Below are 57,671 nucleotides of genomic sequence, written 5' to 3'. Positions count from 1 at the left end.
GGTGACGTGGTGTCCGCGCTCGACACGCTGGCGCTCGACGCGGCATCATGGTCGACCGAGACGCGCACCTTGACCCCGCTCCCCTTTATGACCGGCGAGTTCGCCGTGGAGGCGAACGGCTCCGTCGCCCTCCCGGTGATCGGCCGCGTGGCGGTGGAAGGGCGCACGGTCAGCGAATTGTCGGCGGCGATGACCGCCGCGTTGCAGGACCGCCTCGGCATCGTCGACGAGATCTTCGTGTCGCTGAAGGTGGCCGAGCATGCGCCCTTCTTCGTGGTCGGCGCGGTGGAGACGCCGGGTGCCTTCCCGTTCCGCCCCGGCCTCACCGCCATGCAGGCGATTGCGGTGGCCGGCGGGGTGCGGCGCTCGCAGACCATCTTCTCGCGCACCGACAGGGACGCCGCCCGCGCGCTGGGCGACCACCGGCTGCTCGAGCTGGAGCGCATGAAGACGCTCGCCACCATCGCCCGTCTGGAGGCGGAGAAGGCGGACGCGACCGAGATCCCGGTCCCGCCGGAGCTTCAGGGTGAGCCGCTCGCCGCCGCATACCTGGAGGTGGAGGCCGAGGTGATGCGCGCCCGCCAGGACGACCACGCCGCCGCGCTCGCCTCCATCGAGGAGCTGAAGTCCCTGGTGGCGAAACGCATCGAGACGATGCGGCAGGAGTCGGCGACGCGCCAGAAGGTCGTCGCGGCGACCCGTGCCGAGCTCGAGACCATGCGCGGCCTGGTCGACCGGGGCCTGAGCCAGACCTCGCGCGCCAACAGCGCCGAACGTGCGCTCGCCGACGCCGAGGCGCGGGTGCTGGAGCTGGAAACGGCCGTTCTCGCCGCCGAGCAGCAACGCAACGAGGCCGAGCGCGACGAGCTGGAGCTGAAGGGGCAGCGACGGGTGACCATCGTCTCGGAGCTGCAGGACCAGCGCACCGAGCTCGGCCGCATCGACGTGCGCCTGAACACAGCGGGCGCGCTGTTCTCCGAGGCCGCGCGCTTCGGCTCCACCATCGCGGAGCTGAACGCCGAGGATCGCGACCGCACCGTCGCCGTCGTCGTCACCCGCAAGGGGGAGGGGGCCGCCTCGCGCACCTTCACCGCCGCGCCCGGCACGGTGCTGCGGCCGGGCGACGTCCTAGAAGTGCGCGCCCCGGACATCGACGGGGCGGGCGCAGGTTTCGATCCCACACCCAACCTGCCGTCCGAACTCTCCAGCGACACGGCGCTCAACTGAACGCTCATCCCGCGGCTGCGCCCCCGGCGCCCGCGTCTTCTGACGGAGTGGAGTGATGAACAGGATCCTCGTCACCGGCGGGGCCGGCTATATCGGCAGCCACTGCTGCAAGGCGCTGGCGGCCGCCGGGTTCGAGCCCGTCGTCTACGACAACCTCTCCACCGGCCACCGCCATTTCTGCAAATGGGGGCCGCTGGTCCCCGGCGATATTCGCGACCCCGATACCCTGTCGCGCACCATCCAGGCGATGCGCCCGGTGGCGGTGATGCACTTCGCGGCGCAGTCCATCGTGCCGCGCTCCACCGCCGACCCGCAGGAGACCTTCGACGTCAACGTCGCCGGGACGCTGAACCTCCTGGAGGTGATGAAGACATACGGTGTGAACCAGATGGTCTTCTCCTCCACCTGCGCGATCTACGGCAACGCGGCCAGCGGGCCGATCGGCGAGGACGCGGCGGGCAGCCCGATCACGCCCTACGGCACGTCCAAGGCGATGGTGGAGAGCATTCTGGCGAGCTACGAGGCGGCCTACGGGCTGCGCTCGGTGCGGCTGCGCTACTTCAACGCCGCCGGTGCGGCGGAGGACGCGGCGGTGGGCGAGTGGCATGAGCCCGAGACCCACCTCATCCCGATCGTGCTCGACGTGGCGCTGGGCCTGCGCCCGGCGCTGCAGATCAACGGCACCGACTACGACACCGCCGACGGCACCGCGGTGCGCGACTACATCCACGTCGAGGATCTGGCGCGGGCGCATGTTGCGGCGCTGTCCCACCTGCTCGACGGGGGCGGCGGCGTGTCCGTCAATGTCGGCACCGGGGCGGGCCATTCGGTGTCGGAGATCGTGCAGGCGGTGTCGCGGGTGACGCGGCGGCCGGTGCCCACAGTGCACGGGCCGCGCCGCGCGGGCGATCCCTCACGCCTGGTCGCCAACGCGCGGCGGGCGGGGAGCCTCCTCGCCTGGCAGCCGCGCAAGGACATCGAGGCGATGATCCGCGACGCCTGGGCCTTCCACCAGGATCTGCGCCGCACGGAAGGGATCAGCACTCTGATCGCATGAGGTTTCGCGGCGCGCCGCGCGGCCCTGCCGCCGCCGTGCGCTGTCCCCAGAACCGGCACCGGCGCGACGCCGCGTGCCGCATGACTTCCCTCGACGCCTGGCGTGGGTCTCCCGCGTCCGGCCAAGGAGACGAGCGTGACCGTGACCTCAAAGCTCCGGCCCATCAGCCGGCGGATCGACGCGCTGAGCCCCACGAATTCGTCCACCCTCACCCGTCTGGAGCGCCTGCTCGGACGCACCACGACGCATCCGCGCGGGAGCCTCGTCAGCGAGGTCGGCGCGGTGCAGACCCGCCCTCAGGTGATCGTGGAGGGATGGATGCAGCGCACCAACCTGCTGCAGGACGGGCGGCAGCAGGTGCTCGGCCATCTGCTGCCGGGCGATTTCGTCAACTTCTCGCTCCACCCGGCGGTGCCCTCGCTCACCAACGTGGAATGCGTCACCGACGTGGTGCTGGCCGACGCGACGGAGCTGCGCGAGCACATCGCCGCCGTCGGCCCGGACGACCCGGTGGCGAGCGCGGTGCTGCTCCTCATGGGGATCGACGAGGCGATCACCATGAACTCCATCGTCCGCCTGACGCGCCAGTCGGCCTATGAGCGGCTGGCCCACCTGCTGCTCGACCTGCACGACCGCTTGGCCGTCGCCGGGCTGGTGGAGGACGACAGGTTCGAGCTGCCGTTGACGCAGCAGGCGCTGGGCGAGGCGCTGGGCCTTTCGGTCGTCCACCTCAACCGCGTGCTGATGCAACTGCGCAAGGACGGCTCGCTCGACCGCACGGGGCGCACCATCACCCTTCTGGAGCCGGAGCGGCTGCGGCGGCGCGTCGACCATACGGCGCCGCGCTACCGGCTGCCCGCCCCGTTTCCCGCCGGATGCGCGTCCATCTCCGCCCGCTCCGCGCAGTTCGCCACCCTCTGACGATCGCTGAGGCCTGATCCCATGAACGTCACCATCATCGGCACCGGCTATGTCGGCCTCGTCTCGGGCGCCTGCTTCGCCGACTTCGGCCACACCGTCACCTGCGTCGACAAGGACCCGGCTAAGATCGCCCGCCTCAACGCCGGTGAGGTGCCGATCTTCGAGCCGGAGCTGGACCGCCTCATCGCCGTCAATGCCGAGAAGGGGCGCATCAGCTTCACCACCGATCCGGCCGAGGCGGTGGCCGCGGCGGACGTGGTCTTCCTCGCGGTCGGCACACCGTCCCGTCGCGGCGGGGGGCATGCGGACCTCACCTACGTCTACGCGGCCGCGCGCGAGGTGGCGGGGCTGGTGAAGGGCTATACGGTGATCTGCACCAAATCGACCGTGCCGGTGGGCACCGGGGACGAGGTGGAGGCCATCGTGCGCGAGGCCGCGCCGGGGGCGGACGTCGACATCGCCTCCAACCCGGAGTTCCTGCGCGAGGGCGCGGCGATCGGCGACTTCAAGCGGCCGGACCGGGTGATCGTCGGCGCCGAGAGCCCGCGTGCGGTGGCGGCGATGCGCGAGCTTTACCGGCCGCTTTTCCTCAACGAGACGCCGATCCTCTTCACCACGCGCCGCACGGCTGAGCTGGCCAAATATGCCGCCAACGCCTTCCTCGCCACCAAGATCGGCTTCATCAACGAGATGGCGGATCTGTGCGAGAGGGTCGGCGCGGATGTGCAGGACGTCGCCAAGGGGATGGGGCTCGACAAGCGCATCGGGCCGAAGTTCCTCAACGCGGGGCCGGGCTATGGCGGCTCGTGCTTCCCCAAGGACACGCTGGCGCTGGCCGCGACCGCAGAGGACTACGGCGCGCCGGTGTCGATCGTCGACGCGGTGATCGCCGCCAACCAGCGCCGCAAGGAGCGGATGGCGGACGTGGTGGCCGAGGCTGCGGGTGGCACGCTGCGGCCGGGCGGGCTGGAAGGGCGCAAGGCCGCCGTGCTGGGCCTCACCTTCAAACCGTTGACGGACGATATGCGCGAGGCGCCCAGCCTGACGATCATCCCCGCGCTGCAGGCGGCGGGGGCGGAGGTGACGGCATACGACCCGGAAGGCATGGGCGAGGCGGCCAAGCACCTCGACGTTGCCTTCGCGCCCGGCGCTTACGAGGCCATGTCCGGCGCCGACATTACTGTCATCGTGACGGAATGGAACGAATTCCGCGCCTTGGATCTTTGTAGGATGAAGGCGGTGATGCGGGGTGATGCCCTCGTGGACCTGCGCAACATCTACACGGCCGAGGCGGCGGAGCGTGCGGGGCTCACCTACCGCTCCATCGGGCGGCCCGCCAGCGGCGACGTGCCAGGTGTGGCCGGATCCGTGGCCGAGGCGGGTACGGTCGCCGGGGCGGGTGGTCCGAAACTTTCTTTGCTGTCTTCATAATGAGGGCTTTTCTGCAGCGCAACATGCGCTAACATTGCGGCAACACGCGCGGCGCTGCTCGGGCGCCATGCACCGCAAATCCCAGTTTCGGCGACGAATTCGGCGGCCGATCACGCACGCCGAATTCGTCGCCACCCCCTACGGATGCGCCCGGCGGCCTCCCCCGCCAACCGGGCGCATCCCCGTTTTTGTTGCGCTGCACAAGGGCGGCGTTGCGGAGCGGATCGCCCCGCCCGCCCCGCCCGCCGCCGCCTCAGCCCGCCAGCAGAGCGAGGTCGTCCCCCGTGGTCTCAAACGTGAGATCGGCGAAGGTGGCGTTGGCGCTTGGCCCAGCATCATCGTCGTTGATGAAGACGAGGCTCACCCACTCGCCGATCAGATCGTCGTCGACGAGCGCGCCCGCCGCGATTTCGAACCGGGTCGCCGTGCCGTCCGCGGACGCCTGCCCCGCATAGTCCTGATTGCCGTAGAGCTGGCTGCCGAGGAGCTGGAACGTGTTGCCGGCGCTGACACCGTCCTGCGTCATGAAGGCGATGCCTTGGACCTCGCCCTCGTCGGTGGAGCTGAAATCGAAGGACAGCATCAGGTCCTCCGTCATCCTGAAGGTGGACACGACCTTCCATGCATTGCCCGAGAGGGTGATGGCGCTGCCGTCCGCGGTCACGTCGAAATCGCCGAAATCCTGCTCGCGGCCGTAGGTGCGCACCCGGTACGTCTCGCCGTCGATGACGAGGTCGCCGTCCAGCGTCTGCCGCTCCACCGCGCCGAGGTCGATCGAGCCGCCCGGCCCGCCGCCATAGTCCGCGTGGTCCACGTCGCGGGTGAGGCCGCGCGCGTCGGTGGTGAGCGGGTTGCCGTAGACGTCGGTCGCGAGGCTGGAGTCGCCCGCATCCACCGCCGGATTGGTGAAGGAGGAGCGCAGGTTGATGGTCGGCAGCGGGCCGCCATTGTCGTTGAGGGTGATGCCGTCCCAGAACAGCGCGTCGGCGCTGGTGGTGCCGAGCGCGGTCTCTTCGTCATAGAGCGTGCGGCCGACGATGTTGCCGCCGTCCAAGGTCAGCATGCCGCCGGTGACCGCCGCCCCGTCGCTGGAATCGTAGACGATGCTGTTGACGAGCCGCACGTCGCCGCTGCCGTTGATCTCCGGTGTCGGCCCGTAGAAGGGGTCGTCCGTCTGGTGCCCGGCTACGGTGGTGTGGGTCAGCGTGAGGTCGCCCTCGTTCTCGATGCCGCTGCCGGCGCCCGCCCGCGCCCCGCCGATGGTGTTGAGCGCGATGGTGGAGTTTACCGCGATCATCTCGCCCGTGTTGTAGACGCCGGCGCCGAGCCCGCCCGTGTTGCCGGTGACGAGCGAGGAGGTCATCCGCAAGACGCCGTCGTTGTGGATGCCTGCGCCCGGCTGCACCACGCGTCCCGAGGAGGAATTGCCGGAGACCTCCACCGTGTCCATCGTCAGGTCGCCGGCGTTGTAGATGCCGCCGCCCGAGCCGCCCGCCTGGCCGGACCCCGCCCCGTTGCCGGTCACTGCCGAGTTGGTGAGCGTCAGAGTGCCGTAATTGCGGATGCCGCCGCCGGCCACGTCGTCACCGCTCAGCCAGTTGTCGGTGATTTCCATGGAATCGAGCGCGACGACGGCGTCGGCGCCGATGGCGATGCCGGACAGCAGGCTGGCCGCGCCGGGGCTCGTCACCGGCGGCTGGTCCGCGGCGCCCTTCACGGTGAGGTTGTCGATGGCGATGGTGCCGGACTGAAGCTCCAGCAGGCCGTCGCCGAGGAAATATTGGTCGCCCGCGGCCAGGGTGATGTCGCCGGTCCCGTCCTCCAGCGCATCGCCGTGGATGGTGAGGTCGAAGTCCACCACCAGCGCGCCGAGGTCGAGGGTGATGGTGCCGCCCGCCAGCGACGGGTCGAAGACGATTTCAACCGCCTCGCCGCCAGTGGCCGCGGACAGGGCGACGGCGATGGCCTCACGCAGCGCCAGGCCGGACCCGTCGAGGCTTTCGAGCGCCTCGATATCGGTTCCGGCGGCCTCGTCGGCGAGGGTGGTGACGGTCAGGGTGAGCATCGCGGTCCTCCTGGGCGGCGCGCCCTTGTTCGGACAAGGTGTCGTGCGCCGCGTTCTGCATGTTCAGGAGGTCGAATGTGCGCCGCTGCGCGTTGTGCCTCTCGCACATCTGCGGTTGCAGAAGATTTTTGTGCGAGTTATGTTGGTGGTTGATTGCGAATACGCGAGTTATTGCGGCTTGTTCATGGCTTCGGGGTGCCGTTCGCCACAAACAGGCCGCAGGTGGTGCGGTTTATTGGGCGATGTCTGTCCGCATCCGGCCGCCCGGCCAGTCGAGATGCGTCAACGCCGCGTAAACGTCACGCCGCGCCTCCGCCACCGTCGGCCCGGTGGCGACAACGGTCAGCACCCGCCCGCCGTTGGACAGTACCTCGCCGCCCTCCGGCCGCGTCCCGGCGTGGAACACCGCCGCACCCGCCGCCGCGACTTCGTCGAGACCGCGGATCGGCTCGCCCTTCTCGACCGGCCCCGGATAGCCGTTCGCCGCCACCACGACACCGACCGCACTGCCGTCCGACAAGGTCAGCGGCGCCGTCTCCAAGGTGCCCGCCGCGGTCGCATAGATCAGCTCGTAGGGGTCGCTGGTGACGCGCTCCCACATGATCTGACACTCCGGGTCGCCGAAGCGCACGTTGTATTCGATCAGCTTCGGCCCGTCCTCGGTCAGCATCAGCCCGGCGTAAAGGACGCCGATATAGGGCGTGCCGCGGTCGGCCAGCCAGTCCAGCGTCGGCCGCACGATGGTGGTCATCGCCTCCTCGGCCAGCTCGTCGGTGAAGCCGGGGGCGGGGGAGACGGCGCCCATGCCGCCGGTGTTGGGGCCCTCGTCACCGTCGAAGGCCCGCTTGTAGTCGCGCGCGGAGGCGAACTCGCGCACGACGTTGCCGTCCGACAGGGCGAACAGGCTGACCTCGGGGCCGGTGAGCTTTTCCTCCAGCACCACGCGGTGGCCGGCCTCGCCGAACGCGCCGTCCATGGCGTCGCGCACCGCGGCCTCGGCCTCCTCCATGGTCTCGGCCATCACGACGCCTTTGCCGGCGGCGAGGCCGTCTGCCTTCACAACCACGGGGGCGCCCATGCGCTTCAACGCCGCCAGCGCATCTTCGAGGCTCTCGGCGATCTCGGCCTTCGCGGTCGGCAGGCCCAGGATGGCGCAGACGTGCTTGGTGTAGGCCTTGGAGGATTCAAGTTGCGCCGCCTCCGCCGAGGGGCCGAACACCACCCGCCCCGCCGCGCGCAGACGGTCCGCGAGGCCCTCCGCCAGCGGTCCCTCGGGGCCGATGATGACGAGATCGGCGGTGGCCGCCGCGGCGTCGATGTCGGTGACCTCCTCGGCGATGGCGGCGAGGCCCGCATTGGGGCCGCCCGCCACCATCAGATGCGCCACCTTGGGCGAGCGTTTGACCGCCGCGGCCAGCGCATGCTCGCGCCCGCCCGAACCGACGATCAAGACCCGCGCCCCGGATGGGGCCTCTGACACAGACGACATGCCGCGACGATCCTATTCCTTGCCGGTGCCACGCAGGCGTTCCGGATTGACGGGATGGCTGCGCGGGTCTCCACACCGGGGAGGGAGGAAAATCCGCGCAGGGGTTTGCGGGCCGTCATAGACCATGCGACGGCATGGGTGAAACTCCGCGCGCGGCGAAAGCGCGGCGTGAAGCCGGCCGCGCAGGCTCCCGGAGCGGAAGGTGAGAACCGTGCCGCGTCTCCGGGGGCGGAGTGGACCGGCCGCGACGGGACCGCCCGAGCGCGGCGAACCGGCGCCGACGCCTCGCCGTCCGGCGCAATGCGATGAAGGAGCGACAGTGTCGACACAGGCAGACCCCACCCTGAACCACGGCCGCGTGGCCGACGCGCCCGTGCGCAACATCGTCGATCGCTTCCTGCCCGCACCGCTGCGGCCCTACGCCCGCCTCGCCCGGTTCGACCGGCCGATCGGCTGGTGGCTGCTGCTGTGGCCCTGCTGGTGGAGCGTGGCGCTCGCCGGAGTCGCGGCCGGCACCGGACCCAACGTGTGGCATCTCGTCCTGTTGATGGTCGGCGCCATCGTCATGCGCGGCGCAGGCTGCACCTACAACGACATCCTCGACCGTGACATCGACGCCAACGTCGAACGAACCCGCTCCCGGCCGATCCCCTCCGGCCAGGTGAAGGTCGAAGCGGCGATGCTCTTCATGGTCGGCCTCGCCTTCGTCGGCCTCGCGGTGGTGCTGCAGTTCAACGCCTTCACGGTGCTGCTGGCGTTCGGGTCCCTCGCCATCGTGGCGTTCTATCCGCTCGCCAAGCGGGTGACGGACTGGCCGCAACTGGTCCTCGGGTTCGCCTTCTCCTGGGGCGCTTTCGTCGGCTGGTCCGCCACCTTCGCCTCAGTGGGGTGGGCCCCGGTGGCGCTCTATCTCGGCAGCATCGCCTGGACCGTGGGCTACGATACGATCTACGCCCATCAGGACCGGCGTGACGATGCCATCATCGGCGTGCGCTCCACCGCGCGGCTCTTCTCAGGCAACGATAAGCTCGGCGTCGGCATCCCCTACGCGCTGGCGCTGGCGATGTTCACCGCCGCTGTGGTGCTGGCGGGGGGCGGGGTGCTGTCCTTCATCGGCCTCGCCGCCTTCGCGCTGCATCTTGCCCGCCAGGTGGTGCGCCTGTCGCCGGACGATCCCGCCGCCTGCCTTGCCGCGTTCAAGTCCAACCGGTGGGCGGGGTGGCTCTTCTTCGCCGGCCTGGTCGCGGATGGGGGGATGCGGGGACTCTGAGGCGGAACGACGGCGCCATTGTGAGTTGGATCGCCCCGCGAGGGCGTTCCCCCCTCGCGCTCCCCCCGCTTCGCCAGCGGGCAGGGGTCAGTTCGGGCTGAAGAAGCCCGAGCTGACACCCTGATACAAGGCTTCGAAGGATCGGGACCGGGTCAAGTGCCCGTGCTCGCCATGCTCGCCCGCTGAAGAAGCGGACTGCGCGTGGCTCCGCGCGGACACTTGACCCCGCCCCGATCCTTCGAACGATCAGCCGAAGAGAATGCCTTGGTCCGGGCCCTTCGGCGGAGTCATGCCGAGGTGCTGGAACGCCCGCGCCGTGAGGAGGCGGCCGCGCGGGGTGCGCTGGAGGTAGCCCTGTTGGAGAAGGTAGGGCTCGACGATGTCTTCCAGCGCGTCGCGCGGCTCGGAGAGGGCGGCCGCCAGGGTCTCGATGCCGACCGGGCCGCCGCCATAGTGCTCGGCGATCAGCATCAGATAGCGCCGGTCCAGCGCGTCGAGACCCGCCGCGTCGACGTCGAGACGCAGAAGGGCGCTGTCGGCGATGTCCCGGTCGATCGCATCCGCACCGCCGACGATGGCGAAATCCCGCACCCGCCGTAACAGACGACCGGCGATGCGCGGGGTGCCGCGCGAACGCCGCGCGATCTCCGCCGCGCCCGCGTCGGTGGTGGCGATCCCCATGAGGGAGGCGCCGCGCCGGACGATCGTGGTGAGGTCCTCCACCGAGTAGAATTCGAGGCGCAGAGGGATCCCGAAACGGTCGCGCAGCGGCGTCGTCAGCAGGCCGAGACGGGTGGTGGCGCCGACCAGGGTGAATTTCGCGAGGTCGATCTTCACCGAGCGCGCCGCAGGACCCTCGCCGATGATGAGGTCGAGCTGAAAATCCTCCATCGCCGGATAGAGGATCTCCTCCACGTGCGGCGACAGGCGGTGGATCTCGTCGATGAAGAGGACGTCGCGCTCTTCGAGATTGGTGAGGAGCGCGGCGAGGTCGCCCGCCTTGGCGATCACGGGGCCGGAGGTGGAGCGGAAGCCGACGCCGAGCTCCTTGGCGACGATCTGCGCCAAAGTGGTCTTGCCGAGGCCGGGCGGGCCGACCAGAAGCACGTGGTCGAGCGCTTCGGCACGGGCGCTGGCCGCCTTCACGAAGACTTCCAGGTTCGCGCGCGCCGCCGGCTGGCCGATGAACTCGGCGAGCCGCTGCGGCCGCAGCGCGCGGTCGTGGTCGTCCGGCTGCTCGTCCGGCGATTGAAGGCGCTCGCTCATGAGGCCAGCGCCTTCAGGCCGGCGCGGATCAGCTCCGCCGCACCCGCCTCGGGCCGCTCGGCGCGCGCGGTCATCGCCGCCGCGCGGGCCGAGGCCTCGTCATAGCCGAGATTGGCGAGCGCCGAGACCGCATCCGCCAGCGCCTCGTCCGCCGCAGCCGCCGGGGTGCCCCCCGCGCCGAGGCCCGCCGCCGCGATCGCGATGCCGGGCGCCGGGGCCTTCGATTTCAGCTCGGTCGCGATCCGCTCGGCCACCCGCTTGCCGACGCCGGGGGCGCGGGCGATCGCCACCCGGTCGTTCATCGCGATCGCCGTCGCGAGCTGGTCCGGCGGCAGCACCGACAGGACCGCCAGCGCGACCTTGGCACCGACGCCCTGAACGCTCTGCAGCAGGCGGAACCAGTCCCGCGCCGCATGGTCGCGGAAGCCGTAGAGGCGGATGAGGTCCTCGCGCACCAGCGTTTCGATGACGAGCGTCACCGCCTCGCCCGGCACCGCGCGGGCAAGGTCGGACAGCGGCGTGAAGACCTCGTAGCCGACGCCGTTGACGTCGACGATCAGCGCCTCGCGGTCGATCTCGGCGACGGTGCCCTTCAGGCGGCCGATCATCGGCGTCCCTCCATCGGCAGGTCAGGCCGCCGCGGCGATGCGGGTGCGCGCGCGCCTGTGGCTGGCGTGGCAGATGGCGATGGCGAGCGCGTCGGCAGCATGGTCGGACCGGGCGGTGGATTTCGGAAGCAGCACGCCGATCATATGCCGGATCTGGCGCTTGTCGGCATGGCCCGCGCCGACGACGGTCTTCTTGACGAGGTTCGGCGCATATTCGGCCACCGGCAAGCCGCGGACGGCGGGGGCGAGAAGCGCGATGCCGCGCGCCTGGCCGAGCTTCAAGGTGGCCGTACCGTCGCGCGAGACGAAGGTCGCCTCCACGGCGGTCTCGTCCGGCGCGATCTCGGTCAGCACCCGTTCCAGCCCAGCATAGAGCGTGGCGAGGCGGTCGGCGAGCGCGGCCTTGGGGTTCGAGGTGATCGTCCCGGAGCCGACGAAGGCGAGCGCGGAGCCGTTGACACGGATCGCCCCCCAGCCGGTCGCCTGCAAGCCCGGATCGATGCCCAAAATGGTGACCATGAGAACCCCTTCGCCCGGACACGTGCGGCACGGACGGAACGAGGGCCCGCACCTCGGACGTTCAGCACTATCAGCCAGGAGTGAACCGTTCGTCACCCGTTCTCATCGGATCCGGCGGAACGGTCCCCCGCTGTCTCGCCGATCCTGCCGCCAGGGGCTTGCGTGGCGCCGTCCATCTCGTCGGTGAGCCAGGCCATGCGGTCGACGAACCAGAGCTTGGCGCCGGAGGCGAGGAGGGTGCCGCAGGCCGTCGCCCATGGATCGAGGACGACGAGGCCGTAGGCGAGGACGGGAAGGCCGAGGGCGGAGGCGGCGAGGAGCGCCGTGGCAGCATGCACGTGGTGTCGCGGGATCGGCCGTGTCCTGCGCGCCAGCCACAGCCGCTCGCCCATCACCCCGCGGGCCGCCCAGGACGTGAGGTCGCGGGGCGGCGGGAAGACGCGGGGGTTGAGGAAGGTCCACACGACGAGCGCAGCGACGGGGAGCGCGGCCCATGCGCCGATCCACGCCCGCGCATAAAGGGCGAGGGCGAAGGCGGCCAGGATCGGCACCCTGGTCCATACGCTCCATGGGTTGGCGTGGCGGGCCCACGTCGCCTCGTCCATCGCCATCATGGCGGTTATGGCGTGGCCGATGCGCATTCGGGTCCCCGGCGCCGGGCGCTGCGGTCAGGCCGCGGCGAGCTTCTCCATCACGTCGTCCGGGATCTCGAAGTTCGCGAACACCTTCTGGACGTCGTCGTCGTCTTCCAGCACGTCGATGAGCTTCATCAGCGTGGCGGCCTTGTCCTCGTCCACCGGAGTGGTGTTCTGCGGACGCCAGACGATCGACACCGCGGCGGGCTCGCCGAGCTGCTCGGTCAGGGCGGCGGAGACCTCGGCGAGGTCCTCGAAGGTGCAGGTGATCACGTGGCCTTCCTCGTCGGACGCCACGTCCTCGGCACCGGCTTCGATGGCCGCTTCCATCACCTTGTCGGCATCGCCGGCTTCGGGGCCGTATTCGATCTCGCCGACGCGGTCGAACATGAACGCGACGGAGCCCGTTTCGCCGAGCGCCCCGCCGTGCTTGGAGAAGGCGGCGCGCACGACACCGGCGGTGCGGTTGCGGTTGTCGGTCAACGCCTCGACCAGTACGGCGACGCCGCCGGGGCCGTAACCCTCGTAGCGGACCTCGTCGTAGTTGGCGTCCTCGTCGCCCTGCGCCTTCTTGATCGCCCGTTCGATGACGTCCTTCGGCACGGACTGCGCCTTGGCCGCCTGGACGGCGAGGCGCAGTCGCGGGTTCATCGCAGGATCGGGTGTCCCCATCTTCGCCGCGACTGTGACTTCGCGCGACAGCTTGGAGAAAAGTTTGGACCGCTTGGCGTCCTGCGCGCCCTTGCGGTGCATGATATTCTTGAACTTGGAATGGCCAGCCATCGTCGTCCCCTCAACTCGTGGGCGGTATTTAGCCGCAAAGGGGCGTGAACGGTAGGGTGGCTGCCATCAATGGATGGCCATTGAATCCGCGTCGGCCGTATCCGCCCCGATGATCGAGCGATAGACTCGCATCCAGAACCGGGATTCGTCCAGCCTCTCCCCTAGGAGGCGGTCGCAGGCGATGGCGACGGCGGTCATCGCCGCCTTTTCGCCATGGATGGCCTCCATCATGTAGCGGGCGTCGGCGATCGCTGCAGAGTCGAAACGCTTGCCGCTGGCAAACAAGGTCTGCGCGATGGCGAGGGATTTATCGTCGATAATGGCGGAAGCCATTATGCGCTCCTCAATGCGAATTGGTTTAAGGTGCTGTTTTATAACTTTTGTGTGGCGCACGCGGTATATCCCCAAATTGGGGAGGGTGCCCTCAGCGCGCCCCTGCTCTGCCCTTGCGCAACCCCACGTTTGTCTGAAATGAACCGGGATTGATCGAACCCACTGGTCGGCCTTATGGGCAAGCGCCCCAAACCCACGGACGATGACGGGAAGGCCGGCGGGGCGGCGGGCAACGTCGTTGATGAGGTCCGCACAGCGCGCAGCATGAACCGCGCGGTCCGGCTCGTTCGTGACCATTTCGCGATGGTGCTGCACGTGACCTACGTGGCCGCCCGCTATGGCGCCGATCCGCAAAAAGACCCCTATGTCCGCACGACCTATCCGCCGACGTGGCTCGTGCGGTATCTATTCAAACAATACTGGCGCGTGGACCCGGTCGGCCGTGAGGGATTTAGCCGCACCACGCCGTTCATGTGGCACGAACTCTTCGACGGCACGCCCGAAGTCGACGAATTCTTCGCCGATGCGCAGCGGCACGGGCTGGGGCGGACCGGGCTTCTCATCCCGCTCACCAACCGGGCCAATCAGCGGGGCATCCTCTCGCTCAACAGCGACGAGGCGGACGACGTGTGGGAGGATTTCGCCTTCGACGCACTGCCGGTCTTCCTGGAGATCGGCCAGATCCTGCACACGCGGGCGACGACGGAGATCTTCGGCGAAGCGCCGCCCGCCCGGCTGAGCCCGCGCGAGAAGGAGATGCTGCACTGGATCAGCCTGGGCAAAGAGGTGCCCGACATCGCCATCATCACCAGCCTCTCCGAGCATACCGTGCGCACGTACCTGAAGTCGGCGCGCATGAAGCTCGATGCGTCGACGATGGCGCAGGCGGTGGTGAAGGCCGAGCGGCTGGGCTTGCTTGCCGAGCCGCGCTGATCAGGCGGCCGCGACGGGGGCGGAGGCGGGAGAAGGCGCAAAGGTGCGTTGAGGCGGCGCCCCGGAGGGCGCCGCGTGGAGCATGGAGCGTGGAGAGGGCCGGCGGCGCGGTGGCGGGCGCCGCCGAGCCGCGGTAGGCGCGTCGTCAGAAGCGCTCGGACACCTGCTGCTCGAGATCGCGCACCATCTCGGTCACGCCGTATTCTTCCGAAAGCTGTTCCACTTCGAGCATGAGTTTGGCGAGAGGGCCGCCCTGCGGGATGAAGGCCTCCGCGGGCATGTCCTTCAGCTTCTGAATGAACTCTTCGTAGTCGCCTTGGGCCCAGGTGTCGGTCAGCTTGTCGGGGTTGCCAGCGAACAGGAGCGCCTTGGAGCACATGGCCGGAACGGTCTTCGTCTCGCCCAGGCCGAACCAGGAGAGGTCGTAGGGCGCCTTGCGGTTGAGGTAGAAGTCGTCCGACCCCTCCGCCACCGCCGGGGACAGGATGCCCATGATGTTCATGCCGGCATCATAGGCTGCGTTGACCATGCCGTCGGTCGGATTGGGGTAGGCGTAGAAGACGCCGACCGCGCCGCGCTGAGCCCGCACCGCCTCGAAGATCGCCTGCTGGCCGCGCGCATAGACGAAGGTGGGCTCGATCCCCTGCAGCGACGGCTCGGCCGCGAAGAGCTTGCGGATGAAGGCTTCCGAGCCTGAGCCTTCCGGAACCACGAAGGACACGCGGCGGGCATTGTCCATCACCGAGCGCCAGTTGGGCAGGCGCTGCTCGGTGGTGAAGGCCATGGCGCATTCGCCCGGCAGATCGTTGCGGATGATTTGCGCCCCGCCGGACGCGACCGCCTCGTAGTCGATCCCGCCCTGGCCGATGCCGAAGCAGATGTTGCCGGTCTCGGCGGCGCAGGCGTTGGCGTTGGCGACCGCGCCGCCCGAGGGCACGCGCTTCACCTCGTAGCCGAACGGGCGGGCCAGCTCGATCAGTTGCTCCTCCACCGCCTGGCCCATGCCGTTGTGGTAGGTGGAGCCTTCGCCGGTCGGTGCGCCGCCGGTGTAGATGAGGATCTGCGTGGTTTGTGCCGAGGCGGCTGTCGTCATGCCGAGGACGGCAGCGAGGACGAGCAGTCGTTTCATGCTAGAAGCCCTTTCTGATCGGTGACGCGATCGGTGGGCCTTAGATAAGGTTGGCGGGCGCACGGAACAAAGGTCATCGCGCGGGGGGCATGAAATTGTGACGCAGCGTGAAGAGCGCAATCAGCGGCTGGCGGAGCGGCTGCGTGCCAATTTGAAGCGGCGCAAGGCGCAGGTGCGCGGTCGCGAGAGTGTGCCGGGCGCGGATGATTCGGCACCGGACGATGCGATGCCGGACGGCTCGGCGGCGGGCCAATCGGCCGGCCGGGGAGGGCCGGTTCCCGCCGACGCGGACGGGCCGGGCGACGCCGTGTCAGACGACGGCGAGCGCGACTGAGTGGGCGACGAACACCCGCGGCAAGGTGCCGCCTGCGATGGCGCCGCGTCCCGCGAATGAGGTCCGGAGGGCTCGGTGAACCGCGCAGCGGGAGGCGCGCCGCACGTCGGGGGTATCGCGCGCGGCCCGATCAGTCTCCAATGGCGGCGTGAATAAACGAGGCCGCTTATGGACCAGACCCGTTCGCTCATCGAGTCCCTGACCGCATGGCTCGCCGTGCAGGGCATGAACATCTTGACCGCCGTCGTCGTCCTCATCGTCGGATGGTGGCTGGCCAAGCGGCTTCGCGCCTGGCTGGTGGGGTATCTGGACCGCTCGGACCATCTCGACCCGATCGTCGAGAGCTTCCTCGCATCGCTCTTCTACTACGGGATCCTGGCGATCCTCTTGATCGTCGCCCTCAACATCGCCGGGGTGCAGACGGCGAGCCTCGTCGCCGTGCTCGGCGCGGCGTCACTGGCGGTGGGCCTGGCGCTGCAGGGCTCGCTCACCTCGCTCGCCGCGGGGGTGATGATCATCGTCATGCGCCCGTTCAAGATCGGGGACTATATCGAGGTCTCGGGCCATGCGGGGACGGTCAAGTCCATCTCCCTCTTCCTCACCGAACTCGCCACCTTCGACAATATTCAGAAGCTGATGCCCAACTCGGAGGTTTGGGGCGCGACGGTCACCAACTACTCTGTCTATGCCACGCGGATGCTCGATATCGACGTCGGCATCGACTACGGCGATTCGATCGACAAGGGGCTCGCCACCTTGCGCACCTTGGCGCACACCCATCCGAAGGTGCTGGCCGAGCCCGCGCCGGACGCCTTCGTCAGCGATATCGGCGAATCCTCGGTCGATCTCACCTTGCGCGTGTGGGTCGCCGCCGACGACTATTGGCCGATGAAGCGCGAGCTGACCAAGCGCGCCAAGGAGAGGATTGAGGCGGACGGGATGTCGATCCCCTATCCGCACCGCCAGATCGTTCAGCCCAAGGCGAGCGGACCTTCCGCGGACGCGGCCTGACGCAGCGCGACGAAGGCGCGGGACGAACGACGAAGCCGCGGCACCGAAAGAAGCCGGCGGCACGAAAAAGGGGGCCGCGTGGCGGCCCCCTTCGACGATCGGTCTATGTTCGGCGCAGGCCGCTTAGTTGGTCGCGGCCGGAGCGGTGCCCATGGTGCCGGCGGTGGAGGAGGTGGCTTCCGCTTCCATCGCGGCGTCCTCGGCCGTCATGAAGGCCGGGGCGGCCTCGAGCTCTTCGGCCGTCAGATCGGCCATGAAGGTCGGGTTGCCGTCCTCGTCGGTCGTCATCTCGACGCGGCTCAGCTCGATCGCGACGTCCTTTTCGCCGATGCCGAGGAAGCCGCCGACGCCGACCACGACGCCTTCGATCGAACCGTCGGCGGTCACGATCATGTCGCTCACGTCACCCACTTCCTCGTCGGACGCGTTGTAGATGGTGGCGCCCATGAGCGAAGAGGCGAGGTAGGTGTTCGGCGACTGCTCGAAGATCTGGCCCTCGACCGGGGTGCCCTCGGCGACTTCCGTGTCGACCTCGGTCGCCTCGTCGATCGCCGCATCGGCAGCGTCGGCGGTCTCTTCGGCCGCTTCAGCCGCGTCGTTGGCGGCGGACTGGGCGGCGTCGGCCGCATCGTGAGCGGCGTCGGCGGTCGCGTTCGCGGCATCGCCAGCCGCATCAACGGTGGCGTCCGCGGCGTCGCCGGCGGCGTCAGCGGTCGCGGCGGCGGCGTTGTCGATCTTCTCGCCCGCCTGCTCGGCCGGGCCGTCTGTCTTCACCACGGTCACATTCGGGGCGTTCTGCGCCATGACGGGGGCTGCCGAAAACAGCACCAGAGCAGACGCGGTCGCAAGCCAAAGGTTTTTCTTCGCAGACATGACTAAGCCTTCTAGGTCTGTTTCTGATAACGTCGGAATTTTCTTCCGACGGATTGTTGCGTGCTGCGTGGTTTCACCTCGGTGAACCTTGCATTCGCGGCGCAGCTGCATCACGCTGAATAAATGGCTGGCGGAGAGCTTGGTTCCGTTTCGGCTATATCCATCATGCGATTTTTTGGGAGCGGCCATGCCGCCCGGTCACCGCGGTTGGGTGCCCTCCGGTGGATGACCGCGCTGATCCGTTGCCGCGGCGGACGCCGGACCCATCCACAGGCGCCGCGCCGATCGCCACAAATGACGGCTCGGGGCCAGCCCTGGCCGCCTTCGCGGGGCCCCAGGCGTTGACATGAGGGCTGAGCGAGGTCTGATGGGGGGATGCTCCCAATGCGGGGCCCCACTCCCAATGGCACCACACGTGGATCAGAAGACCCCTCCTTCCGTCTCGGCGCTCGACGCCACCGCCACCCGCGCCCGCGGGGTGCCGGACCACAAGTCCGCCGTGGAATGGCTGAAGTCCCGCGGGATCCAGGATGTGGAGTGCATCGTCCCCGACCAGGCCGGCGTCGCCCGCGGCAAGATGATGCCGACGGAGAAGTTCGCCCGCTCCCCCTCCATCACCATGCCGACGTCGATCTTCGCGCAGACCATTTCGGGCGATTATCCGCCCGAGGACGGCGAGTTCGTCTACGATCCGACCGACGGCGACCTCATCTTCGACCCGGACTATTCCACCCTCGCCATCGTGCCCTGGGCGTCCGACCCGGCGGCGCAGCTCATCCACGATGCGCGCCACAAGGACGGCCGCCCGGTCGACCACGCCCCGCGCAACGTGTTGAAGCGCGTCGTCGAGCTTTACGAGCGCAAGGGGCTGCGGCCGGTCGTTGCGCCCGAGATCGAATTCTACCTCGTCAAGCCGAACACCGATCCGGACTACCCGCTCGAGCCGCCGATCGGCCGCTCCGGCCGGCCGGAGATCGGCCGCCAGTCCTTCTCGATCGCCGCCGTGAACGAGTTCGACGATCTGTTCGACGACATCTACGACTATGCCGAGGCCCAAGGGCTGGAGATCGACACCCTCATCCACGAAGAGGGCGCCGCGCAGATGGAGATCAACCTCCTGCACGGCGACGCGGTGGACCTCGCCGACCAGGTCTTCCTGTTCAAGCGCACCATTCGCGAGGCGGCGCTGCGGCATAAGATGTACGCAACCTTCATGGCGAAACCGATGTCCGGCGAGCCGGGCTCAGCGATGCACATCCACGCCTCGCTGGTCGACACGGAAACCGGCAAGACCATCTTCTCGGACGACGACGGCAACCCGACGAAGGAGTTCTTCTACTTCATCGCCGGTCACCAGAAGTACCTGCCGGCGGTGATGTGCGTGCTGGCGCCCTACGTGAACTCCTACCGCCGCCTGGTGCGCGATTCCGCCTCGCCCACGAACGTCTCCTGGGGCTACGACAACCGCACCGTGGGCCTGCGCGTGCCGCACGGCCCTCCCGGTGCGCGGCGGCTGGAGAACCGCATCCCCTCGTCGGACTCCAACCCCTATCTCGCCATCGCCGCCTCGCTGGCGTGCGGGCTGCTGGGGCTCGACGAAGGCCAGCACCCGGACGATCCGATCGACGGGTCCGCCTCCGCACTCCCCTTCGGCCTGCCGCGCGACATCCTCAACGCCATCACCCTGTTCGAGGAGTGCGACCCGCTGGTCGACATCTTCGGCAAGAGCTTCGTGTCCACCTACCGGGCGATCAAGCAGGCCGAGTACGAGACCTATATGCGCGTGATCAGCCCGTGGGAGCGCGAGTATCTCCTCCTCAACGTCTGAGGGGCGCTGATGTCGGACACCGTTTATGCCGAGGACGCGGCGGTTCCCGCGCCCGAAACGCCGGCTGACGCGCTGCCGGAGCGGGCGGACGTCGTCATCGTCGGCGGCGGGCTGACGGGGCTGTCGGCCGCCTATCACTTGGCGCTCGCCGGACGCAACGTGGCGGTGATCGAGGCCAACGGCATCGGCGAAGGGGCCTCCGGGCGCAACGGCGGCCAGCTTCATCCCGGTCAGCGGCGTGATCAGATCTGGCTGACCAAGCATCTCGGCGAGACGCTGGCCGACGAGCTATGGGAGCTCGGCGAAGAGGCGGTCGGCCTCGTCCACACGCTGCGGGCCGAGTTCGGCGCCGACTGCGACTTCCGCCCCGGCCTGATCGACGCGGCCCACACCCCGGCCGCCTTCGACGATATCCGCTCCTACGCCGACCACCTTTATGAACGCTACGGCGTGACGCCGGAGATCATGGACCGCGCCGAGCTGGCGGCGGCCATCGGCACCGAGCGCTATGTCGGCGGGGCGCACGATTCCACCGGCGGGCACCTCAACCCCCTCGCCCTCGTGACCGCGCTGGCGGAGGCGGCGGAGAAGGCCGGCGCGCACCTCTTCCCGATGACGACGGCGGAGGGCTACACCGCAGGGCCCGGCAGCGTCACCGTCACCGTGCGGCGGCGCGGGGCACGGGCGCACGAGATCGCCGCCGATGCGGTGCTCCTCGCCGGCAACGGCTACCTCTCCGGGCTGGAGCCCAGGATCGAGACGCGGGTGCTCCCCCTCGTCAACCACATCGCCGCGACGGAGCCGCTCGACATCTCGCCCATTCCGGGTGGCGAGGCGGTGGCCGACACGCGCGCGGTGATCCGCTATTTCCGTGTCGACGCGGAGAACCGGCTGATTTTCGGCGGAGGCGAGAGCTACGGCCCCGTGGCGGCCGACGTCGCCGCCATCGTGCGGCCCTACATCGACGAGGTCTATCCGCAGCTCAAGGATGTGCCGATCGCCGCCGCGTGGTCCGGCACCTTGGGGATCACGCGCACCCGCTGTCCCTACATTCGCCGGTTGCAGCCGGGCGTTTATGCCGCGGCCGGATTCTCCGGCCAGGGGTTGGGTCTCGCCACGTTTGCCGGCAAGGTGATCGCCGAAGCCATCGGCGGCGACACGGGGCGGCTCGATGTGTTCGCCCACATGCCGGTCCCGCCATTTCCCGGCGGGACACGCTTTCTCGGCCCCCTCGCCGTCCTCGCGATGACCTGGTTCTCGATCCGCGATCGTCTCGCGTTGCCGCAGATCCCGCGCCCAGGCGCCGCGGACCAGAGCCGCGACTGAGGCGGTCCGCCGCACCGACTTCACCATCCCGCGGGACGCCGGTCGGAATTTCCATGTTTTAATATGGATTAAACCTTGCCGTTCTGTCTTTAGATCGCACTTTCCCCCTCATGGTCCCAAAGCTCGCCCTCGTCACCGGCGCGTCGTCCGGCATCGGAGAAGCCCTCGCCCAGCGCATCGCCGCTGACGGGGTCGATCTCATCCTCGTTGCCCGCCGCGAGGATCGCCTTCGTGCGCTCGCCGCGGAGCTGCCCGTCGAAACCCACGTGGTCCCGCTCGACCTCACCGATCGCGGCGCCCCCGAGGCGCTGATGGCCGAGGTCGCGCGCTATGGCCGCCCGGTGGACGTTCTCGTCAACAATGCCGGGTTCGGCCACGCGGGGGCCTTCGCAAAGGAGCCGCTGGAGCAGCAGCTCGGCATGGTGGACCTCAACATCCGCGCGCTGGTCGAGCTCTCCCACCGCGTCCTTCCGGCGCTGGTCGAGCGGCGCCACGGCGGCATCCTGAACGTCGCGTCCACCGCGGCCTTTCTGCCGGGCCCCTACGTGTCGGTCTATTATGCAACGAAGGCGTTCGTGCTCTCCCTGTCGGAGGCGCTTGCGGAGGAATGCCGCGGCCAGGGAGTGACGATCTCCGCGCTCTGCCCGGGGCCGACAACGTCCGAGTTCGGCGCGGTCTCCGGGATGGACAGGACGCGCCTCTTCAAGACCATCCAGCGCATGACCTCCGCCGAGGTGGCGGACGCGGGGTGGAAGGGCTTTCGCGCCGGACGCCGCGTCGTCGTGCCGGGTTGGCAGAACAAGATGTCGTCGGTCGTCACGCGGCACGGCCCGCGCGCGCTGCTGTTGCCGATGGTGAAGTTCCTGCAGAGCTGAGCGACACCGCCACCCGCCCTGCGCCTGTTGCGGTCGCGACGGCGACCCTGCGGGACGGGCTGCGTGGCGGAATGTCGCAACACTCGACCATGATCGCACGATGATCGGCCCGCTGGCGGTTGCGGCTGGTCCTGTTCACCGCCAACGTGGTCCTCGAGGCGGGCGGAGGACGGGCCGTGACGATGAAACCATTGGGTGCCGGTGAACTGCCGTTCGCCAGCCACCCCGACCGTGACACGGCGATCTGGGAGGCGCACGACCGGCCCTACCTTCCCCTCGTCCCGCCGACGGTCATCTACCACCTCGCCTTCCTCACCCCGTCGGACGAGACGCGCCTCGGCCTCTACGCCGCGGTGTTCGACAAGGCGTCCGCCGCCGACGCGCCGCACACGATCCGCGAGGACGGCAGCCTCATCGTCCGCCTGGAGCCGCACACCGAGTTCATGTCGCTCACTGTGATCTCCACCGCGGGTGCGGCGCCGGGGGCCGAGCGCATCGCCCGCATGGCGCCTCGCGTGCCGGACGATGCGGCGCTCATGGTGGCGCTGAAGGTGGACCTCGTCACGGAGCCGAAGCTGCCGGCCAGTGACAGCACCATCGGCGGCGTGCTGCGCGGCGACCTCACCCTCGCGACCATCGCGCGGCCGGGGCCGGACGGTTACATCGCCTTCGAAGTCGCAGCCCCGGCGATGGGGGCCGCCCAGCTCGGCCGCCGCATCCAGCGCCTGCTGGAAGCCGAGACCTACCGCACCCTCGCCCTCCTCGGCATCGCCGAGGCGCGGCGCCACATGCCGGTTCTGAACGCGCTGGAGGAGGACCTCGCCAGCGTGACCGAAGCGCTGACCGCCCGCACCGACACCGACGAGCACATTCTGGAGCGCTTGCAGCAATTGTCGGCCCGAACGGAGGCGATGCGCGCGGCGACCAGCTACCGTTTCGCCGCCAGCCGGGCCTATGCCACGCTAGTGGAAGAACGGCTTCAGACGCTGATGGAAACCAAGCTCGACGAACGGGCGACGCTGTCGGGCTTCATCACCGCAAGTCTGGCGCCCGCGGTGCGTACCATCTCCTCCACCGAGCGGCGGCAGAACGACCTGTCGAAGGCCATCGGCCGCGCGCTCGACATCCTGCGCACCCGTGTCGACGTCTCCATGGACAAGGCGAACCAGGAGATCATGCGCACGATGACCGACAACCAGTACCGCCAGCTCATCCTGTCGGAGGCGGTGGAAGGTCTGTCGGTGATCGCGATCAGCTACTATCTCTTGGGGCTTCTGTCGTACCCCGTGCGGGCCTTGAAGGCGACGCACCTCCTGCCGGTGTCGGAATATGTGGCGCTCGGCCTCATGGCGCCGCTGGTCGCCTTCCTGGTGTACAAGGTGATGCGCCGGATCCGCGCCCGGCTGCACGCGAAAGGCGAGAAGCCGCACTGATCCGGCACGGATCGCGGTGCGCGCTCGCCGCTTGTGCAGGCGGTGCGGTGGTGGTGCCGGGGTGGTCCGTCAGACCGTGAAGAGGTCCGGCCGCTCCAGCTTCAGCCCCATGAGGCACATCGCCGCCTTTCCGTCCTTCAGCCGGCCGTCCTTCCAGGCGCGCCACAGATCGTCGAGGCTCCATTCCTCGACCTCGATCACCTCGTCCTCGTCGGCGTCGAAGCCTTCGGTGATTTTGTCGCCGGCGCTATATTCGGCCACGAAGCAGTGCATCAACTCCGTCACCATGCCCGGAATGGGGTAGACGGTGCCGACCGGGGTGACGTTGCGCACGAGATAGCGCAGTTCCTCGGCGGCTTCGCGGCGGGCGCCGTCGGCGGGGCTGGCGTCGTTCTTGTCGATCAGGCCGGCCGCCGCCTCGAGGATCAAGCCGTTGCCTTCGACGACGTGAACGGGCAGTCTCAGTTGACGCACGAGAAGGCAGGTCCGGCGGTCCGGGTCGAACGGCAGAACGCACGCCCCGTGTCCATGGTCGTGAACCTCGCGCACCATATCGGTGGTGCGGCCATCGAGCTCGATGGTGGCCTCATAAAGGTCCAGCGACATGAAACCGCGATAGGCGGTCTTCACGTGGCGCACGCTATATCTATGTTCGGCCATAGGCATCCCCATTCATCCTTGGAGTGCTATACCTGAAGGCCACCGTCGTGCCACGCCGCGCGGGAGAGGAACCGTCATGCGACAGACCAGCGTCATCAACGACCTGCTCTCGACGATCACGGACAATCGCCTGTTCGGCGAGCGGCGAAGGCCGCGGCGTCCGAGCCGCGAGGACTTGAAGGATCTTGTCGAAGGGCTGCTGAACGGGCGCGGCGAATCGTCCTCGCTGGAGCGGGCGGCGGAGTTCCTGCGCGCCTACCGCGATCTCGACAGCGCCGGGCGCACCTTCATCTTCCGCACCCTCGCCGCGGACTATGGGCCGGAGCCGGAGCGGCTTGCCGAGACGGCCCGCGCCTACCTCGCCCGGCCGAACAACGACACGGCCAAGGCGCTGCAGAAGGCGGCCGAGCCGCGCCGGGTGGAGATCTTCCGCCGACTGAACCAGGTGCAGGGCGGCACCCAGGCGCTGGTGGCCATGCGCTGCGAGCTGATCGAGCGGCTGCCCGTCCACCCCGACCTCGCGGTGGTGGACGACGACCTGAAGCGCCTGTTCGGCGCGTGGTTCAACCGCGGCTTCCTCAACATGCGTGAGATTAGCTGGCAAACCTCGGCGGCGGTGCTGGAAAAGATCATCCGCTACGAGGCTGTCCACGCGATCACCGACTGGAACGATCTGCGCCGCCGGATCGACGTGCCGGACCGCCGCCTGTTCGGCTTCTTCCACCCGCGCCTGGGGGATGAGCCGCTGATCTTCGTCGAAGTGGCGCTGACGACGGACATTCCGCGCGCGATCGCCCCGGTCTTGTCCAAGACGCGCGACCCGATCGACCCGGAGCAGGCGACGACGGCGGTGTTCTACTCCATCTCCAACTGTCAGGACGGGCTAAGGGGCATCTCCTTCGGCTCCTTCCTCATCAAGCAGGTGGCGACGGACCTGGCGACCGAGCTGCCGAACCTGAAGAACTTCGTCACCCTGTCGCCGGTGCCGGGTTTCGCCAAATGGCTGAAGGAGGAGGCCGCGCGCCCCACCAGCGCGGTGGACGATGCGGCGCGCGCCTTGGTGGACGACCTTCAGGGCGACTGGACCGCCGACCCCGCCAAGGTGAAGGCGGCGGAGGCGGTGCTGCCCGCGCTGACGGCGCATTATCTGCTGGAGGCGAAGACCGGCGGGCGCCCGACCGACCCCGTGGCGCGGTTCCACCTCGGCAACGGCGCGCGGCTGGAGCAGATCGACTTCGGCGGCGACCTGTCGCCGCGCGGCCTCGCGACGGCCCACGGCATGATGGTGAACTACCGCTACATCCTGTCGGACGTGGAGAAGAACCACGAAGCCTTCGTGAACGAGGGCAAGATCGCCGCTGCGCCCGCGGTCGCCAAGCTGGCGCGGTCGGTGAAGGTGGCGGAGCGGGCGTCGGCGGCCTCGGGCAAGCCCGCCCAGCTCCCGGCGCCTGCCGCCAAGACGGGGGCGGACGCGGCGAAAAGCGGAGCCGCCGCGCCGGTGACCCGCACAAATGTGCCGGAGGACACAAGCGAGCCGACAGCCTGAACCATATTGCGTGCACACAAACGAGTTTGCACGCAAAAGGAGACAGGAACGTGCCGTTTTTCGACTTCGAGGATCACGAGCGCAGACGCATCGCGCGGGAGGAATGGCCCATTGCGTCGCTCCGGCCGACGCGCTCGCGCCCCTATCGCAGGGTCGCCACGCCCGCCGGGCGGTCCTTCACGGTCGCCGGCTGGGCGCTGCGTCTGCTTGCCCGGCCGCGCTGACCGGGCCGCGCGTCGGTAGGCCCCGCGCGTCGGTAGGCCCCGCGCGTCGGCAGGCCCCGCGCGTCGGCAGGCCCCGCGCGTCGGCAGGCCCCGCGCGTCGGCAGACCCCGCACGTCAGCAGACCAAGCGCGTCAGCAAGCTTGGCGCGGTGGGAAGCCACGGGTGTCGACGGCTCCGGGGGCCGGAAGGACCCGCACCATGGTCCATCCGCTGGCTGGGCATGTCATACAGCCACGCCTCTTGCCCTTTCTCCGTCTCAGGACTGGGTCAGTTTTCAAGCACTCGGCCGGACGCACGCGCAGCCCGCTTCTTCCACGGGCGAGCGTGTGGAGTCCGGGTGAACGGTCCGCTGCCGCTTCCTCCTTCTTCGGGAACTGAAAGTCTGCCGGAGGGGAGAGACCCGGCTGCGCCGTAGCGCAGCTGCGCATCATGGATGCGGAAGTCGGCAACAGCCGACTTTGAAGTGGAGGCGAGGAGGGGAACCCGTCGCCTCGGCGCCGCCCGCCGCGACAGGTTGGCAATAGGGCGCGGTGGTGTCGGCCGTCGCGGGGCGCCCGATGACGATATGCCGTGTGAAGTGGCGCGGTGAATGGTCGGGGCGCCTGGTCCGGGGGGCGCATCGGCATGCCCGGCGTCAGCCGATGAGGCGGAGAACCTCACGCACCAGCGTGTCCGGCAGGCTCGCCTCAACGGTGACGACACGGGCAAGCGCGGCCAGGCGCTGGCATTTGCGTCCGCCAGTTTGCAGGCGCACCATGTCCTTCGCCGTCGTCAGCGGCACGGCGCCGAGGGCGTCGGCGCGGGCGATCAGCCCGTCCGCCTCCGCGTCGGTGAAGGCGTGGTGATCGGCGAAGGGGACGGCGGCGCGGATGTCCGCCCCCAGCGCTGCCGCACTGGCGAAGAATTTGGACGGCCGGCCGATGCCCGCAAAGGCGAGCACCGGCACGCCCGCAAGCGGCGCGTCGGCGGCGGCGGTGAGGCGCACCTCGTGGACCGGGCCGATGCCCGTTGGAAGCGGCGCGCGAGCGGCATCGTCGCCGGTGACGACGAGCCAGGCATCCGCCCCCATGTGGGCCGTGAGCGGGGCGCGCAGCGGGCCGGCAGGCGTGACGGCGCCGTTGCCGAGGCCGACCGCACCGTCGATCACCATGGCCGACCACGTCTTGTGGAGGCCCGGATTCTGGAACCCGTCGTCCATCACCACCACGTTGCCGAGGCGCGCGGCGAGCCGCCCGCCCGCCGCGCGGTCCGGCGAGACGACGGTGGGCACCACGGCGGCGAGGAGCATCGGCTCGTCACCCACCTCGCCCGCAGTCTCGTGCGCCACCACCACGGGTTCGCGTGCCCGCCCGCCATAGCCGCGCGTGAGGAAGACCGGGGCCGCGCCCGCCCCCTGCAGCGCGCGGGCGACGGCGATGGCGACGGGCGTCTTCCCCGCCCCGCCCACTGTAGGGTTGCCGATGCAGATGACAGGGATCGCGAGCCGCTCGGCCGGTGGGCGGGCCATCCGCCGCGCCGCCACGCGGCCGACCACCGCAGCGGCCGGGGCGAGAGCGTGCGCCGCGAGGCTGCGCCGGGGCGTCCACCAGAAGGCGGGCGCCTTCATCGCCGCGCCGCCTGCGGTGCCGGCGTAGGGCGCGGCATGGACGCGGCGCCGGCCGGGCGATGCGGCATCCAGCGGGCGAGGGCCTTCATGGTGCGGTCAAGCGCGCCGCGCTCCGCCTCCAGCACGGCGCGGGCCGCCTCGCCGCGGCGCGCGCGCTCGGCGGGATCGGCGAGGAGCGCGGCCACACCGTCCGCCAGGGTGGCATCGTCGACGATGGCGGCGGCGCCGGCGGAAAGGAAGGGCTCGAACATCACCCCGTGCGTCGGTCCGGTGAGGAGGGCGGCGCCGTAGGACGCGGGCTCGGCCGGGTTGTGGCCGCCATAGGGGCGCAGCGACGCGCCGAGCAGCACAAGCGGCACCGCCTCGAACAAGGTGCCGAGTTCGCCCATCGTATCGGCCACGTAGAGCGCCCCGGTGGGCTCTTCGCCCAGGCTGCGGCGCGTCACCGGCCCGGCTGCGGCGGCGAGCGCGGCCACCGCCTCGCCGCGCTCCACGTGACGCGGGGCGATGATCGTGAGGAGGTCCGACCAGCGCGCGGCGAGCGTCTGGTGGGCGGCGACGATCACCTCGTCCTCGCCGGGGTGTGTGCTGGCCGCGAGCCACGCAGGGCGCGCGCCGATGACGCCCTGCAAGGCGGCCACGGCGGCGGGGTCCGCGGCCGGCGGCGCAGCGTCGAACTTGATGTTGCCTGTCGCCTCCGCCGCGCGGGCCCCCAGCGCGCGAAAGCGGTCCGCCTGCTCCGGCGACTGGGCGAGCGCCAGGTCGATCGCCGTGAACAGCGGGCGCGCCAGGGGGCCGAGCCGCCGCCAGGAGCGGAACGAACGGTCCGACAGGCGCGCGTTGACGAGGGCGAGAGGCACACCGCGCCGCGCCAGCGCCCGCAGCATGGTGGGCCAGATCTCCGACTCGATGAAGATCGCAGCGGCCGGGCGCCAGTGATCGAGGAACCGGGCGACGAAGGGTGGGATGTCCAGCGGCGCGAACTGCTGCACCATGCCGGAGCCGAGCTGCGGCGCCACACGGGCCGCGGCGGCAGGGGTGGACGTGGTGAGGAGCACCGGCCAGCCGTCATCGGCCAGGCGGCGCGCCAGGGTCAGCGCCGCCACGCTCTCGCCGACGGATACGGCATGGATCCACACCGGCGCGCCGGGGAAGGCGGCGCCCGAGGCGAACCCGCGCTTCTCGTCCAGCCGATCGGGGTCCTCCTTGCCGCGCGCCGCCCGCTTGGCGAGGTAGCGCGGGGCCAGCGGGGAGAGCGCCGTTCCGGCCGCGCCGTAGAGCGACCAGAGGAGACGTGTCACGCGCGCGTCACGCGGCCTGGCCGGTCTCCGGGTCGAGCAGGCGGTGCAGGTGGACGATGAAATAGCGCATGTGCGCGTTGTCGACCGTCTGCTGCGCCTTCGCCTGCCAGGCTTTGTGCGCCTCGGCATAGTTCGGGTACACGCCCACGATGTCGACCTCTTTGAGATCGCGGAAGGTGATGCCCTGAAGGTCGGCCAGCTCGCCGCCGATGACGAGGTGAAGAAGCTGCTTGTCCGCCATTTTAGGATCCGATGTCTGGTGCCGGGACTGAACGTTGGGTGAGGGGGCCGGGCCTAGAGCGCCGCCGTCTGTTCGGCGGCGAGCCGGCGCAACGGCTCCGCAAGCTCCGGTGTACCGGCAAAGACTGAGCCATGGCTGGTGGTCTCGGCCGCATAGTTGAGCGTCTCACCGGACAGCGTGGTCAACGTTCCGCCTGCCTCCTGCACGAAGAGATCGGCGGCCGCAAGGTCCCAATGATGCGGGCCGGGCTTGGTGATCACCCCGTCGATGCGCCCTTCGCCGATCTTGGCGAGCCGCAGCGCCAGCGAGGGCGTCGGCGGGGCGCGCTCGATGCCCGCCGCAATGAACGCCTCTTTATATAAAGCCGCCGGCATTGCGATGCGGGCGCCCGCCAGCCCGCTGCGGCCGGTGACGCGTACGACGGCGCCGTCGCGCGTCGCGCCCTCTCCGAGAGCGGCGGCGAACAGCGTCCCCGTCACCGGGCGGAAGATGGCGGCGGCGACCGGCCGTCCGGCGTGGAGCACGGCGGCGACGATCGACCATTCGTCCTCGCCGCGCATATAGGCGCGCGTGCCGTCGATGGGGTCGACGATGAAGGACACGGGGAGGTCGTGCCCGGTGCGCTCGCTCTCCTCGGAGATCCACCCATAGTCCGGCCGGGCCGGGGAGAGGATCTCCTGCAGGCGCTGGTTGGCGGCGAGATCGCCTTCGGAGACCGGCGAGCCGTCCGCCTTCTGCCAGCTCTTCGGCGTGCCGCGGAAGGAGAGGGCCACCTCGCCCGCTGCGCGCACGGCCCGCGTCAGCAGCGCAAGATCGCTCTCAGCGGCCACCGATGGTCATTCCGTCGATGGCGATGGACGGGGCGTCGACCGCGCCGCGGCCGGGCGCATCGTCGGCGAAGCGGGCGGCGGCGAACATCTCCGGCAGCGACCCGGCCACGGTGATCTCGGCGACGGGGTAGGCGATCTCGCCGTTCTCGAACCAGAACCCGGCGGCGCCGCGCGAATAGGTGCCGTTGACGATGTTGGCGCCCATGCCGATGAGGTCGGTCACGAGAACGCCTTCGCCGGCCTCCTTCATGAGGCTGGCGAGGTCGCCGGACCCGCCCAGAACGCTGACGTTGGTGGAGGCGGGGGAGGGGCTGCCGGTGCCGCGCGCCGCGCGTCCGTTGGACGTGAGCCCCAGGCGCCGCGCGGTGGCGCAGTCGAGGATGTAAGCCGCAAGCGCGCCGTCCGCGACGATGTCGAGGGGCGCGGAGGCGAGGCCCTCACCGTCGAACGGGCGGGAGGCGAGGCCGCGCGGGCGGGTGGGATCGTCGCGGATGGTGATGCCCTTGGCGAGCACAGCCTCGCCGATCTTGCCGGCGAGGATCGACGCGCCGCGCGCCACCGCGGCGCCGTTGGCGGCCGACAGGAGATGGCCGACGAAGCCCGCCGCCACGCGCGGCTCGAACACGATGGTGCCCTTGCGCGTGGTGAGCTGCTGCGCGTCGAGCCGGCGAACGGTGCGGGCGGCGGCGGTGCGGCCGATCTCGGCCGGATCGTCCAGCGCGGCGAGGTGACGGCGCACGCTGCCCCAGCTGTCGCGCTCCATCCGCGTGCCGTCGCCGGCGATGGCGGTGGCGCTCTGGCTGTGGGTGGTGGCGGTGACGGCGCCGAGGAAGCCCGCCGTGGTGGCGAGCACGCGCATGGAGCGCCGCGCCCCGGCCGATACGCCGCCCGAATTGGTGACGCCGGCAACGTCCAGCATCGCCTCTTCCATGGCGCGGGCGCGCGCGGTGAGGGCGTCCACGTCCGGCTCTTCGCGGTCGTCGAGGTCGAGGTCGGGGAAGGGGGCGGCCGCCAGCGCCTCGGCGGCGGCGAGGGCCACGGTGTCGTCCTCGGGCGCGGCGCGCGCCATCGCGACGGCGCGGGCGGCGGCGTCCGCCAGATCCCGTTCGCTGCCGACGCCGACGATGGCGGAGCGGGCCCCCACGAAGACGCGAAGGCCGATGTCGGCCCCCTCCGAGCGTTCGACCTCCTCCATCACGCCGTTCCTCAGCGTGACGGAGGTGGACGTTCCGGCGGCGACCACGGTGTCGGCCGACGTGGCGCCGGCGCGTGTGGCCGCGCCGAGCGCGGCCTCGGCGAGGCGGGTGAGATCAGCGGTGTCTGAAGCGGCGGAAGTGACTGGCATCGGACATGGTTTAGGAAGCCTGAACGCCCACGGCAAGGCGTTCACACAAAGGCGAGGCGTCCTGCGGGGTCGGCCCGGACAAGGTTACGCCTCCGTCAACGCAGGCCGGCGCATTCGGCATTCGGACTTAGCCGGGCCATAAATCGGTCGGGGCTAGTCTCAGGTCAGCCACAGAGTTCACGTTTCAAAGAGACGCCCCATGAACGCCGCCGCCTGCAAGATGACCCGAGATGCCGTTCATCCCGCGACCGTGCGTGCCCCGCTCTCCGCTTTCCGCTGGGTGCCGGACAACGACATGGAGCCGAAGCGCCTCGCCGTGGTGACGCTGAATGCCGCCGCTGAGGACGGCGAAACCTTGGGCGAAACGATGCGCGACACGCAGATGGCGGGCGGCGAAAGCGAGGCCGGAGCGGGCCGCGGCACGGCGCCGCGCGGCCGTGCGGCGGTGTCGCTGGCCGCCTCCGACAACACGCTGACCGTAGCGACGGAGGCCCCCGGCGGGATCTCCACGCGTCCGGTCTCCTCGTTCAAGGGCGTCGGCGTTGTGGTGCGCCGGGGCGATGGCGAGCCGGTCTTCAACCTCACTCTGGTGCACGAGAACCCGCGCCTTTCGATCCCGCTGTCGTCCTCCACCGAGGTGGCCGCGGTGGCGCGCGAGTGGCAGGCCTGGGGCAAGGCGCTGAACCTGCCGCTGCTGGCCGTCAACGAGGACGGCAGCGTGCATGCCGAACTCAACGCGCTGGGCGTGATGCTGACCGAGAAGCCCTCGCCGCGCCGCCGCGGGTCCGCGCTGGTCGGCCGCCGCTCGCGCTATGGCCGCCACCGCCGCGCCACCGCGCTCGCCCGTCCCTGCTGATCCTGTCGCGCAGCCTCTGCCGCGGCCGTGAGATTTTAGTCTGCGGTTAGGTGAACCGTAGAGCCGCCGTCCGTGCCGATCTGCGCGCTGATCCGGCGATTAGTCCGGCCGCGCTGCACGGCGCACCCGTTCGACGAGGAAGGCGCCCGCGAGGCGCTCGCCCGCGTCCCAGAGTGACGGCCAACGCCTGCTCGCCTGCTCCATCAAACGCTCGTCCGACCGGAGGCGCTCGCCCGCGGGCCGCAGGACGACGCCATTCTTACCGAGGGCTGTGTGGCCCGCCGGGCATCCGCCGCAGTCCCCCACATGGGCGCCGCGGACGCTGTTGTTGCGCGTGACTGGTTTCGGTGCGGCGCGGCTGTCCCGCGGCAGGATCACCGCAGTATCCTCGCGTCTGGCCGCAGCGCTCGGGCGGTCCCGGCCAGAACGAGCGCAGCGACGGCGGGGATATGCAGGACATCGCTTCACACTTTCGCGACGAGCCGGGTCTTCAGCGCACCCCGACACCGCCGGCCGCACCGGACATCATGCGCGACGCGGGCGACACGATCGCCACCGCATCGCCGCTGCGCCTCGGCGTTCCGGTGACCGACACGCTCATCGTAGCCCCCGCCGCAGCCCGCGCGGATGCCGATGTCTACGCCTTCAGCTTCGAAGCCGGCATTCCCTACGAGATCACGATGGAGGCCGCGCGCGTTGACGGGCCGGCCCTCGCCGACCCATACCTGACCATCGTGGACCGGCAGGGTAACGTCGTCGCCGAGAACGACGACGACGGCGCGTCCCTGAACTCGCGGATCACGGTAACCTTCGACACGTCAGAGACTTATTACATCGTGCCAGGCTCCTACGAGACCCGTGATTCCGGCGGCTACCGCCTTTCGATCAGTGCGGGCACCCGCTCCGATCCGACGCGCGCGATCGACTGGGGGACCGAGGTCGACGGCCCCGGCGTCAGCGTCTATTTCGCCGCCGAGGGGGAGCGGTTCGACGGGATCCTGAACACCGCCGCCTGGACGGCCTACGAGCGCGCCCAGGTGTTCGAGGCGCTGGGCGAATATTCCAACATCGCCAACCTGACCTTCACCGAGACGGGAAGCGCGGCGGGGGCGGACTTCATCCTCACCCACAGCCCGAATCTGACCGGGCTCGGCCTCTTCAACCCGCCGGGTACGCGCGGCGAAGGCGTCGGCTGGTTCTCCACCCGCAGCGCCTACTGGTCCGACGAGGCCGGCGGGCTGCTGGAGCCGGGCTCCTACACCTACCTCACCTTCCTGCACGAGTTCGGCCATGGCCTCGGCCTCGCCCACCCGCACGACCGCGGCGGCGGCTCCACCATCATCCCCACCACCTACGACGACAACGGCCTCGACCAGGGCATCTACACGGTGATGTCCTATAACGATGCCTGGTGGGACGGGCCGCTGGGCACCTCGTCCGACTTCCGCTACGGCTACAGCCTGACACCGGCGGCGCTCGACATCGCGGTGATTCAGGAGAAGTACGGCGCCAACACGAGCTACCACGCGGGCGACGACGTCTATTCCGTGCCGATGAGCAACGCCCCCGGCACCGGCTACCTCACCATCTGGGACGCGGGCGGCATCGACACCATCGCCGCGGACGGCGGGCGAGACGTCATCATCGACCTGCGCGCGGCGACGCTCAGCGGCTCGGCCGAGCATGGGGCGGGCGGCTATCTCTCCTACGCGAACGGTGTCTATGGCGGCATCACCATCGCCAACGGCGTGGTGATCGAGAACGCGTCCGGCGGCGCGGGCGACGACGCGATCACCGGCAACGGCGCGGCGAACCACCTCTCCGGCGGGGAGGGGCGCGACACGCTGACCGGCGGCGCGGGCAAGGACACGCTGGACGGCGGCACCGGCAACGACCGCATGAGCGGCGGCGCGGGTCACGACGTCTACATCGTCGACAGCGTGGGCGATCAGGTGATCGAAGCGCGCGCCGGGGGGCTCGACACCGTGAAGTCGGAGACGCTCGACCTCGACATCGCCGACTATGCCAACGTCGAGGCGCTGGCCTTGATGGGCGAGGCGGACCTCACGGCCACCGGGGACGACGGCGCGAACTTCATCACCGGCAACGCGGGCGGCAACACCATCCGCGGCGGCGGCGGGCGGGACAACCTGCGCTCCGGCCGCGGCGACGACGCCGTCTATGGCGAGGACGGCAACGACATCATCCTCGCCCAGGACGGCGACGACCTTCTGTTCGGCAATACGGGACGGGACAATCTTCGCGGCGGCGAGGGCGACGATACGATGAGCGGCGGCACCGGGGCGGACCGCTTCATCATCGGCCCCGACCAGGGCGACGACGTCATCACCGACCTCGAGCTGGGGCGCGACAAGGTTCAGCTTTCCGGGCTTGAGCTCGCCGGGTTCGGCGCCCTCTCGGCCATGATGGCGGACACCGCGGACGGCGTTCTCATCACCTTCGATCCCGCGGCGAGCCTTCTCCTGTCCGGGTTCATCGCCGACGACCTCTCGGCGCGCGAGTTCATTTTCTAACGCCCCTCAGCAGGAGCCGATGCGCGACAGCTCCGGCGCCAGCTCGGTGACGTCTATGCTGAGGTCCTGCAACGAGGTGATGGCGTCGCCGGTCCGGCCATCGGTGATGAAGACGGCCTTCAGTGTGCCGCTGATGAGCCGGCGCCGCCTGGCGTCGAACCGGAAGCCGCGCCCGATGAGTGTGATCAGCAAGCCGTCGATGGTGGTGAAGCTGAAGGTGGTGTCCGTGCCGATGGCGACGTCGACGCTCACATAGTCGCTCAGATCGAACGCGGCATTGTCGTTCAGAGCCGCTTGAACCGTGGTCAGCATCGTCCGGCCTCGTGTGCGTGGGCCGTGGCGTCCCCCGCCCGGCCGCATCCTTTTGATCCGCCCCCCTCGAAAGGGTCCCGGCCCTGTCGGCCGGGACAAGTCGTCGAGGAGATCGCACCGGCCGGGGACGAAGCGTTCCCTGCCGGTGTTGATCAGGTGGGGGCGGGTTCCACGCGCGGATTTGACGCCCGTCACACTTTTGCGCCTTGCCCCCTCCATCTCGTCGCGCCCCCGCGGGTCGGGGAGCGACCGGACGCGGGGCGGCCTGACGAAAAAAGCGCCCCAGGCACGGGGCCGGGGGCGCAAGTCGCGAGGAGGATCGCACCGAACGAACGGGACCGTGCGTCCGGTTTGCTGAAGATGGAGCGATTTTGAGCGCGCTTAATTGATGGGCATCACAATTTCCACGAAGAATCCTTCGAGGAACTAATATTCTACAATAACATACCAGTTGCTTTGATGCCGCAGGCTCGGCTAATGTGACGCAGATGCCAATGGCACAATGAAAACGGTGCATAAGCACCTGATGAATAGGGGGGAAGAATGATCCGCTCGGCTCTGGCCGGCGCCGCTTTGGCGTCTTTGACTGTCACGGGAGCTTTTGCCCAGGACATCACCCTGCGCATTCAGACTCATTTGTCGCCGGAATCGATGTCCGGCAAGCAAGCCGCCCAATTCTTCGACGATCTCAGCGTAATGTCGGGCGGCCGCATTGCGATCGAGCCGTTCTATTCATCCGCCGTCGTGAAATCCGTCGAAACGTTCGACGCCGCCGTCAACGGCATTCTGGACGGTGACATGACCGGCGGAGCCTACCAGACCGGCAAGGACCCGGCCTTCCAGTTCGTCGGCGACCCGATGGGCGGCTACGACACGCCCTGGCAGATGTACGCCTTCCTTTATGAAGGCGGCGGCATGGAAGCGGCGCAGAAACTCTACAACGAGTTCGGCATGCAGCTCATCGGCTGGTGGATTCCGGGGCAGGAGGCGCTGGCGTCGACGGCGCCGATCGCCGGGCCGGACGACCTGAAGGAGTGGAAATTCCGCTCGCCTCCGGGGATGGAGACGAAGATCTTCGCTAATCTCGGCGCCTCGCCAATCGTGATGGACTTCACCGAAGTCTTCACCGCGCTGGAGTCCGGGATCATCTCCGGCGCCGACGCGTCGAACCTGTCGACCAACCAGTCGCTCGGCCTCTACGATATCGCCGGCCATGCGACCTATCCCGGCTTCCACTCGATGCCGGCCGATCACTTCGCCATCAACAAGACCGTCTGGGACGCGATGCCGGAGGATCTGCAACGCATCGTCGAGGTGGCGATGCAGAAGCTCTCCTTCCGCACGACCCTCGCCTACGCGGTGGACATCCAGCGCGCCGCCAACGAGTTGGAAGAAAAGGGCATCGTTCTGCACAACTGGTCGCCAGAGGACCGCGCCACCTTCCGCGACGCGGCGGTCTCCGCGTGGGACGATTTCGCGACCTCCGACAATGCCAAGGCCCTTGTCGCCCAGCACAAGGAGTTTCTCGGCACGATCGGCCTTCTGGGCGACAACTGACCGGCCGGTGGCGGGAGGGCGCGCTGTGCTCCGTCCGCCGCCGACCTCAAACGAACTTCCGCTTCGGCGGACGATCACGGCGCTTCGGGCGAGGCGCTCAACGATAAAAACCCGGCGGTCTGGGCTGCCGGACATTCGGGGCACCGGCGGCGCAAGATCGCCAGGCCTCTTTCCTTGGGAGGATGTATGAAGACTGTCCTAACCGTCGGCGCGCTGTCCGCGTGCCTGCTTCTGCCGGCCGCCGCCGAGGCGCAGGAGTACACGCTGCGCGTCCAGAGCCTGCTGCCCGAGGCCTCCGTCCCCGGCCAGAACCTCGTGGACTATTTCGACGACGTCACCACCATGTCGGGCGGGCGCGTGACGTTCGAGCCCTTCTTCTCGTCCGCCGTGGTGAAGTCGGCCGAGACGTTCGACGCCGTCGTCAACGGCATTCTGGACGGCGACACCACGCAGCCGTCCTACCAGGTCGGTAAGGACAAGGCCTTCCAGTTCGTCGGCGACCCGATGGGCGGCTACGACACGCCGTGGCAGATGTACGCTTGGCTCTATGAGGGCGGCGGCATCGAGCTGGCGCGCGATCTCTATGCCCAATACGGCATGTTCCTCGTCGGCTGGTGGGTGCACGGGCCGGAGTCGCTGTCCTCCACCAAGCCGCTCGCCAACGTGGCGGACCTGAAGGGCTGGAAGTTCCGTTCGCCCCCCGGCATGGAGACCGAAATCTTCGCCAATCTCGGCGCCTCGCCGATCGTGATGGACTTCACGGAAGTCTTCACCGGCCTGGAATCGGGCGTGATCGACGGGGCGGACGCCTCGAACCTGTCGATCAACAAGTCGCTCGGCCTCTACGACATCGCCGACCACGCGACCTATCCGGGCTTCCACTCCATGCCGGCGGACCATTTCGCCATCCGCCTGGAGCAGTGGGAAGGGTTCCCGGACGACATCAAGCGCATCGTCGAGGTGGGTTGGCAGAAGCTGTCCTTCCGCAACTCGCTCGAGCACGAGGTCGAGATCGCCCGCACCGCGGCCGAGCTGAAGGCCGCCGGCAAGACGCTCTATGCCTGGACGCCGGAGGACCGCAAGGCGTTCCGCGAGGGCGCGCTGAAGGCCTGGGACGCTTACGGCGATTCCGAGCGGGCGAAGGAGATCATCGCCTCGCAGAAGTCCTTCATCGAGCTGATCGGCCTGATCGGCGACGAAAAATAGCACGATCCGCGGCGGGTTCCGGCCCGCCGCCTTCTCCCTCCCGCGAAGCGCCGAGGCCCCGCCCGCATGTACGAAGTCAAACCCAAATCTCCGATCGACTATATCAGCCTCGCGATCAGTCGCGTCGGGCTGTTCTTGGTCGCCGTCATCGTCGGCATCATGTTCTATGAAGTCGTCATGCGGTACTTCTTCGAAAGGCCGACGCTCTGGGTCAACGAGATGAGCCTGTGGATCGGCGGCTTCATCTATCTCCTGGCGGGGCTCTACGTGCTGCAGCAGCGCGGTCACATCCGCATCACGCTGCTTTACGATGCTGTTCCGCGCTGGGTGCAACGGGTGTTCGACGTCATCTCGACCATCTGCATCTGCATTTTCGCGGCGATGGTGATCCACGGCGGCATGACCGAAGCGGTCCAGAAATATGGCCGCTGGGAAACCTTCGGCACCGCATGGGATCCGCCGATCCCGGCGACCATGAAGCCCGCCATCCTCATCATTTCGGCGCTCATCATCCTGCAGTCGATCGCCAATCTGATCGCCGACTGGAACGAGACGCCGCTGCCGGAAGGCGTGGTGGAGGATGACGTCATCGAGGAACTGAAGGGTTCCTATCGCCAGACCGTGAGCGATCGCCACGACTGATCCTCGGCCGGCGGTGGTCGACCTCCGCCCGGCCTCTGCTTCCCGGACGCTCTGCGCCCGGTTCTCGATGCGCCGAGCGGGCCGCCAGTCGGCGGCTCCGGCGCTGCCCTCCGGGCCGCCGGCCACCCCAGCGCGGGCCAGCGGCATCTGACGCTGACGCGCTTCGCGCCAACGGACCCTTGTATCATGCCGATCCCGTTCTACCCCTGGCTTGCTGCCCTCATCATCTCGCTGGCCGCGTTCGTCGTGCTCACCTTGCGCGGCTACAATCGCGGGGCCGCCGTGGTGCTCGCGGGCGCGGCCATCGTGCTCATCTTCGTGCTGCCTCCGGACTTCTCGGGCGCCTTCGATTCGCAGCCCGCCCGCGACGTCTTCTGGCAGGCCTATAGCGCGCTGCCGAAGATCTCCGGCATGCACATCGCGACGATCTCGGTCATCCTCCTGGTCGGCATCATCGTGCTGCTCGCCATCGGCATGCCGCTCGGCTTCGCGTCCGGCTTCCTCGCCGTCGTCGTGCTCTACCTGCGGTTCGGGCCGGACGTGCTCTTCCGCCAGTTCGGCACCGGGCCCTACTCGGTCTTCTCGCAGCGCATCTACGGGCTGATGACGGACTACGTCATCATCTCGGTACCGCTCTTCATCTTCATGGCCTCGCTGCTGGAGCGCTCGGGCCTCGCGCGGGACATGTACTCGTCGCTGAACGTGTGGCTCAGCCGCACCCGCGGCGGTATTGCCCTCGTCACCGCCATCATGGCGATCATCATGGCGGCGATGTCGGGCATCATCGGCGGCGAGGTGGTGCTTCTCGGCCTCATCGCCCTGCCGCAGATGCTGCGCCTCGGCTACAACCAGAACCTCGCCATCGGCACGATCTGCGCGTCCGGCTCACTGGGGACGATGATCCCGCCCTCGATCGTCCTCATCATCTACGGCCTCGTCACCGAGACCTCGATCCAGAAGCTGTTCACGGCGGCCTTCCTGCCGGGCTTCATCCTGGCGTCGACCTATCTCATCTACATCGTCGTGCGCACGCAGCTGAACCCGTCGCTGGCCCCGCTGCCGCCGGCGCAGGAGGACGACCTCGTCGGCTGGCAGAAGCCGGTGCGGTTCGCCGCCTTCATGACGACCCTCGTCTCAGGGATCGCCGTCGTCGCGGGTGCGCTCCTCCTCGCCCAAGGCACCGTCGGCGGGCGCACCTCCGGCTTCTTCACCGCCGATCCGATCACCGATGCGGCGATGCTCTTCGCCATCTCGGGCCTGCTCGCGGTGCTTCTCTTCCTGGTGTTCGGCCGCCGCGTGTCCGGCGAGGGCTGGGCGATGGGCAAGGGCCTCGTCGCGCCGATGGTGGTCGTTCTCGTCGTGCTCGGCTCCATCTATGGCGGCGTCACGGGGATCACCGAGGCGGCGGGCATGGGCTGCGTCGCGGTGCTGCTCTTCATCATCGTGCGCGGCGAGTTCACCTGGGCGCTGTTCTACCAGTCGCTGCAGCGCACCTTCAAATCCACCGGCACCATCTTGATGGTGACGTTCGGTGCGACGGTGCTGGCCGGCTCCTACTCGATCGCCGGCGGCCCGGCCTACGTCGCCAATCTCATCACCGGGGCCGACCTCGCGCCGATGACCGTCATCCTCATCATGATGCTCATCTTCCTCTTCCTCGGCGCGCTGATGGACTGGGTCGGCATCGTGCTCCTGGTGATGCCGGTCTTCCTGCCGATCATCCTGAAGCTCGACCTCGGCATGGATCCGGGCGACGTACGCATCTGGTTCGGCATCCTGTTCTGCGTGAACATGCAGGTGTCCTTCCTGTCGCCGCCCTTCGGCCCCGCGGCCTTCTACCTGAAGTCCGTCGCCCCGCCGCACATCACGCTGCCGGACATCTTCAAGGGCTTCCTCCCCTTCATCGGCCTGCAGCTTCTGACCCTGGCGCTGATCCTCTTCTTCCCGCAGATCACGCTGCTCCTCGTCTGACGCCGCAGTGGCCCTTCACGCAACCGAATGCCCGGACCTTAACGGTCCGGGCATTTTTGCATTGCAGCCGTGCGCGTGCCGCCTGGGCGGACCCGTCACGGCACTGACAAGCCGAGCTGATAGTTGGCCGGCCGAACGCCCTCCGAAGGGCCTTTCGAGCGCCTTGAGCGGGTCGCGGAAGGGGCATTTGTGATGCCCTTTACGGGCAAAAAGGGCGTTGGCCGCGAACTTGCCTCTAAGGGGGCGTCGGCTTCCCAATGGGGCAGGAGATGCGGGAAACGTGCGATCAAAGCGCTGCGGAGACGATCACGAAATGGTGCATCCGGCCCCCTCGCGAAGTGATGGGGCGGGCCCACGCAGGCCGAGGCTAACGGTTGCGCTTATCTGCAGCGAACTTTATAGACAGTGGTCGGAATTAGTGCATGGCGACAGAAGCATGGCGGCCGGTGGACACGGGGGCCACGGGTTAAGGTTAATTTGGTGCCTTTTGTTCGGCGTTGTCCGGGCTTTGCCCGGGCCGGTGTATGTCAACTGTGAGTTTCGCGCGTAAGTCTTTATGGTTTGCGAATTGTGTAAGGCGCCCCGGTATAGCGCGGGGTTGCATGGACCCATATGACCCCACCCCAGGGCATTCCGACAGCGGAATGCACCGGCCCCGCGGAGCGAGCGGGGAGGCGGCGCGGATGAATGCGCGCGGGGGATGTTCTGCGGAATTTCAGGCCGCGCTTGACGTTTACCGCACTGAAACGTGTGCCGACGCGGCGCGCAACATTTGCCATCATCTTGGAACAGGCTGCGAGCGCCCGCTCCTCGGCGGTGCGGGTCATCAGGGACATTCGCGATGAAAGAGACCATGGACACCCGGACCAAGCTCAAGCTGCGTCGCGATGTTCAAACGGCGATGCAATTCTTGAAGGATGGCCAGCTCGACGCCGCGCGCGATGCGTTCGTGGCAATGGTCGAAGCGCACCCCGACGTGACGCTCGGCTATATCGGTCTCGGCCAGGTGCACATGCAGGAAGGCGATCCCGAGACGGCGCTGAAATATTTCCAGGATGCACTGGAGATCGACCCGCAGTCGGCGATGGCGCTCAACATGAGCGCCCGTGCACGCGAGAAGCTCGGCGACATCGACGGCGCGCTGGAGGATTATGAGGAGGTTGGTCAGCTCGACCCGGCGCGCGGCTCGTCGCAGATCCGCATGAGCCGCATCTTCGCCAAAGAAGGTGATCTGGACGAGGCGTCGACCCGGCTGCGCGAGGCGTTGAAGCGCAATCCGCAGCAGTTGGCGGCGCGGTTCATGCTGGCCGGAAACCTCGAAAAGTCGGGCGATATCGCCGGGGCGAAGGAGGAGCTGAAGCGCATCCTCGAGGTCAATCCGCAGATGGGGATGGCCGCCTATCGCCTCGCCATGCTTCACATTCGCGACAAGAACTACGCCGAGGCGGAGGAGCTTCTCTTCACCGCGATCGAGCAGGCGGACGACCGGCCGACGCCCTATGCCACGCTCGGCTTCGTGCTGCGCGCGCAAGGCAAGGCCGAGGCGGCACTCGATGCCTTCGAGGCGGCGATGGAGCTGAACCCGAAGTCGCAGCCCTTCGCGCTCGGTGCGGCGGAGTGCATGGTCGATCTCGGCCGTCACGACGACGCGCTGAAGACCTTGCGCGGGGCGTTGCGCGGTGCGCGGCAGACCGGTCCGATCCACAAGCGCATGGGCGATGTCTATGTGGCGATGGAGCGTCCCGAGCAGGCGCTCGAAGAATACCGGGCCGCGCTCGTCGGCTCGCCCGAGTTCGTGGCCAAGCATCCCGATCTGCCCGGGATGATCGACGAGCCCGGCGACCCCAAGGCGAAAGCTTTGAAGGTCAAAGACTATCTTGCCAACTTAGCGGAGACGCAGCGCGAATCCGGGACGACCGAGCGACGCTTCGGGGGCTTCCGCCGCAACCGTAACCTCCGCTCCTTCCAAGCGACAGGTGCTTAAGGATGCCGCGTAATCTCGTTTTCATGGTCCTCGACAGCTGCCGGTATGACAGCTTCATGCGGGCAAAGACGCCGAACTTCGACCGTCTCGGCACGGCGGAGAAGCGGTTTTCTTACGCCTCGTGGACCGCGCCGTCCCATTACACCTTCACGATGGGTCTCGTCCCCCATCGCAGCCCGCAGGGTGTGTATGCGTCCGAAGTCTACAAAGAAGACTTCGGCGCCTGGGTCGAGCGACTCGGTATTCCGGACCTCGGGTTCAAGAACTTCATCCCGGAACTCTCACTGCCGAAGCTGTTGCGCGACCATGGCTACAAAACGGTCGGCCGGGTCTCGATGCCGGTTCTGAACGGCTTTACACTTATTAACAAATTTTTCGATGACTATAAGTTGATGTCGAACCATAACGACTTCGCGGGCATGGTGAAGGAAATGACCTTCTCTGCCGAGAAGCCGACCTACTACTTCCTGAACCTCGGCGAGACTCACTACCCTTATATGCTTTCGGGCGAGAACTTGCCGCACATTTCAGGCGTCCACGGCGCCGTGAAATCCCTCGCCAAAGGCGGCGACGGCGGCGGGAAGGTCGATGATGAATTCTTCGATGATGCTATGATGAAGTCGCTTCATGATCAGCAGGTCCGCTGCGTCGAGTATGTCGATGGTCTGTTCGGCGAACTGCTCGAGAAGGCGCCTGAAGACACCTACTTCGTGATTGTGGGTGACCATGGCGAAGCGTTTGGCGAAGGCGGCTACTTCGGGCACGGTCCTGTCATGCATGAAATTGCCTTCACTGTGCCATTTTTGGAAGGCAAACGACCCTAAGTTGTTCAGGGTGGGGCGAAAGTCTGTAGGGCTGTGACGGAAGGCGAGGGGCGAACCATGAGCGACACGGATGCCGACAAACGCCGCGAGCGGTTGCGGAACCTGCGTGAGAAGCGCGGCCAGGCGGGTGCCGCGGTTCAAGGCGACGGGGCCACTCCCGCGGCGCGAACGGCCGGTGCCCCGCAAGGCGGCGCGCTGCGGGAGTTGATCCAGCGCCGCAGGGGCCAGGGCGCTCTCGGTGCCGGCGGCGCTCTCGGAGCCGGTGGCGCCCTCGCTGGAGGTTCCGGCCCCGGAGCGGGCGGCGGTCTCGGCGCACGCGCGGGCGGGCAAGGCGGCGGTCGCGGCGAATTGCTCCGACGTGTGATGCAGAACAATTCCGCCGCTCAATCGGTGCCCCAATCTCAGGGGGCGGGCGGAGCCGGCGGCGGCCCGCAGCGCGGCCAGCTCCTGCGGCGCATCATGGAGGCGCGGCAGGCCCAGGGCGCGACAGACGGAGCCGCTCCGGCCGCGGCGCCTCTGGTCGGGCAGGGACTTGCCGCAGGGCAGGGCCTCGCCGCAGGGCAGGGATTGGCCGGAAAGGGCGACGGGCCGCTCGCTGCCCGTGCGCGTCAGGCGCGGGCGGACCGGGACCGCGTCTTGGAAGAACGGGTCGCAAAACTCGAAGCCGACGTGGCCGAGTTACGCGGCGCGCTTCGTGCAACCACCACCCCGCCGGCCTCCGGCGCGGACACACCGAGCGACGACGTTTCGTAACAGTATTGGGTGAGACCGGGTGACACGCGAATCTTCTCGACCGACTGGGAGTGCATCTATGACGGCCGACGATTTCCGCATCCTTGCGCTGACGCCCGCCGGTCTCGCCGACCCGCGCCTCGTCTTCGCAGCCGACCGCGCAGGCCATCTCGGCATCCTCAACGCCGAAATCGGCGCGTTCCCGCACGATGCGATTGCGACCCTTGCCGGACGCACGCGTTCTCCCTTCGGCGTCAAGCTTGCCAAGGCCGATGACTCTGTCGTCGAAATCGTCGCCCGCCATGTAGCCGACGGCGTGGGGTGGGTGATCATCAACGCCGCCGACGCGCTGGAGTTCCCGGCCGTCATCGAAAAATTTTCGGCCGTCGGTGTGAAGGTCATCGTCGAGGCGATGGCGTGGGATCCGCGCCTCGCCACGCTGTCCGGCCACGAAGCCCTGATGGTGAAGGGCCACGAATGCGGCGGTGAGATCGGCGAAGAGACCGCCTTCATACTGCTGCAGAAGGCGGTCGCCCGGCAGTCCGCACCGGTCCTCGTGCGCGGCGGCATAGGGATGCACTCCGCCGCCGCCTGCCGTGCCGCGGGCGCCTCCGGCGTGGTGCTGGACGATCAGCTCCTGCTGCTCGCCGAATCCCCGCTGACCGAGAAGGCCCGCGCGGCGCTCAAGGACCTCACCGGGCTCGAAACCGGTCGCATCGTCGCCGGAACGAAGACCTGGCGCGTGTTCGAGAAGCCGTCCTTCCGCCACCTGCGCACCCTGCGCGGCGAGATCCGCCCCGCCCCGGCGGACGTCGCCGAAGCCGCCGTGGCCGCCCGCCTCGGCTGGGCGGACCCGATGAGCGATATCGTGCCGCTCGGCCAGGCCGCCGCCTTCGCCGCGCCGTTCGCCGAAACCTACGGCACCTTCGGGCGCCTCGCCGCCGCCATGCTCGCCGAAAGCGAAGCCCGCCTCGCCCTCGCGGTGGAGATGGACGTTCTCGGCAAGGGCAAGGGCGTCGCCGCCACCCACGGCACCGACTACCCCATCGTCCAGGGGCCGATGACGCGCGTGTCCGACTCCGCCGCCTTCGCCCAAGCCGTCGGCGAGGGTGGGGGGCTGCCGATGCTCGCCCTCGCCCTGATGCGCCCCGGCCCGACGGAGGCGCTGTTGAAGGAGTCCGCCGAGCGCCTCGCCGGCAAGCCCTGGGGCCTCGGCCTCCTCGGCTTCGCGCCCGCCGATCTCGTCGCCGCCCAGGTGGAGGTCGCGCGCCGCTACGGGCCGAAGTTCGCGCTCATCGCCGGCGGCCGTCCGGACCAGGCGAAGGCGTTCGAGGACGACGGTATCGCCACCTACCTCCACGTGCCATCGCCGCGCCTTCTCACGATGTTCATCGAACAGGGCGCCAAGAAGTTCGTGCTGGAAGGGCGCGAGTGCGGCGGCCATGTCGGCCCGCTGTCGTCCTTCGTCCTGTGGGACGCGATGGTGACGACCTTGCTCGCCAACGCCAAGAGCCCCGAGAAGAACGCCGAGATCCACGTCCTCTTCGCGGGCGGCATCCACGATGCGCACTCGGCCGCGGTGGTGTCGGCCATCGCCGCCCCGCTCGCCAAGGCGGGGTTCAAGGTCGGCGTCCTCGTCGGCACGGCCTACCTCTTCACCAAGGAAATCGTCGCCTCCGAGGCGATCGTCGACGAGTTCCAGAAGACCGCGATCGCCTGCACCGTCACCCACACGCTGGAGACCGGCCCCGGCCACGCCTCGCGCGCCGCGGAATCCCCCTTCACCGACGAGTTCGAGCGCCGCCGCCTGGAGCTTGCCACCAGCGACGTGTCCGCCGACGACGCGCGCGAGGAGCTGGAGGCCCTGTCCCTCGGCCGTCTGCGCCTCGCCTCCAAGGGCACCGAGCGCGGCGGGCCGAACGGCGACGTGCAGCCCGTCCCGCTGGAGCGCCAGCAGACCGAGGGCATGTACATGATCGGCCAGGTCGCGACGATCCGCGACGCGATCACCACCGTGGCCGAGCTGCACGACGAGATTTCCGCCGGTGGGCAGGCGCTGCTTTCCGCCCGCAAGCTCGACGCCGACGACGCGGCCCTGACCGCCGCCCGCAAGGGACGCAGCCACCAGACCGACATCGCCATCGTCGGTATGGCCGCCTCGCTGCCGGGGGCGGAGACGCTGCAAGCCTACTGGGAAAACATCGTCGACAAGGTCAACGCCGTCTCCGAGATCCCCGAGACGCGGTGGGACTGGCGCATCTATTTCGACGAGGACCGGAACGCGCCGGACAAGATCTATTCGCGCTGGGGCGGTTTCTCGGCCGATCTCCTGTTCGACCCGTTCGACTTCGGCATGCCGCCGAAAGCCATCAAGTCGGTCGACCCGCTGCAGCTCATGACGTTGGAGCTGGTGCGCCGGTGCCTGGCGGATGCCGGCATCGAGAAGGCGCCGGACAGCCGCGAGAAGATGTCGATCATCCTCGGCGCTTCGGGCGGTGCGGGTGACGTCGGCGCGCAATACGCCGTGCGGTCCGAAATGCCGCGCTTCCTGGGCGAATTGGAACCCGCCGCTGCCGACCGCCTGCCGACCTGGACCGAGGACTCCTTCGCCGGGATCCTGCTGAACGTCGCCGCCGGGCGGTCGGCCAACCGGCTCGACTTCGGCGGCGTCAACTACACCGTGGACGCGGCCTGCGCCTCCTCGCTGACCGCCGTCTATCAAGGCGTCCTCGAGCTGGAGACCGGGCGCTCCGACTGCGTGATCGCCGGCGGTGTCGACACCGTGCAGGGCCCGTTCGGCTATCTCTGCTTCTCCAAGACGCAGGCGCTCTCGCCGCGTGGTCGCTGCCGCACCTTCGACTCCGGTGCCGACGGCATCGCGATCTCCGAGGGCATCGCCATTGTCGCCATGAAGCGCCTTGCCGACGCCGAGCGTGACGGCGACCGCATCTATGGCGTGATCAAAGGCGTCGCCGGCTCGTCGGACGGGCGCGCCAAGTCGATGACCGCGCCGCACCCGGACGGGCAGATCCGCGCGCTGCGCCGTGCTTACGACATGGCCGGCTACTCGCCGCAGACCGTGGGCCTGTTCGAGGCGCACGGCACCGGCACCGTCGCCGGCGACACCGCCGAGCTGACCACCGTGAGCCGCGCCATCGACGAGGTCGGCGGATCGCCGCAGGGTGAGCATGCGATCGGCTCGGTGAAGGCGCTGATCGGCCACACGAAGGCCGCGGCGGGCATCGCCGGGCTGATGAAGGCGACGCTCGCCTGTTACCACAAGACGCTGCCGCCCCACGGCTATCTCGACAAGCCGAACCCGACGCTGACCGCCGAGGACGCGCCGCTCTACATCGTCGACGACGCGCTCCCCTGGCTGGTGCGCGAGGGGGAGACGCGCCGCGCGGGCGTGTCGGCCTTCGGCTTCGGCGGCACCAACTTCCACGTCACCGTGGAGGAATATGACAGCCTCGCTCCGGCGCCCGCACCGCGCGAGACGTGGAGCCACGAGCTGCTCGTCTGGCGCGCGCCGGACCGGGCCGCCTTGGCCGCCAGCGTGAAGCAGACCGCGGACCGCATCTTCGGCAACGCGCCCTTGGTGCGCGATCTCGCCGTGACGCTCGCCCGCAAGCTCCCCGCCAAGGGCGTCACCGCAACGCTGGTGGTGGACGGCCGCGCCGATCCCCATGCCGCCATCGCCGCGCTCGCCGAGGCGCTGGCGTCCGGCGGCCCGCTCGCCCCGGCCGCGTCCTTCTCCGAGGCGCCGCTGGCGGACGGCGGCAAGACCGCCTTCGTCTTCCCCGGCCAGGGCAGCCAATATGTCGGCATGTTCCGCGAGCTGGCGCTGCTCTTCGAGGAGACGCGCGCGGGGCTGGAAAAGGCCGACACGGTGCTGGCCGAGGCGATGGAGGCCAAGGGCGTCCCCGGCGGACGGCTCAGCCGCACCGTCTTCGCCCGCGCCACCTACGACGACGAGACCCGCAAGGCCGCCATGGCGCGCCTGACCCGCACCGACATCGCCCAGCCAGCGCTGGGCGCGGTCGAGGCGGGGCTTCTCAACCTCATGAAGGCGCTCGGCATCTGTGCCGACATGGCCGCCGGTCACTCCTACGGCGAGTTCGTCGCGCTCTATGCGGCGGGCGTGTTCGATCTTGCCCAACTCCTCGACGTGTCGGAGATGCGCGGGCGGCTGATGATCGAGGCCGGCGAAGGCGGCGACCTCGGCACCATGGCCGCCGTGCGGGCCGACAAGCCCGACGTCGCCGCCGCGCTGAAGGGCGTCGCGGACGTGTGGATCGCCAACCACAACGCGCCGGACCAGACCGTGCTGTCCGGCTCCAAGGCGGGCATCGATGCGGCGCTGGCGGCGATGGAGAAGGCGGGCCTGCAGGCGCAGAAGATCCCGGTGGGCGCGGCCTTCCACTCGCCGATCATCGCGAAGGCGGGGGCGCGTCTCGCGCAGCACATCGGCGCGATGCCGCTCGCCGCGCCGGCCTTCCCGGTCTACTCCAACCGCACCGGCAAACCGCACGACGCGGACCCCGCGACCATCGCCGAAGCGATGGGCATCCATCTCTCCTCGGCGGTCGAGTTCGTGGCCGAGATCGAGGCGATGTACGAGGCGGGTGCGCGCATCTTCCTCTCGGTCGGGCCGAAGCCTGCGCACGCCAACATGGTCAAGAAGGTGCTGGGCGACCGGCCGCACCGCTCGGTGACGCTGGACAGCGGCGAGGGTACGCTCGACGGCCTCCTTCGCGCGGTCGGTGCCTTGATGGCGGAAGGTGTCGCCGTCGACCTCGAGCGGCTGTGGGCCGGGCGCGACTGCCGCCCGCTCGCCATGGACATGAAGCCGATCGCCCGCACCAAGGCGCCGGCGAAGCACATGTGGCTGTTGAACGGCTCCGGCGCGCGCCCCTACGGCACCCCGCCGCTGCCGGTCCTCACGCTGGAAGAAGCCGAGGCGATGGTGGCGGCGCGTCACCAGGGTGCCGCGGCACCGGCATCCGACCTTGCGGCGGGCCAACCGGCCGCCGCGACGACGAACGGGGCCCATGACCCCGCGACGAACGGGGCGGATGCTCCGGCACATAACGGGCTCAACGGCTCGGCAGAAACGGCGGGGGCGGCGCGGCCTGACAGCGGCCAACCCCAGGAGAATCGCACGATGACGGCCAGGGCCGCGGCCCCCAGGGCGGCTCGTAGAGGCATCTTGAATAAGGAGAGAGCTCGAATGGTTGATCCGACGCGAACGACCGCGCACGACGCGTCGCTCGCCGAATTCCAGGCGACGATGCAACGCTTCCTGGATGTCCAGGAAGGCGTGATGCTGGCTTATCTCGGCGGTGCCGACGTGGCCGCATCCATGACGCAGCAGCCGGCCGCGCTCCCCGCGCGCCCGTCCCGCGAAATGGCCCGCGAACCGGCCCGTCTGCCGGCCCGCCCGCAAGGCGGCGCCCGTCCGGCGACCCGCATCGCGGCTCCGGCTCCCGCCGCGGAGGCCCCGGCGCCCGTCATGAACGGCAACGGCCACTACGCCAACGGCAACGGCCATTATGCGAACGGCAACGGCGCGGCCTATGCCAATGGCGCGGCCAACGGCGCCGGTGTCGCCGAAGCGCCTCGTCCGGCGCCCGCCGCCGTTGCGGCCGCTCCGGCGCCCGCAGCCCCGGTCGCTGCGCCTGCCGCTGCCGCCGCCCCCGCGGCCAGCGACAATCTCGGCCGCGCGCAGATCTCCGAGATCCTGCTCACCGTGGTCGAGGATCGCACCGGTTACCCGCGCGACATGCTCGACATGGACCAGAACCTCGAGGCCGACCTCGGCATCGACTCTATCAAGCGGGTCGAGATCGTCGGCGCGCTTCTGAAGGGTCTGCCCGCGGGCGTTCAGCCGAACGTCGCCGACCTCGGTGAGGCGCTCAACGCGCAGAAGACCCTCAACGGCATTCTGGACACCCTCGCCGATCGCATCGGTGCGGGCGCCCAAGGAGCCACAGCCCCTTTTGATTTAACCGAGGCGGACAAGCCCTCTACCCCTGTGGCGGCCCCGGCATCCGCCCGTCCGTCTCGGTATGTCATCATGGAATTTGCTGAACCGATCGGCCCCTCGGCGGCCTATGCGCTGCCGAAGGGGACCTACCTCATCTCCGAGGACGCAGGCGGCGGGGTCGCCCGCAAGGTTGCCGCCCTCATCGAGGAGGCGGGCGGAACCGCGCGCCTCATCCAGCCCGACCTCAAGGCACTGGAGGCGTTGACGCCGGATCCGGCCGCCCCGGTGGTCGGCTTCGTCCACCTCGCTCCGCTCTCCGCAGCGCGGCTCGAGGCGGACAGCGACCCGTCCCAATGGCGCAACGAGCTTCTGCGCAACGAGCTCTTCCCGCACCAGACGCTGCGCAAGTTCGGCGCCTCGCTGGCGGACGGCGGGCGTGTGGTGCTGGTCTCCGGCCTCGGCGGGCGCTTCGGGCGCGATCTGGCGGCGACGGCGTTGCGCCTGTCGGGCGGCGGCACCGGCCTTGCCAAGAGCGCCAAGGAGGAGTGGCCGAACGCCGCCACCAAGGCGATCGACCTCGACCCGAAGGCCGCCAAGGAGCTGTCGGCCCGCATCGTCTTCGAGGAGCTTCGCCTGCCGGGCGGGCGCATCGAGGTGGGCTATCCCGAAGGCACCCGCACCATCTTCCGCTCCGTCGCGCAGGACGTGCCGGACGTCGCGGACCGCGACGCGCTTCCCAAAGGCGCCGTCGTCGTCGCCACAGGCGGGGCGCGCGGCATCACCGCCGAGGCGCTGCACGCCATCGCCAAGGACGGGGTGACCTTCGTCATCGTCGGCCGCTCGCCGCTGCCGACGCAGGACGCGGATCGCTTCCCCGCGGCCAAGACGCTGGCGGACCTGCGCGGCGCCATCATCGCCGACGCGAAGGCCAAGAAGGAACCGCTGAAGCCCGCCTTGGTGGAGCGCCAGGCGCGCGCCATCCTGCGCGACCGCGAGATCCTCTCCAACCTCGCCGAGTTCAAGGCGGCGGGGGTGACGATCGAATACCGCATCGCCGATGCGCAGGACCCCAAAGCCCTGACGCGCATGGTGAAAGACCTCTACCGCGACCTCGGCCGGGTCGACGGCATCATCCACGGCGCCGGTGTGATCGAGGACCGGCTGCTGGTGGAGAAGGACGCCGAGAGCTGGCTGCGCGTGGTCGAGACGAAGATCCTCGGCGCTCTCGCCATGGCCCGCGCGATCGACCCCAAAAGCCTGAAATTCTTCGTCATGTTCGGGTCCGTCGCCGGACGCTACGGCAATGCCGGCCAGTCCGACTATTCCGCCGCCAACGAGCTTTTGAACCGGCTCGGCCTGCAGTTCCGCGCTCTGTGGCCGGACACGGTGAAGGTGGCGGTGGCCAACTGGGGTCCCTGGGCGGGCACGCGCCACGGCCCCGGCATGGTGTCGGACGAGACGCGCCGCAAGTTTGAGGGCAAGGGCGTCATCCTGGTGGAGCCCGCCGGCGGCGCCGAGGCCTGCCGCGACGAGATCCTGAAGGCGCCGACCGACATGGTCGAGGTCGTCTTCGGCGAGGGGCCGTGGGAGAAGCACGAGACCGACCAGTCGGCGCTGCTCGCCTCGGCCGTGGCGGCGGAGGTCGTCGGCAAAGGCGACGCGTCCGCGCTGCCGATGCTGCCGGGCGTCACCAACACCGAGGGCGCGCGCGGCGGACGCCTTTTGACGCGCACCCTGTCGCTGGCGCACGACCTCTATCTGGACCAGCACAGGATCGACGGCGCGCCCGTCCTTCCCGCCGCCTGCGGGCTGGAGATGGCGGCCGAAGCGGGGGCGATGGTCTTCCCCGGCTGGGAGATCGTCGAAGTCAGCGACGTGCGGGCGCTGAAGGGCCTGCGCCTGGAAGGCGACAAGCCCGCCCCGGTGGAGATCACCGTGCTCGCCTCCGAGCATGGCGACGCCTCCGGCTTCAACGCAGCGGTGCGCATCAAGTCCGCCGGTGAGAAGGGCGCGCTGCACTATAGTGCCGCGCTGAAGCTCGCCGACCGGCTCCCCGAGGCGGAGGTGATGGACCTCCCCATCGACCCGCGCTCCGCCACCATCACGGCGCATCAGGTCTATCGCGAGATGCTGTTCCACGGCCCCTGCTTCCAGGCCATGACGGCGCTGGTGGGCATGGACGAGACCGGCATCGTCGCCGACATCGTCTCGCGCGGGCCGGGTGACCAGTTCGTCGCCATCTGTGCACCGGGCGCCGCCTGGCTGTTCGATCCCTCGCTGATCGACACCGCGGCGCAACTCGCGTGGGTGTGGTCCATCGCCCACCGCGGCGCGCCGGCACTGCCCAACCGCATCGGCCCCGTGCGCCGCTTCGCCGGGGCGGGTGCTCCGGCACGGATGGTGCTTCACGTCCGCCAGGATGTGGAGGCGCCGGCCCTCTCCAGCGAGGTCTTCATCCTCGACGCGGACGGGCGCACGGTGATGGTGATCGACGAGCTGGAGTCCACCTCCAGCGAAGCCCTCAACCGCTTCCGCGGCTACGACGGCGAGGTGCGGGTCTGACCCCGCGCCTCAACACCCTGAGCGACATCGGAGAGTACGATGGCCGACGCTGGCCAGGCTGACCGCACACGAGATATTGCCATCATCGGCATGGGCTGCGTCTTTCCGGGCGCCGACGGTCCGGCCCAGTTCTGGAAGAACATCTGCGACAAGCACGTCGCGATCCGCCAGCCGGTGGCCGAGTGGGAGGCGGACCGCTACCTCTCCTCGGACTCCACCACGCACATCACCTCCGCGGCGGGCGGCTTCCTGGGCGACCTCTGCCGCGTCAACCCGGCCGCGCTCGGCATCATGCCGAACTCGGTCGACGGGTCGGAGCCGGACCAGTTCCTCGCCCTCAAGGTGGCGCGTGACGCGCTGGAGGATGCCGGCTACCTCACCGGCTACGACCACGAGACGACCGGCATCATCCTCGGCCACTCCACCTACCTGCACCGCGGCAACGCCAACGTGGTGCAGCACGGCGTGGTGCTGGACCAGACCGTCGACCTGGTGCGCGCCCTCTTGCCGGACGTGCCGGAGGATGCGCTCGGCAAGCTGCGCGACGTTCTGCTCGACCATCTGCCGCCGTTCAACGCCGACACCGCGCCGGGCCTCGTCCCCAACGTGATGACCGGGCGCATCGCCAACAGGCTGGACCTGCGCGGGCCGAACTACATCCTCGACGCGGCCTGCTCGTCCTCGCTGCTCGCCGTCCTTTCGGCGGTGGAGGAGCTGCGCGCCGGGCGGTCGGACATGATGATCGCCGGCGGGGCCAACGGCGCCATCCCGGCCGAGGTGAACATGGTGTTCACCCAGCTCGACGCCCTGTCCAAGACCTCGTCCGTCACCCCCTTCTCCGAGGATGCGGACGGGACGCTGCTGTCGGAAGGCGTCGGCGCCGTGGTGTTGAAGCGCTACGACGATGCGGTGCGCGACGGGGACACGGTCTACGCCGTCATCAAGGGGCTCGGCCAGTCGTCGGACGGCAAGGGCTCCGGCCTTCTGGCGCCGCGGCTGGAGGGTGAGATCGCCGCCATCCGCAGAGCCTACAAGGACGCGGGCGTGTCGCCGGACACGGTGACGTTGATCGAGGCGCACGGCACCGGTATCCCGCTCGGCGATCAGACAGAGGTGTCGGCGCTGCGCGAGGTGTTCGGCGCCAAGCGGCGCGAGGTGCCGGAGATCGCACTCGGAGCGCTGAAGTCGCTGATCGGCCACTGCATCCCCGCGGCGGGCATCGCGGCGATGATCAAGACCACGCTCGCCCTCTACCACCGCACCATCCCGCCGACCTTGTGCCCCGAGCCGTCCGGCTCCATCGGCATCGAGCAGTCGCGGCTCTACGTGAACACCGAGATGCGGCCGTGGATCCAGTCGCGCCGCCAGCCGCGCCGGGCGGGCGTCAACGCCTTCGGCTTCGGCGGTATCAACTCGCACTGCGTCCTGGAAGAGTCGCCCGAGAACGAGGCGAAGCCGCCGCGGCCGACCTTCTGGCCGGTGGAACTCGTCATCCTTGCGGGCGAAACGCGCGACGAGCTCCTGGCGCGGATCGACGAGCTGACGGCGGCCGTCACCGGGCCGCTCGCCGGTGAGCCCCTCGGCGGCATCGCCAAGGGCTGCGCAGAGCGTTACGCCAAGGTGGGGCCGGTGCGGCTCGCCATCGTCGCCACCTCCACCGCTGAGCTGGCCGACCGTCTCGGCAAGGCGCGCGGACGCATCGAGGGCGGGCGCACCCGCTTCCAGGTCCGCTCGGGCATCTACGGCTCGGACGGGGATACGCCCGGCAAGCTCGCCTTCGTCTTCCCCGGCGAGGGTGCGCAATATCAGTCCATGCTGGCCGAGATCATGGGCCCCTTCCCCGAAGCGCGCCGCTGGTTCGACTTCTGGGACGGCCTTTATGGCGACGCGCGCGGCTTCCGCCCGTCCGAATCCGTCTTCCCGCCGCCCACCTTCGTCGGCTCCGACGCGAAGGACGAGCTGGACCGCGCGCTCTTCGGCCTGGAGATGGGGTCTGAGTCGGCCTTCATCGCCAGCCGCGCTTTGTCCGCCGTCGCCGCCAAGCTGGGCCTCTCGCCCGACTGCGTGGTGGGGCACTCCTCCGGCGAGCATGCCGCGCTCTATGAAGCCGGTGTGCTGGGCGCCGAAGGGTGGGACGAGCTGGAAAGCCGTATCCTGGAGCTGAACACGCTCTACAAGGCCATCGAGGAATCGACCACCATCGCCGGTGGCGCGCTGCTGACGATCGGCGGGCTGGCGCGCGAGAAGGTGCACGCTCTGGCGGGCGAGGCCGACGACGTCCACGTCGCGCTCGACAACTGCCCGCAGCAGACCGTGCTCTACGGCCAGCGCAAGGAGCTGGACAAGATCGTGGCGGAGGCGGGCAAGGAATCCGCCCTGTGCGCCTTCCTGCCGTTCGACCGGCCCTACCACACCTCGCTCTTCGCTCCGGTCGCCGACATGGTGCGCGGCATCTACGAGAAGCTGGACTTCGCCGCGCCGTCGATGCCGGTCTATTCCTGCGCCTCCGCCGAGCCGATGCCGAACCTGCCGGAGGAGATCCGCTCGCTGGCCGCGCTCCAGTGGCAGTCGAAGGTCCGCTTCACCGAGACGGTTGAGCAGATGTATGCCGACGGCGTGCGCACCTTCGTGGAGCTCGGCCCGTCGGCCAACCTGACCGGGTTCATCGAGAACACGTTGACGGGCAAGGACGTGCTCGCCGTCGCCTTCGGCAGCCGCCGCCGCTCCTCGCTGGTGCAGCTCATGCATTCGCTGGGGCGCCTGTGGGTGTCGGGCGTCGGCGTCGAGGTCGGCGCGCTGTTCGAGGGGCGCCGCTTCGGCCCGTCCGACGTCGCCACCGACCGCGGCAAGAGGCGGCCGGAGAAGATCATCCAGAACACGCTCCCCATCGTGCGCCTGCCGGACGAGGCGATCGCCGAGCTGCGCGCGGCGATGTTCCCGGCCGGTGCGCCGCGCGTCGCCGCGGCCCCGGTCAGCGAGAGCGTGGACGAGGATGTGCCCGCCGAGGCGCCGCCGTCCCGCGCGCCGCTTCCGGCGGGGGCCTATCCCTTCCTGCAGCGCCTGTCGGTCAACGATGCGCGCCGCCTGGTCGCCGAATGCGACCTCGACCTCACCCGCGACGCCTTCCTGCGCCACCACGTGCTCTACGCCATGGAGGTGTCGGACATCGACCGTGACCTGTGCGCGCTGCCGGTGGTGCCGATGGCCGTCACCATGGAGATGATGGCCGAGGCCGCCGCCGCGCTCACCCGCGGCATGATGCCGGTGCGGCTCGAGAAGGTGCGCGCCTACAATTGGGTGGCGCTGGACGAGGGGGCGCGCACCATCGGCATCGAGGCGACGCGGCTGTCGGACCAGCAGAACGGCCACGGCACCGAGGCCGTCGTCGTGGTGCGTGTGGTGGACCAGTCGGGCGGTCCGCTGGTGGAGGGCAACGTCGTCCTCTCCGCCGCGCCCGCGGTGCCGGAGGGCGTCGCCGTCACCCCGCTGGAGGAGCCGCAATGGCCGGTCTGGCGGGACGAGGACCTCTACCGCACCGGCATGTTCCACGGCCCGCTCTTCCAGGGCATCGCCAGCCTGCACTCGTGGGACCACACGGGCCTCGACGCGATCATGGCCGACACGCCGCTCGACGGCTTCTTCACCCCCGGCGCGCGGCCGCAATTCATCCTCAACCCGGCGCTGCTCGACCAGGTGGGCCACGTCACCGCCTTCTGGATCGCGCAGGGGATGGGGACCGACTTCTCGTCCTTCCCCTCGCGGATCGACGTCATCGAGCTGTTCGACGCCGGGCGCGAGGACACGGCGGGGGCGCTGATGTCCGGCCGCCTCGGCTTCGAGGAGGGCGACGGCACCAACTACCTGACCGGCGACTTCGTCTGCATCGCCGCGGACGGGGCGCCGATCCTCAGGATCAGAGGCTGGCGCGACCGCTTCTTCGACGTGCCGCACACCTACTACCGTGCGCGTTGGCAGCCACGGGACGAGTTCTACGGCCACGAGGCGTCGGACCTCTTCGCCGCGCTGCCGGAGGACGCCCTGGTGTGGGAGGTCCCGGCCTTTCCCCAAGGCTTCCTCGACGATGCGGGCGGCATCTGGCGCCGCGTCCTCGCCCACACGGTGCTGTCCAAGGACGAGCGGGCGGAGTGGCACGAATTTGCCGGCAAGCCGCGGCGGGCGGACGAGTGGTTGCTCGGCCGCGTGGCGCTGAAGGAGGCGGTGCGCGGCTGGTACATGCGCCACATGAACATGGCCGTGCTGCCGGCGGACGTGGTGATCCGTGTCGACCCACACGGCAAACCCTTCGTGGACGCGGAGGGCCTTGCCATCCTCGGCGCCGTGCCCGAGGTGTCCGTCGCCCATGTCGCGGGGCAGACGGTCGCGGTGGCCGCGCCTCCGGGGGTGCCGGTGGGGATCGACCTCGAGGTATTCGGCCGGGTGGAGCCGTCGGACGTCATGGCGGCCGGCTTCTCGGACGCCGAGCGGCGCTACATGAGCGAGCTCGGTGCGCACGGCGAGGTGGACGTTCTGCAGGCGTGGTGCGCCAAGGAGGCCGCGGCCAAGTGCCTCGGAACGGGGCTGAACGGCCAGCCCACCGCCTTCGGGCTTCACCTTCTCGACCCCGAGGCGGGCGCGGCGGCGATCGTCGCGCCTGACGGGTCGGAGGTCGAGGTGTGCCTCGGCCTCGGCGAGACCTCCGTGGTGGCGGTGGCCTACCTCTGAGGGCGGCTCGGCTCTGCCCTGTCGGCCGCGCCTCGACCGGTGCGCGTCCGGCCGGGCGGGTCAGCGCAGGAAGCCGCGCGCCTCGAGCTGGGCAGTGAGGGCGGCAAGGTCGGCCGGCCCGTCGAACAGGCGGGCGGTGCGGCCGGAGAAGCCGGCGAGCTGGTGCATCCCCATGACGAACTGTCCGGGGCGGCGGCGCACGACGCCGACCTTCTGGTCCCCCCGCGCGACGAGCCCGATCACGTGGACCGCCGAACCCTCCGCCGCCAGGATCGTCCGCGCCCCATTATAAGCCGCGATCTGGGCGGCGAAGCTCATCGTCTCGGGATGGATGATGGTGAAGCCGCGCTCGGTCAGCAGCGCTTCGAGCGCCGGCTCGCCCGGAATGTCGCCGATGAGCCCGCGCGAGACATAGAGCCGTTTGGCCCGCGGCCCGTCGCCGCTATGGCCGCGCAGCCGGTTGTGAACGAAGGCGTGGAAGGCGGGGTGACCGTGGCGCAGGTGGAAGCCGAAGAGCTGGCTCGGCACCACCAGCCTCTCGAATCGCGTGGCGGCGCCGACGGAGGTCACCGGCAGCGCGATTGCGAGCGCGTCCAGCACGGCGCGGCCGAAGCTGTCGACCGGCGCGTGGCCAGGTCCGTGGCCGCGAATAAAAACGAGCGAGTCGAACGGGCCCGCGAGTTC

The 57,671-nt window shown here is 69.3% G+C and carries 43 protein-coding genes (2 of these 43 only partly in view); 25 read left to right on the top strand and 18 right to left on the bottom strand.

Annotated elements, in window-relative coordinates:
• The 4 genes from BIX52_RS16005 to BIX52_RS15990 all read left to right on the top strand — a co-directional run.
• Window positions 1–1,227, top strand: the 3' portion of a protein-coding gene (locus tag BIX52_RS16005; RefSeq protein ID WP_075222082.1) for a polysaccharide biosynthesis/export family protein. The gene continues 90 nt to the left of window position 1, outside the view; only the last 1,227 of its 1,317 coding nucleotides appear in the window; the start codon falls outside the window, past its left edge; the stop codon is at window positions 1,225–1,227.
• Between the two features lie 55 nt (window positions 1,228–1,282).
• The gene (galE, locus tag BIX52_RS16000; protein ID WP_075222081.1) at window positions 1,283–2,284 is read left to right on the top strand and encodes a UDP-glucose 4-epimerase GalE; all 1,002 of its coding nucleotides are present in this window, start codon (window positions 1,283–1,285) and stop codon (window positions 2,282–2,284) included.
• A 135-nt stretch (window positions 2,285–2,419) separates the two neighbouring features.
• Window positions 2,420–3,205 (top strand): Crp/Fnr family transcriptional regulator, encoded by a 786-nt coding sequence (locus BIX52_RS15995; protein ID WP_075222080.1) that lies wholly within the window; start codon window positions 2,420–2,422, stop codon window positions 3,203–3,205.
• Between the two features lie 21 nt (window positions 3,206–3,226).
• Window positions 3,227–4,636 carry a UDP-glucose dehydrogenase family protein gene (locus BIX52_RS15990; RefSeq protein WP_075222079.1) on the top strand — a complete coding sequence of 470 codons (1,410 nt, stop codon included), beginning with the start codon at window positions 3,227–3,229 and terminating at the stop codon, window positions 4,634–4,636.
• Between the two features lie 253 nt (window positions 4,637–4,889).
• Here BIX52_RS15990 and BIX52_RS15985 read toward each other — a convergent pair whose 3' ends face one another.
• Both BIX52_RS15985 and purD read right to left on the bottom strand, forming a co-directional pair.
• Window positions 4,890–6,701 carry a choice-of-anchor Q domain-containing protein gene (locus tag BIX52_RS15985; protein ID WP_075222078.1) on the bottom strand — a complete coding sequence of 604 codons (1,812 nt, stop codon included), beginning with the start codon at window positions 6,699–6,701 and terminating at the stop codon, window positions 4,890–4,892.
• 232 nt (window positions 6,702–6,933) lie between these two features.
• Complete coding sequence (purD, locus tag BIX52_RS15980) at window positions 6,934–8,190, bottom strand: phosphoribosylamine--glycine ligase (protein WP_075222077.1); 1,257 nt, start codon at window positions 8,188–8,190, stop codon at window positions 6,934–6,936.
• A gap of 319 nt (window positions 8,191–8,509) precedes the next feature.
• On the opposite strand from purD, the gene ubiA reads away from it, so the two are divergent.
• Entirely contained in the window at window positions 8,510–9,460 is a 951-nt protein-coding gene (ubiA, locus tag BIX52_RS15975; protein WP_075222076.1) for a 4-hydroxybenzoate octaprenyltransferase, read from the top strand.
• Between the two features lie 246 nt (window positions 9,461–9,706).
• Here the strand turns inward: ubiA and ruvB are convergent, their stop codons facing one another.
• The 6 genes from ruvB to BIX52_RS15945 all read right to left on the bottom strand — a co-directional run bounded on the left by ruvB (window position 9,707) and on the right by BIX52_RS15945 (window position 13,604).
• Window positions 9,707–10,726 carry a Holliday junction branch migration DNA helicase RuvB gene (ruvB, locus tag BIX52_RS15970; RefSeq protein ID WP_075222075.1) on the bottom strand — a complete coding sequence of 340 codons (1,020 nt, stop codon included), beginning with the start codon at window positions 10,724–10,726 and terminating at the stop codon, window positions 9,707–9,709.
• On the bottom strand, window positions 10,723–11,334 hold the full coding sequence (gene ruvA, locus BIX52_RS15965; protein ID WP_075222074.1) for a Holliday junction branch migration protein RuvA: 612 nt from the start codon (window positions 11,332–11,334) through the stop codon (window positions 10,723–10,725). The genes ruvB and ruvA overlap by 4 nt, the downstream gene beginning before the upstream one ends.
• A gap of 21 nt (window positions 11,335–11,355) precedes the next feature.
• Complete coding sequence (gene ruvC, locus BIX52_RS15960; RefSeq protein WP_075222073.1) at window positions 11,356–11,853, bottom strand: crossover junction endodeoxyribonuclease RuvC; 498 nt, start codon at window positions 11,851–11,853, stop codon at window positions 11,356–11,358.
• Window positions 11,854–11,945: 92 nt separating this feature from the next.
• Entirely contained in the window at window positions 11,946–12,494 is a 549-nt protein-coding gene (locus tag BIX52_RS15955) for a DUF6653 family protein (RefSeq protein ID WP_075222072.1), read from the bottom strand.
• Between the two features lie 27 nt (window positions 12,495–12,521).
• The gene (locus BIX52_RS15950) at window positions 12,522–13,271 is read right to left on the bottom strand and encodes a YebC/PmpR family DNA-binding transcriptional regulator (protein ID WP_075222071.1); all 750 of its coding nucleotides are present in this window, start codon (window positions 13,269–13,271) and stop codon (window positions 12,522–12,524) included.
• A gap of 66 nt (window positions 13,272–13,337) precedes the next feature.
• On the bottom strand, window positions 13,338–13,604 hold the full coding sequence (locus tag BIX52_RS15945; protein ID WP_075222070.1) for a hypothetical protein: 267 nt from the start codon (window positions 13,602–13,604) through the stop codon (window positions 13,338–13,340).
• 264 nt (window positions 13,605–13,868) lie between these two features.
• On the opposite strand from BIX52_RS15945, the gene BIX52_RS15940 reads away from it, so the two are divergent.
• Window positions 13,869–14,537, top strand: coding sequence for a LuxR family transcriptional regulator (locus BIX52_RS15940; RefSeq protein ID WP_171973591.1), 669 nt, complete (start codon window positions 13,869–13,871; stop codon window positions 14,535–14,537).
• A 145-nt stretch (window positions 14,538–14,682) separates the two neighbouring features.
• Here BIX52_RS15940 and BIX52_RS15935 read toward each other — a convergent pair whose 3' ends face one another.
• Window positions 14,683–15,666 carry a hypothetical protein gene (locus tag BIX52_RS15935; protein ID WP_075222069.1) on the bottom strand — a complete coding sequence of 328 codons (984 nt, stop codon included), beginning with the start codon at window positions 15,664–15,666 and terminating at the stop codon, window positions 14,683–14,685.
• Between the two features lie 97 nt (window positions 15,667–15,763).
• Here BIX52_RS15935 and BIX52_RS15930 point away from each other — a divergent pair, with 97 nt between their 5' ends.
• Window positions 15,764–16,000: a hypothetical protein gene (locus BIX52_RS15930; RefSeq protein WP_075222068.1), complete on the top strand. Its 237-nt coding sequence runs from the start codon at window positions 15,764–15,766 to the stop codon at window positions 15,998–16,000.
• Window positions 16,001–16,168: 168 nt separating this feature from the next.
• Window positions 16,169–17,011, top strand: coding sequence for a mechanosensitive ion channel family protein (locus BIX52_RS15925; protein ID WP_075222067.1), 843 nt, complete (start codon window positions 16,169–16,171; stop codon window positions 17,009–17,011).
• A gap of 123 nt (window positions 17,012–17,134) precedes the next feature.
• Here BIX52_RS15925 and BIX52_RS15920 read toward each other — a convergent pair whose 3' ends face one another.
• Window positions 17,135–18,073: a PRC-barrel domain-containing protein gene (locus BIX52_RS15920; protein ID WP_108676499.1), complete on the bottom strand. Its 939-nt coding sequence runs from the start codon at window positions 18,071–18,073 to the stop codon at window positions 17,135–17,137.
• Window positions 18,074–18,287: 214 nt separating this feature from the next.
• On the opposite strand from BIX52_RS15920, the gene BIX52_RS15915 reads away from it, so the two are divergent.
• The 4 genes from BIX52_RS15915 to BIX52_RS15900 all read left to right on the top strand — a co-directional run bounded on the left by BIX52_RS15915 (window position 18,288) and on the right by BIX52_RS15900 (window position 23,346).
• On the top strand, window positions 18,288–19,712 hold the full coding sequence (locus BIX52_RS15915) for a glutamine synthetase family protein (protein WP_083551192.1): 1,425 nt from the start codon (window positions 18,288–18,290) through the stop codon (window positions 19,710–19,712).
• A gap of 9 nt (window positions 19,713–19,721) precedes the next feature.
• Window positions 19,722–21,038: an NAD(P)/FAD-dependent oxidoreductase gene (locus BIX52_RS15910; RefSeq protein ID WP_075222065.1), complete on the top strand. Its 1,317-nt coding sequence runs from the start codon at window positions 19,722–19,724 to the stop codon at window positions 21,036–21,038.
• Between the two features lie 110 nt (window positions 21,039–21,148).
• On the top strand, window positions 21,149–21,913 hold the full coding sequence (locus BIX52_RS15905; RefSeq protein ID WP_075222064.1) for an SDR family NAD(P)-dependent oxidoreductase: 765 nt from the start codon (window positions 21,149–21,151) through the stop codon (window positions 21,911–21,913).
• Window positions 21,914–22,095: 182 nt separating this feature from the next.
• Window positions 22,096–23,346, top strand: a complete 1,251-nt coding sequence (locus tag BIX52_RS15900; RefSeq protein ID WP_245803218.1) for a DUF3422 domain-containing protein — start codon at window positions 22,096–22,098, stop codon at window positions 23,344–23,346.
• A 69-nt stretch (window positions 23,347–23,415) separates the two neighbouring features.
• Here the strand turns inward: BIX52_RS15900 and BIX52_RS15895 are convergent, their stop codons facing one another.
• Window positions 23,416–24,012: an NUDIX domain-containing protein gene (locus BIX52_RS15895; RefSeq protein WP_157956232.1), complete on the bottom strand. Its 597-nt coding sequence runs from the start codon at window positions 24,010–24,012 to the stop codon at window positions 23,416–23,418.
• 70 nt (window positions 24,013–24,082) lie between these two features.
• Between BIX52_RS15895 and BIX52_RS15890 the strand changes: the two genes are divergently transcribed.
• Both BIX52_RS15890 and BIX52_RS23290 read left to right on the top strand, forming a co-directional pair.
• Window positions 24,083–25,552: a malonyl-CoA decarboxylase gene (locus tag BIX52_RS15890; RefSeq protein ID WP_075222061.1), complete on the top strand. Its 1,470-nt coding sequence runs from the start codon at window positions 24,083–24,085 to the stop codon at window positions 25,550–25,552.
• 50 nt (window positions 25,553–25,602) lie between these two features.
• A complete protein-coding gene (locus BIX52_RS23290; RefSeq protein ID WP_157956233.1) occupies window positions 25,603–25,776 on the top strand; it encodes a hypothetical protein in 174 nt (57 codons plus the stop codon).
• A 634-nt stretch (window positions 25,777–26,410) separates the two neighbouring features.
• Here BIX52_RS23290 and lpxK read toward each other — a convergent pair.
• The 5 genes from lpxK to BIX52_RS15865 are packed head-to-tail and all read right to left on the bottom strand — an operon-like array spanning window position 26,411 to window position 31,099.
• Window positions 26,411–27,382: a tetraacyldisaccharide 4'-kinase gene (gene lpxK / locus BIX52_RS15885; protein WP_075222060.1), complete on the bottom strand. Its 972-nt coding sequence runs from the start codon at window positions 27,380–27,382 to the stop codon at window positions 26,411–26,413.
• Window positions 27,379–28,683, bottom strand: coding sequence for a 3-deoxy-D-manno-octulosonic acid transferase (locus BIX52_RS15880; RefSeq protein WP_075222059.1), 1,305 nt, complete (start codon window positions 28,681–28,683; stop codon window positions 27,379–27,381). The genes lpxK and BIX52_RS15880 overlap by 4 nt, the downstream gene beginning before the upstream one ends.
• Window positions 28,684–28,690: 7 nt before the next feature.
• A complete protein-coding gene (locus BIX52_RS15875; RefSeq protein WP_075222058.1) occupies window positions 28,691–28,924 on the bottom strand; it encodes a DUF4170 domain-containing protein in 234 nt (77 codons plus the stop codon).
• Window positions 28,925–28,977: 53 nt separating this feature from the next.
• The gene (locus BIX52_RS15870) at window positions 28,978–29,754 is read right to left on the bottom strand and encodes an inositol monophosphatase family protein (protein ID WP_075222057.1); all 777 of its coding nucleotides are present in this window, start codon (window positions 29,752–29,754) and stop codon (window positions 28,978–28,980) included.
• Window positions 29,744–31,099 (bottom strand): TldD/PmbA family protein, encoded by a 1,356-nt coding sequence (locus tag BIX52_RS15865; RefSeq protein WP_075222056.1) that lies wholly within the window; start codon window positions 31,097–31,099, stop codon window positions 29,744–29,746. Before BIX52_RS15865 ends, BIX52_RS15870 begins: the two co-directional genes overlap by 11 nt.
• A gap of 199 nt (window positions 31,100–31,298) precedes the next feature.
• On the opposite strand from BIX52_RS15865, the gene BIX52_RS15860 reads away from it, so the two are divergent.
• Both BIX52_RS15860 and BIX52_RS15850 read left to right on the top strand, forming a co-directional pair.
• A complete protein-coding gene (locus tag BIX52_RS15860; protein WP_075222055.1) occupies window positions 31,299–31,955 on the top strand; it encodes a DUF6101 family protein in 657 nt (218 codons plus the stop codon).
• Between the two features lie 449 nt (window positions 31,956–32,404).
• Window positions 32,405–34,489 (top strand): M10 family metallopeptidase, encoded by a 2,085-nt coding sequence (locus tag BIX52_RS15850; RefSeq protein WP_075222053.1) that lies wholly within the window; start codon window positions 32,405–32,407, stop codon window positions 34,487–34,489.
• Window positions 34,490–34,495: 6 nt separating this feature from the next.
• On the opposite strand, the gene BIX52_RS15845 is transcribed toward BIX52_RS15850, so the two are convergent.
• Window positions 34,496–34,801: a hypothetical protein gene (locus BIX52_RS15845; protein WP_075222052.1), complete on the bottom strand. Its 306-nt coding sequence runs from the start codon at window positions 34,799–34,801 to the stop codon at window positions 34,496–34,498.
• Window positions 34,802–35,344: 543 nt separating this feature from the next.
• Between BIX52_RS15845 and BIX52_RS15840 the strand changes: the two genes are divergently transcribed.
• The 9 genes from BIX52_RS15840 (at window position 35,345) to BIX52_RS15800 (ending at window position 56,987) form a co-directional block, all read left to right on the top strand.
• Entirely contained in the window at window positions 35,345–36,358 is a 1,014-nt protein-coding gene (locus tag BIX52_RS15840) for a TRAP transporter substrate-binding protein (protein ID WP_075222051.1), read from the top strand.
• Between the two features lie 186 nt (window positions 36,359–36,544).
• The gene (locus BIX52_RS15835; RefSeq protein ID WP_075222050.1) at window positions 36,545–37,564 is read left to right on the top strand and encodes a TRAP transporter substrate-binding protein; all 1,020 of its coding nucleotides are present in this window, start codon (window positions 36,545–36,547) and stop codon (window positions 37,562–37,564) included.
• 66 nt (window positions 37,565–37,630) lie between these two features.
• Window positions 37,631–38,206: a TRAP transporter small permease subunit gene (locus BIX52_RS15830; RefSeq protein WP_075222049.1), complete on the top strand. Its 576-nt coding sequence runs from the start codon at window positions 37,631–37,633 to the stop codon at window positions 38,204–38,206.
• 186 nt (window positions 38,207–38,392) lie between these two features.
• On the top strand, window positions 38,393–40,177 hold the full coding sequence (locus tag BIX52_RS15825; protein WP_245803214.1) for a TRAP transporter large permease: 1,785 nt from the start codon (window positions 38,393–38,395) through the stop codon (window positions 40,175–40,177).
• Between the two features lie 841 nt (window positions 40,178–41,018).
• On the top strand, window positions 41,019–42,161 hold the full coding sequence (locus BIX52_RS15820) for a tetratricopeptide repeat protein (RefSeq protein WP_083660340.1): 1,143 nt from the start codon (window positions 41,019–41,021) through the stop codon (window positions 42,159–42,161).
• A gap of 2 nt (window positions 42,162–42,163) precedes the next feature.
• The gene (locus tag BIX52_RS15815) at window positions 42,164–42,985 is read left to right on the top strand and encodes a sulfatase-like hydrolase/transferase (RefSeq protein ID WP_075222047.1); all 822 of its coding nucleotides are present in this window, start codon (window positions 42,164–42,166) and stop codon (window positions 42,983–42,985) included.
• A gap of 363 nt (window positions 42,986–43,348) precedes the next feature.
• A complete protein-coding gene (locus BIX52_RS15810) occupies window positions 43,349–43,738 on the top strand; it encodes a hypothetical protein (RefSeq protein ID WP_075222046.1) in 390 nt (129 codons plus the stop codon).
• A gap of 58 nt (window positions 43,739–43,796) precedes the next feature.
• Complete coding sequence (locus tag BIX52_RS15805; RefSeq protein ID WP_075222045.1) at window positions 43,797–52,265, top strand: type I polyketide synthase; 8,469 nt, start codon at window positions 43,797–43,799, stop codon at window positions 52,263–52,265.
• Window positions 52,266–52,304: 39 nt separating this feature from the next.
• Window positions 52,305–56,987: a type I polyketide synthase gene (locus BIX52_RS15800; protein WP_075222044.1), complete on the top strand. Its 4,683-nt coding sequence runs from the start codon at window positions 52,305–52,307 to the stop codon at window positions 56,985–56,987.
• 60 nt (window positions 56,988–57,047) lie between these two features.
• On the opposite strand, the gene BIX52_RS15795 is transcribed toward BIX52_RS15800, so the two are convergent.
• A protein-coding gene (locus tag BIX52_RS15795; RefSeq protein ID WP_075222043.1) for a glycosyltransferase family 61 protein crosses the window boundary here: on the bottom strand, window positions 57,048–57,671 show its 3' portion. It continues 405 nt past the right edge of the window; the window shows 624 of its 1,029 coding nt (coding positions 406–1,029); its start codon lies off the right edge, out of view; it ends in the stop codon at window positions 57,048–57,050.

The sequence above is a fragment of the Acuticoccus yangtzensis genome (assembly GCF_001927245.1).
Classification (GTDB): Bacteria; Pseudomonadota; Alphaproteobacteria; order Rhizobiales; family Amorphaceae; genus Acuticoccus; species Acuticoccus yangtzensis.
Note: the sequence above shows the minus strand (reverse complement) of the source record. Positions and strands in the feature narration are given on the sequence as shown.

Coding starts and splice junctions, on each gene's coding strand:
- BIX52_RS15825 (WP_245803214.1), top strand. CDS start 38,393: ATGCCGATCCCGTTCTACCCCTGGCTTGCTGCCCTCATCATCTCGCTG.
- BIX52_RS15890 (WP_075222061.1), top strand. CDS start 24,083: ATGCGACAGACCAGCGTCATCAACGACCTGCTCTCGACGATCACGGAC.
- BIX52_RS15985 (WP_075222078.1), bottom strand. CDS start 6,701: ATGCTCACCCTGACCGTCACCACCCTCGCCGACGAGGCCGCCGGAACC.
- purD (WP_075222077.1), bottom strand. CDS start 8,190: ATGTCGTCTGTGTCAGAGGCCCCATCCGGGGCGCGGGTCTTGATCGTC.
- BIX52_RS15835 (WP_075222050.1), top strand. CDS start 36,545: ATGAAGACTGTCCTAACCGTCGGCGCGCTGTCCGCGTGCCTGCTTCTG.
- BIX52_RS15920 (WP_108676499.1), bottom strand. CDS start 18,073: ATGGCCGCTCCCAAAAAATCGCATGATGGATATAGCCGAAACGGAACC.
- BIX52_RS15950 (WP_075222071.1), bottom strand. CDS start 13,271: ATGGCTGGCCATTCCAAGTTCAAGAATATCATGCACCGCAAGGGCGCG.
- galE (WP_075222081.1), top strand. CDS start 1,283: ATGAACAGGATCCTCGTCACCGGCGGGGCCGGCTATATCGGCAGCCAC.
- BIX52_RS15815 (WP_075222047.1), top strand. CDS start 42,164: ATGCCGCGTAATCTCGTTTTCATGGTCCTCGACAGCTGCCGGTATGAC.
- BIX52_RS15915 (WP_083551192.1), top strand. CDS start 18,288: ATGGCACCACACGTGGATCAGAAGACCCCTCCTTCCGTCTCGGCGCTC.
- ruvB (WP_075222075.1), bottom strand. CDS start 10,726: ATGAGCGAGCGCCTTCAATCGCCGGACGAGCAGCCGGACGACCACGAC.
- BIX52_RS15865 (WP_075222056.1), bottom strand. CDS start 31,099: ATGCCAGTCACTTCCGCCGCTTCAGACACCGCTGATCTCACCCGCCTC.
- BIX52_RS15935 (WP_075222069.1), bottom strand. CDS start 15,666: ATGAAACGACTGCTCGTCCTCGCTGCCGTCCTCGGCATGACGACAGCC.
- ruvC (WP_075222073.1), bottom strand. CDS start 11,853: ATGGTCACCATTTTGGGCATCGATCCGGGCTTGCAGGCGACCGGCTGG.
- BIX52_RS15910 (WP_075222065.1), top strand. CDS start 19,722: ATGTCGGACACCGTTTATGCCGAGGACGCGGCGGTTCCCGCGCCCGAA.
- BIX52_RS15845 (WP_075222052.1), bottom strand. CDS start 34,801: ATGCTGACCACGGTTCAAGCGGCTCTGAACGACAATGCCGCGTTCGAT.
- BIX52_RS15905 (WP_075222064.1), top strand. CDS start 21,149: ATGGTCCCAAAGCTCGCCCTCGTCACCGGCGCGTCGTCCGGCATCGGA.
- BIX52_RS15820 (WP_083660340.1), top strand. CDS start 41,019: ATGAAAGAGACCATGGACACCCGGACCAAGCTCAAGCTGCGTCGCGAT.
- BIX52_RS15990 (WP_075222079.1), top strand. CDS start 3,227: ATGAACGTCACCATCATCGGCACCGGCTATGTCGGCCTCGTCTCGGGC.
- BIX52_RS15955 (WP_075222072.1), bottom strand. CDS start 12,494: ATGCGCATCGGCCACGCCATAACCGCCATGATGGCGATGGACGAGGCG.
- BIX52_RS15900 (WP_245803218.1), top strand. CDS start 22,096: ATGAAACCATTGGGTGCCGGTGAACTGCCGTTCGCCAGCCACCCCGAC.
- ruvA (WP_075222074.1), bottom strand. CDS start 11,334: ATGATCGGCCGCCTGAAGGGCACCGTCGCCGAGATCGACCGCGAGGCG.
- BIX52_RS15805 (WP_075222045.1), top strand. CDS start 43,797: ATGACGGCCGACGATTTCCGCATCCTTGCGCTGACGCCCGCCGGTCTC.
- BIX52_RS15840 (WP_075222051.1), top strand. CDS start 35,345: ATGATCCGCTCGGCTCTGGCCGGCGCCGCTTTGGCGTCTTTGACTGTC.
- BIX52_RS15830 (WP_075222049.1), top strand. CDS start 37,631: ATGTACGAAGTCAAACCCAAATCTCCGATCGACTATATCAGCCTCGCG.
- BIX52_RS15895 (WP_157956232.1), bottom strand. CDS start 24,012: ATGCCTATGGCCGAACATAGATATAGCGTGCGCCACGTGAAGACCGCC.
- BIX52_RS15850 (WP_075222053.1), top strand. CDS start 32,405: ATGCAGGACATCGCTTCACACTTTCGCGACGAGCCGGGTCTTCAGCGC.
- BIX52_RS15925 (WP_075222067.1), top strand. CDS start 16,169: ATGGACCAGACCCGTTCGCTCATCGAGTCCCTGACCGCATGGCTCGCC.
- BIX52_RS15810 (WP_075222046.1), top strand. CDS start 43,349: ATGCAGAACAATTCCGCCGCTCAATCGGTGCCCCAATCTCAGGGGGCG.
- BIX52_RS15875 (WP_075222058.1), bottom strand. CDS start 28,924: ATGGCGGACAAGCAGCTTCTTCACCTCGTCATCGGCGGCGAGCTGGCC.
- BIX52_RS15940 (WP_171973591.1), top strand. CDS start 13,869: ATGAACCGCGCGGTCCGGCTCGTTCGTGACCATTTCGCGATGGTGCTG.
- lpxK (WP_075222060.1), bottom strand. CDS start 27,382: ATGAAGGCGCCCGCCTTCTGGTGGACGCCCCGGCGCAGCCTCGCGGCG.
- BIX52_RS15800 (WP_075222044.1), top strand. CDS start 52,305: ATGGCCGACGCTGGCCAGGCTGACCGCACACGAGATATTGCCATCATC.
- BIX52_RS15945 (WP_075222070.1), bottom strand. CDS start 13,604: ATGGCTTCCGCCATTATCGACGATAAATCCCTCGCCATCGCGCAGACC.
- BIX52_RS15860 (WP_075222055.1), top strand. CDS start 31,299: ATGAACGCCGCCGCCTGCAAGATGACCCGAGATGCCGTTCATCCCGCG.